Source organism: Pseudoselenomonas ruminantium, assembly GCF_900142515.1.
GTDB classification, from domain to species: Bacteria; Bacillota; Negativicutes; order Selenomonadales; family Selenomonadaceae; genus Selenomonas_A; species Selenomonas_A ruminantium_D.
On the sequence record NZ_FRBC01000003.1, the window covers coordinates 57,672 to 115,342 of the forward strand.

The window sequence follows — 57,671 nt, forward strand, 5'->3', positions numbered from 1 at the left end:
TTAAGCAGGCCGAAGCCAGCTATCAGCAGGAACAGGCCGCCTACGAACATGCCCACCGGATTTTCCTCAATGCACAGGCAGGACTGCTGGCTGCCAATCTGCAGCCGGACACCCCCTGCCCGGTCTGTGGCTCCACCACACATCCCCACCCCTATATCCTGGCCGCCGAGGAACAACCTTTGGAGCGGCAGGAATTGGAAGCCTTGCAAAAAAAGGTCCAACAGCTCAACCGTCAGCAGAATGATGCTTCTCAGGAAGCAGGCAAAGCCTTGGCCAGATACAACAACTTGAACGAGCAGTATCAGTCAGCCAAGGAAAGTTTCATCACCAGCCTGCAGGAGGCCAATATTGCCGCTGAGACCGACATGTCGGACATTGCAGAGGAACTGAACAAATGGCAGGCCATCATCCAGAACAAACTGCAGGAATATACCTTGGCCGTACAGGAAGCCAAAACGCTAAAAGAAAAACTTGCCACCAGTGCAGAAAAGCTGGACCAGCTGGAAAAAGCTGCCCAGAATACGGACAAAGAACACAGGCAGCTGGAAACCGAGTGGCAGAATCTGAACAGCCAATTGGAGACTCTCAAAGGCCAGCAGGCATATGCCTCGCCTGCTGCGGCCGAAGCCGAGCTGCAGGCAGGCAAAAGAAAGCTCCAGCAGTCACAGGCCGCTGCCAAACAGGCCGAAACCGAAATGGCAGCAGACCAAAAAGCCCGGCAGGAAGCCGAGACCATCATCAAGGACTGTGACAGCAAGCTGCCCCAGCAAAAATTGGATAAGGAAGCAGCGTTCAGCGAATATCAGAAAATCTGCACAGCCAAAGGGCTGACCGAAGAACAATGGACGGCACTGACCACGCAATACACCGCGCAGGATGGAGAAACGAAACGCATCCACTATCAGGAATATAAAGAAACCTGTCAGGGAATCCAGGGACAGAAAGCAGCTCAGTCCAAAAACATCAACCAGCAGGAACGTCCTGATCTGGCGGCCCTTGCCGCAGCACAAAGTGCCATTAACACACAATGCCAGGAACTGGATGAACGGCGGAAACAAGTGCAGCAGATGCGGCAACGCAATGAAGAAGCCGCCACGACACTGCGCGGACTCATCGGTTCCCGCAACAGCAAACTTGCCGATACAGCCCGCCTCGAGAGTCTCTATAACCGACTCTCCGGCAAGATGAAGGGCAGCCGCATGGATATCGAAACCTTCGTCCAGCGCCACTACCTCCAGCAGATCCTTCTGGCAGCCAATTACCGCTTCGCCGAAATGTCAGCAGGCCAGTTCGAACTGCGCCTGATGCCTGTCGAAGATGCAGGACAAGGCAAGAATCGCGGCCTCGATCTCAGAGTTTACTCCACCGTCACCGGTCAGGAGCGGGATATCAAGACCCTCTCCGGCGGCGAATCCTTCATGGCAGCCCTGTCTTTGGCCCTGGGGCTTTCCGACCAGATCCAGGCCAACACAGCGGCCATCAATCTCGATATCATGTTCATTGATGAAGGCTTCGGCTCTCTTGATGACCATTCACGCGGACAGGCAATCCGTGTGCTCAAGCGCCTGTCCAGCGGGAATAAACTCATCGGAATAATCTCCCATGTAACCGAACTCAAACAGGAAATCGACAACCAACTACTTGTACGAAAAGATGATAAGGGCAGTCATGTCCAGTGGCAAATAAACTAAAAAACAACGCCTTGTAAGCAAACCTGCTTGCAAGGCGTTGTTTCACGTGCAACATTATCGTCAGGCAATCAATACATCATCCGTCGTTTCTTCCCGGGCAAATCTCACCGCCGCTTTAGCCAGTTCATCCGTCGGATCGATGAACGTTCCTTCCAGACCATACATACTCACAGCTACGGGAACTTCCGTACATCCCAGGATAAAGGCCTCTGCTCCCTGCCGCTGCATATCAGCCAGCAGCTCCCGGATTGCACTGGTATCATAGCCTGCATTATTGGCTTTGACACCATCATAGATCATATCATCCACAAGATGCTGATGTTCTGCCGCCGGAGCGATACATTGGATACTATTGGCAGCCAACGAATTTTGATAAAGGCCTGTGCTGATCGTACCGCTGGTTGCCAACAGGCCGACATTCTTATAACCTTTTTCCCGGACACTGGCGACAGCAACATCAATGATCGACAACACCGGAATACTGATCTGCGGCAGGATTTCCGGCAGGAAATAATGAGCGGTATTACAGGCGATGATGATGAAATCCGCGCCCCCCATCATCAGCCGCTTAGCGGTCTTGACCATCTCCGGAGCCGGGGATGCGCCCAAACCTTTGATTGCCTTGGTACGGTCAGGAATCTGCGAATTATTATCCACCAGCATAGGAATATGCTCCTGATCACAGGCAGCCGGCGTTGCCATAATGATTTTCCGCATCAGATCCACCGTAGCCATTGGCCCCATACCACCCATAATACCGATTGTTTTCATATTGCTCACTCCTCTTACTTGCTTAAGAAGATTTGCGTACGTTCATCTTGCTTAAAGCATACCACCGTCGTAAAATATAAGCAAATACATATAACTATATAAATCATATAAAAATATTTTATATACAGGAGTGATTGTGATGACCGGTATGGAATACGTCTATACGGTATATGAAGAAAAGAGTTTTTCAGCCGCAGCCAAAAAACTCTTTATGACACAGCCAGCCTTATCAGCATCAGTCAAAAAAGTCGAGAGTGAATTGGGGCTACCCATCTTCGACCGCTCCCACTCGCCCCTGCGGCTCACTGATGCAGGCCGGGCATACATAGAGGCAGCTGAAAAAATCTTCCAGATACAGAAAAATCTCCAACGCTTTGTCAACGACCTGGCCGAGCTGGAAAGCGGCAACCTGGTGATTGGCGGCACCAATTTCGTCACAGCCTGTTTCCTGCCCCGCCTGATTAAGCAATTCAACGAACGCTATCCCAATATCCATATCTCCGTAATCGAGTCCAGCAGCGCGGAACTATTTGCAGGACTGAAACAGGGTATGATCGATCTCGTCATCGACAGCGGCGAATGCAATACAAAAGAGTTCGAATCCCTGACATTCTTCACAGACCGGATCATGCTTGCCGTGCCCAAGGCCTTCGCCCCTCAAAACGAACCCGCCTTTTCCCGGCAGGAAATCATTGCCGGCAAACATTCACAGCGCAATGCCGACAGAGCCAACCTGCAGGAATTCCAGGACGTCCCCTTCCTGCTGCTCGGCAAAGGCAATGATATGTACCGCAGGACCATGGAAATCTTTCGGGAAGCAAATGTCCGTCCCCATGTCCGGCTCTATCTCAATCAGCTTATGACAGCCTATCATATGGCAACAGCAGGCCTGGGTGCCACCTTCCTTACGGACACACTGATTCGCATGGCCGCTCCTAACGACACACTGGATTACTATCTGCTGGATCACCCCTTGTTGGAACGCGAAATCTTTATTGCCAGACCACGCAGCAGTTACCATCCCCGTGCCCTGCAAGCCTTCTGGAACAGTGTTAGGTCTTGATGTTTCACGTGCAACAAAAAATATTTTTCCCGCCACAAGGATTTTTGAACCTGCATCGCGAATACCAAAAGCATGTAATGTTCACTGAATTTTTATGGGGAGGTATTTTTTTATGCGCAGCAAGAAACTCTGTGCTGCTGTATTAGCAGCAACTCTCGGTTTTGGTTTTATGGCCAGTGCTCCCAGCACTGAAGCTGCTACCCGCGCCGAGCTGGCTCAGATTTCTGTAAACCAAAAGGGCACCAATTTCAAGTATTGGAACAAAGATGCAAAATCTTATCAAGCTCTCACCAATTATGTAAAAGATGTCACCAACCCCAAGAGCAAGAACTTCATTCCTGTAGAAGACCGTATTGCAGTATTCGATCTGGACGGTACCCTGATCTGTGAGACTACACCGTCCTACTTTGAATGGATGATGTATCTGGATAGAGCACTCAACGACCCAACGTTCACCCCAAAACCAGAAGACAAGGCTTATGCTGAAGTCGTCAAAGACGCCATCTATAACACAGGCATCCCCGGAGATATGGAACGCAAAGAAGCAAAATCTCAGGCATCTGTATTCTCGGGCATGACGCTGCCAGAATATGAAGCCTATGTCAAGAAATTCATGCAGACACCAGCGGAAGGCATGAATAACCTGAAGCGGGGCGACTCCTTCTATCTGCCAATGGTAGAAGTCGTTTCTTATCTGCATGCCAACCAGTTCAAGATCTTCATTGTCTCTGGCTCTGACCGTCAGGCTCTGCGAATCCTTACCGATGGCATCATGCCAATCGAAAAAGACAATATCATCGGCACAGATATCTGGAATCTTGCCTCCCACCAGGGCGACACAGACGGACTGGATTATCTCTATCGCAAGGATGATGAAGTGATCCGCGGTGAATTCACCCTCAAAAACGTCAAGATGAACAAAGTATCCAATATCGCCCGCGAAATCGGCAAACAGCCGGTATTGGCTTTCGGCAACAGCTCCGGCGATGGCAGCATGTTCAACTACACCATCACCAACAATAAATACAAGGCGCTGGCTTTCTCCCTGCTCTGTGATGACACGGAGCGCGAACTGGGCAATCAGAAGAAAGCCGATAAGATGCGGGCATCCTGCGAGAAATACGGCTGGATTCCGGTCTCCATGCGCGATGACTTCAAAACCATCTATGGTGATAATGTAACCCGGGCTAAATAAAGCCAGATTGTTGCACGTGAAACAAAATTACGGCGAAGCGCCCCTTGATCCATGTATCAGGGGGCGTTTTTTTATGCCCGGCGGAAGCGGCAGCAGCCCTTAAGAGACCGGATATATTTCAATCTTCAACAGAGGTTTGCAGGCCTTGGGGAACCTCATGGCGAATATCTATGACAACAACCACCAGAAGATGAATGGATTCTGCCAGAAAGGAAATTGCCATGAAACTGCACAGCATCATCCGGCGCAGTGATATGTTGAAATGTATGCTCTGCGCTCCCCCACCCTGTGAATCTGCCTGTCCCCGCCAGATTGAACCAGGGAAAATCCTCCGCCATATCTGGTTCGACAACGAAGATTTTGCCGCTGCGGGTTTCGCCGACGCCAATCCCTGCGCACAGTGTGAGGCTCCCTGTCAGGAAGCCTGCCTGCGCCCCGGAGAAGTCGCGATTCAAAAACTCATTACCTGTCTCCATGAAGATGTCTCCCCCTGCCTGGACATCCCTCAACCCACAGATGAAACGCCCCTGCGAACCGAACTCTGCGGCATTCCGCTGGAAAATCCGTTCCTGCTTTCTTCCTCTGTGGTGGCCAGTACCTATGACATGTGCGCCCGGGCCTTTGAAGCCGGCTGGGCCGGTGCGGCCTTCAAGACCATCTGCACGATGGACATCCACGAAGCCTCGCCGCGCTTTTCGGCCATCAATGGTGCCGATGGCAGCATGATTGGCTTCAAGAATATTGAACAGCTGTCCGACCACAGCGTACCGGAAAACATGTCCATTTTCCGTCAACTCAAGAAAAATTATCCTAACAAGTTCATCCTGGCTTCCATTATGGGCAGCAATGAAGCAGAATGGACAGAACTTGCCCACACCTGCGAAGAAAATGGTGCCGATGCCATTGAACTGAACTTCTCCTGCCCCAATATGATGGAGGAAGGCTTAGGCTCGGATATCGGGCAGATACCAGAACTCGTGGAGCGGTTTACAGCCGCAGCCAAACGTGGCTGCAATATTCCCGTGCTGGCAAAACTCACCCCCAACGTAGCCGTGATGAGTCCTGCCGCCGAAGCGGCTATGCGGGGCGGTGCTGACGGGCTGGCCGCTATCAATACCATCAAGAGCATCATGGGCGTGAATCCCCATACCTATATCTCCAGCCCTGCCGTCCGCGGCCACTCAGCCGTAGGCGGATATAGCGGCAATGCAGTAAAGCCCATTGCCCTGCGCTTCATTGCCGAACTGGGGCAAAATCCAGCCTTGCAAGGATTGCACATCTCGGGTATGGGCGGCGTGGAAACCTGGCGGGACGCTTTGGAATTCATCCTGCTCGGTGCCGGTTCCATTCAGATCACTACGGCTGTCATGCAGTACGGCTATCGCATCATTGATGACTTGAAAGCAGGTCTGAACTACTACCTTCAGGAGAAAGGCATCCGCTCCGTCCAAGACCTTACCGGTCTGGGGCTCAGCAGCATCAGCGCCAGCACGGATGTCTTGGAACGGGATAGCATCGTCTTTCCCAAATTCGACCGCCAGACATGTGCCGGCTGCGGACGCTGTGTGATTTCCTGCGCGGATGGCGGCCATCAGGCCATCCGGCTCAACGAAAACCGCAAGCCCATTCTGGACGGCAAAAAATGCGTAGGCTGTCACCTCTGTATACTGGTATGCCCCACTCATTCCATCCGCTCCTCCGGAAAGCGCATCTACAAGCCAGCGAAAAATTAAAAGCAAAAACAAGGCCCCCGGCAAATCATGCCAGGGGCCTTGTTTCACGTGCAACAATATGGGATTATGCTTTCGCACCTGTAGAATACATCTTGATGGGTTCGGGATTATCCTCGATACTCCAGACACCGCAGGGGCATACACCGGCGCAGATGCCGCAGCCAATGCATTTATCCGGATCCGATACGTATTCCCAGCTGCCATCGGCCTTCTCAATGCGGGTGATGGCTTTTTCCGGGCAGGACTCCAGGCACATCTTGCAGTCACGGCAGGTACCACAGCTTACGCAACGTGCATGGTCATCCACGGGATCGCCCAACAGGCAGTGATGGCACTTGTCGAAATAAGCCTTGGACAGCCGCTCCGCAGGAATTTGTGCCTTCTGCGGGAAAGGCTTTACTTCCCTGCCCATCACATACTGATCCACATAGTGAGCTGCCTTGCGGCCGCTGCCGATGGCATCGGTCAGGCGGCCCGGCTTGATGGTATCACCAGCCGTGAATACGCCCTTGGCAATGGACAGGTCAGATTTGGGTACCAGCCAGCTCTTGCGGAAGAATTCGATTCCTTCATCTTCCGGCAGGAAATCGAGTACCGGTTCTTCACCGATGGAGACGATGACCTGGTCGGCAGGGATGAACGTGCCATCGTTGGCATATACCCCTTCAGCCGTGATCTTATTCGTAAAGAAGGGCCATACGAGCTTGCCGCCCAGACCTTCCACATAGTCAATCTCTTCTTTGAAGGCGGCCGGTTTCTGCACGTCCACAGCCACTACCGTTTCGGCGCCCATCTCGTAAGCGCCGCGGCAGGTATCCATACCGGAGTTGCCGGCACCGATAACCACAACATGCTTGCCGGTTTTCGGCTTCTCGCCACGGTTGATGGCCTTGAGGTATTCGAGGCCCATGGTCAGGCGCTCTGCCCCTTCCCAAGGGAAGAAGCGGGATTTGGTACCGCCAGTAGCCACGATGACCGCATCATTCTCGCCGCGCAGCTGGGCGAATTTGTCCTTATCCACCTTGCAGGAGGAGACGAATTTCACGCCCACGCTTTCGATGCGCTTGAGTTCAGCTTCCAAGAGTTCATGTGCCAGACGGCCGCGCGGGATAACCTGTTCCAGCTTGCCGCCGATATGTTCCGCCTCATCATAGACCGTGACGCTATGTCCCTTGCGGGCCAGCTGCCAGGCTGCGGACAGGCCGGCTACACCGCCGCCGATGACAGCGATCTTCTTGCCCGTCTGGACTTCCGGCTTAGGCACGGAGAGGAATGCAGAACGATAGCCCAGATCGCCAATCTGGATGGGCTGGTCGATGCTGCCACGGGTACAACCATCCATACAGGGGTTCGGGCAGACAGAGCCGCAGACAGAACCCGGGAACGGCGTGTAATCCAGCTCCAACTGGAAGGCTTCGTCGAGCTTGCCCTGACGGATCAGGTCAAAGCGGCGCTGCGTCGGGATACCAGTCGGGCAGTTGAATTCGCAGGGTGCTGCGAATTTCGCATTGTCCCAGCTGGGTACGCGCAGGCGATAGAGCCCCGTAGACAGGGTGTTATGCACCGCGAAATCATCATGAGCTACATCCGAGAAAATGCCGCCCTTTACCCAGTCATTCATGCGGAAAGCCTGCATGGACGGCTTATTGTTGCCCTTGGCTGCCTTTTCTGCAAAGGTCAACGGCGTGAGCTTCTGCCATTCACTCCAATTCGTCAGTTCCGCTTTCAGAGCCTGCTGGTCGATATGGTCAAGGAAATCATCCATGCCGTTATTCAGGAAAGCAATATCGTCATCATCCAACGGCAGGCATTTGATATCAGACGGGAAATCATCCACGTTGCCGCGGACATAAACGACACCGCCCACCATGCCGACACAGGCACGCTCACCAAGTACGGAAGCGAATTGGGCACTATCATAACCGCAGACGACAGCTTTACCGCCGCCCATGAACTCGAAGGAGAAGGAACCGGTGTTCTTGAGGATCCAGAGTTCCGGCTCTTCATAGAGCGGGTCATGCTTCATCAAAGAACCGGTACGGGTACCGCTGCGGCCACCGATGAAAATCTTGCCGCCGGAGGAGCAATGGCCTGCCGTATCGCCGGCATCACCCTTGACGGTGATGATACCGCCGGCGTTGAGCCAGCCCACGTCAGCGGAGGTTGCACCATCCACCACGATTTCCGTGCCCGGCAGGCACATGGAGCCTACACGCTGACCAGCATTGGTCACATGGAAATGAAGCGTCTTTCCTTCCGGATGCCACAACGGACCGCCGATATCGTGCTGGCCAGAGGCCGCTACCTCAAATTCCGTTTCGCCCTGGCGCACAGCCTCTTCAATGGCCAGCAACAGGTCCTGGGTGGACATACGGTCATGTCCCTTCATTGTATCGATCTTGAACATTACGCTATCCCCCTACTTAACATACATACTGAATGCCCAGCTGATCGGCCACGGCCTTGTCCGTGGAAACCAGCGCATCGCTGCGGCCGATAGGCAGCGAGCTGTTGCCGATAGGCGCCATGAGCTTCTTGAGCTCGGAGTCGAAGGCCAGCACATAATCCACGATTTTCTGGGCGCCCTTGTCGATATCCAGACGCTTCACGAGGCGCGGGTCCTGCGTGCAGATACCCATGGGGCACTTGCCTGTGTTACAGGAGTTGCAGCGGCCCTGCTCGTTGCCTACGCAGCCCAGCAGCTGAATGAGGACCTTGCCGACGAATACACCGTTGGCCCCCAGGCACATCAGTTTGAAGGCATCGGCTGCCGCGTTGCCGGTCATGCCGATACCGCCGCCGCCATAGAGAGGAATCTGGCCCTGCAGGCCCTGCTTGACGGCTGCCAGATAGCAGTCGCGAATCTTGGAAACAACCGGATGGCCCGTATGGTCGAGGGAAACCTCGTTAGCCGCACCGGTACCGCCCTGGATGCCATCGAGGAAGAAGCCGCCGCAGATCTTATAGGGGTCACGCAACAGGTTGTTGTATACAGATACGGAAGTGGCGGAAGCCGCGCACTTGATGGCTACCGGCACACGGAAGCCAAAGGCCGCATTCATGGAAAGGTGCATCTTCTGCACGGATTCTTCGATAGAATAGAGCCCCTGATGGTTCGGCGGCGAAGCCAGCGTTGCCTTCGGTACACCGCGGATAGCCTGAACGTGTTCAGCTACCTTGGCACTCGGCAACAGACCGCCATCGCCGGGTTTTGCACCCTGGCCAATCTTGATGAGGATACCAGCCGGGTCCGTGACCATATGGGGCATAGCCTTGATGATACGGTTCCAGCCAAAATGACCAGAGGCAATCTGAATGATGAAATATTTGAGATAATCGGATTCCAAAAGCTTGACCGGCATACCACCTTCACCGGAGCTCATGCGCACAGGCAGACCGCATTTCTCGTTGAGATAGCCGACAGCCAGTGCCACAGCCTCCCAAGCGCGGGTGGACAGAGCACCGATGGACATATCGGAGAAGATCAGCGGATAGATCCAATCCACCGGCGGCGTCTTGGTCTTCTGCACCAGCTTGCCATCCTTGATTTCAAAGGGCAGGTCTTTTGCCGGCAGGACACGGCCGAAAGGTGAACGGATATCGAACGTATGACGGGCAGCATCCAGTGACGGGTCAGTCATCTGGGAGATCCGGCCCACTACGATGCTGTCCAGCGTGCGCTGAGCGTTGAGGTTGGTGCGGCCACCGCGCTTGATAGGACCATTGTCCTTGGCCAGAAGCGTGCGGCGGGAATCCGGATTGCGCACCGGACGGATGGCATTGTTCGGGCAGATTTTCTCACACATGCCGCAGCCACGGCAGAAATCCGTGAGGCTGGCCACCTGCTTGATGACCGGACGGGCTACATGCGTGTGCTTCGGTTCAGGCTGGCTGCCTTCCGAAACCGTCAGGGACTGTTTCTGTACCTCTACCTTGATGGCCTTGAAAGAACATCCTGCCACGCAGCTGCCGCACATGGTACAGCGGTCTGCATGATATTCGATTTTCCACGGCAGGTCATTGACGCCGATTTCCTGTGTTTTTACTGCTTCCATCTCTGTACCTCCAAGTCATTGTCAATGACCACGATTTCGCGTTCGTTCGGATAGATATCCTGGCTCTGGTCACGGTTGGGCATGATCTCATTGATGCCGCAGACTTCCGAAGAAATCGCCACCATGTTCTCATCGCGCCCCACCACTACCGGACGGAGTTTCTTGGAATCGCAGCAAGTGATCATGCGGCAATCCGGCAGCACACCGATAATCGTATTCGGCCCGTTGATTTCCAGATTAGCCAGGGACTGACGAATAGCAATCAGGACATCCTTATCCTCACGCTGTTCACATTCCTCAAACGGCAGCGGCGTGATCACATGCTTATAATAAGTCAGCGGCCATTTAAGTTCATGATGAACATAATGGAGGGTATTCAGGAAGCACTGGGAATCGGATTCAAAGCCGATATAGCCACGGTGCAGAGAGGACTGGAATTCCTTATTCTTTGTATAGAAGGTATTCTCACCATTAGCGCACAGCGTATACCCCTGCAGGAAGAACGGATGGGCCGCATAGCGCACGATGTCATAGTTGGTGTTCTGACGGCACTGAGCCACGATGGACTTGGCCACCAAGCAGCCATTATCATCCCAAAGATGGAAATAAGTAGCGATATCACGAGGATCGCCGATTTCCTTCAAGGTCAGGACATCCGGCCAGAAGGAATAAACAAAACCGGCATTGTTTTCCGTGAGAAGCTTACGCAGAGCCAGACGCGTATCGAGCAAGAGATTCTCCTTCTCTTCCTTAGTCATATGCTCTGCTTCTTCCGGATAATCATAGTTACGGAAGATGTAATATGGCATGGCCTTGATATCGAGGCCCGGCCGTCTATCCGGTACAGGAATCCATTCGGCCAGCGGCACAAAGTTATGGGCATCCATATAGTCCTCCACCAGCTGTGCGCCTCGCTGAGTGCACGCCAGGGAAAGCAAAGGCTTATCTTTATAATTGGAGAAAATGCCATAGAGATCCTGCATAACCATGGCAAAGCCCGAATTATCGTGACCTTCCTGCTGGGGCAGCATCAAATGCAAGGCTTTGGAAGGTTGAATAGGCACCTTGCTCTTAATCGAACCAATTCTGCACATAACTGTCGCTCCTTTGCGAATGTATACAAAATATTATACCTTTGTCTCTACCCGATGTATTTTCGTTACAACGTAATTTATATTATAAGAATGTTGTAAACCTATGTCAATATAGTAAAAGATAAAAAATATGCATTTATACTAGCCATAACCCCTAATAAACAACACTTTTCAGCAGCTATTTATGTATAAATATACCAATATGTGTATTTTTATAAAAAGATATATTTACACTGAGACAGATTCGTTATAGCAATGAACGCAATAAAAAAGCCCTATGCACCCAGATGCATAAGACTTTTAATAATATACTGCTTTTGTTATGTTATGTATTTTTTTACGGTATACAGGAATACATCCGATTTCTTTTCTTCCTATAAATTGACACAAGTATACATAATACTTTACTTCACAATCACATCAAGGAAGATAGGTCGAAGGATTGACAGCCTGTCCATTGATACGGACTTCATAATGCACATGCGGACCGGTTGAGAAACCTGTGCTTCCCATATAGGCGATGACCTGACCACGGCGCACATGTTGTCCGGCAGTCACAGCCACCTGCATGGCATGACCATAACGAGTCATGAGACCATTGCCATGATCGATGTCCACCATATTGCCATAACCGCCATCATTCCAGCCGGCTACCCGTACCACGCCATCCGCAGCAGCCAGGATTGGTGTCCCCATATCATTGGCAATATCAATGCCCGGATGGAAATCAGAACCATTCCAGCGCAGGCCATAAGGAGAGCTGACCACGCCCCGTGCTGGCCAGATAGAAGGCGTCGTGCTGCCCGGCAGAGATACGCCGCCCAGAGGCAGACCCAATTTCTCCTGCCTCTGGCTGAGTTCTTCCTTCAATGCCGTCAGGGATTCCCGGCGCTGTGCTAACCCCGCTTCCACCAAGGCCAGCGTATCACTGACATTCTGTACCGTAGGCGCATTCAACGGACCCCCCTGGCCATTATGCGTGGCCGGATCTACCGCAGCATTATCGCCGCTATTATTGGCATCCTCGGCTTTCTTCTCCTGCATCGGCTGTGCTCCCGACAACCGGCGGATATCTTCTTCCAGTTTCTTGAGCTGGTTCATTTCCTCTTGCAGGCTGTTGGCCTTCTTGGCCAGCTGCAGCAGCTGTTCCTGCTGGATGCTGTTCACCTGGCGCAGATCCTCAATTTCTGCGGCGCCATTACGGTTGACAAAAGTCGAGTAAACCGCATAGCTGAACGCCCCGACAAAGAGCAGGGCGCCCGCCAGCAAGGATACTATGCCGTATTTCAAAAGATTCTTCGGCAGGCGGATGCTTCTCACATCGCCTCCCTGGGGAGGGATAAATTTTATCGTATACTCCTCAGCAGCAGTTTTGCCTGTTTCTTTTTCTGCTGACATCCAGAAGCCTTCCTTTCTAAAAATACACGTTACATGGCCTTGCCCATAGCTTCGCTCAAGGCCTGTTCTTCCTCTTTGGTCATCGGATAAGTGGATTTGCCATCCTCAATGGGCTTGGCATAGCTGCGGGAATCCTCACGCCCAAAGATGCTGGAAAGCACCACACCATTGTTATGCGCATCCAATAAGGCCACAGCATAACTCAGGTCACTGCCCATATCCTCAAAAGCCCGGAAACGCACCATGCCCACACGGGTAACCGCCATGTTCAGCAGCTCATCCATCCGGCGATTTTCCGCATCAATGCGCTGGTTTTCCTCCACTACATGGCGCACTTCGTCAATATGCCCCATGAGCAAGCGTTCCAGGTTATCCCCGTCCACACCGCTCATCATCTTGCGATAGCGCTTTTTCATATAGCTCAGATTCCAAGCCTGCCGGATCATGATGGCAAGCATGATCAACATGATGACAGCCATGATGATCACCATAAAAGGCATATTATCTGCCATAAACTTCATAAAATACTTCATATCCATTGTAACAACCAAAACTCCTTAAACCGTAAACTTCCCCGTCTGCGAGAACTGACGCTGAGCATCTGCCTTCGCCGGCTGCTGTTTGGCCAACAGCGTCCCCATGATACGCTCTAAATCTTCCGGCGAATAAAACTCAATCTCCAGCTTGCTTTTCTTCTTCCCGGTCTGTATCCTTACCTGTGTCCCAAACATCTCCGTCAGCTGATCGACGGCATCCCGGATAAACACATCCTGCTCCGGCTTTTGGCCTTCTGCTTTTTCCTCAGTGGATTCATGCAGCAAAGCGGGATTTTCCAGCAGTTTCTTCACCAGCTGCTCAGACTGCCGGGCCGACAGCTCCTTGCTCTGGATGTAATCCGCAGCTTCCAGCTGCAGCTCCTTGTCTTCCAGTGCCAGCAGCGGCTTTGCCTGCCCCATCGAAAGAGAACCATTCGCCACATAAGCCTGCACCTGCTCCGCAAGATTCAGGAGGCGCAGGAAGTTGGCGATATGGGAACGGCTGCGTCCCACCTTCTTGGATACCGTTTCCTGCGTAAGGCTGAACTCCTTCATCAGCCGGTCATAAGCCTTGGCCTCTTCCATGGCATTGAGATTTTCCCTTTGGATATTCTCAATCAAAGCAATTTGGGCAATCTCTTCATTATTGAATTCACGGACATCCACGGGAACTTCCGTGAGCCCGGCCAACCTGGCTGCCCGCAGGCGACGTTCCCCGGCAATCAGCTCATAGCGGTTGTCCGCCATCTTCCGCACCAGTAAAGGCTGCAGAACACCAAATTCCTTGACGGAATCCTTCAATTCATCCAATGCGCTTTCATCAAACTCCACACGGGGCTGATAGCGGTTTGGCTGAATACTGTCAATGGGCACCCGCGTCTTATCCTTGGCAGGTGCCGCTTCCACCTGTGGTTTCACCAAACCGAAAGCACCTAAGCCTTTGCCCAGACCGCCTTTCTTAGCCACGGGCAATCACCTCTTTCGCCAGCTTCATATAAACTTCCGACCCCTTGGATTTCTTATCATAATAAATGATGGGCTGTCCAAAGGAAGGCGCTTCACTGAGCCGCACATTGCGGGGAATCATGGTATTGTATACGATGGTCTCGAAACTGTTCCGCACCTCAGCCACTACCTGTTCAGCGAGTTTCGTACGGGAATCGTACATGGTCATGACCACGCCTTCCAGATTCAGCGACGCATTCAGATTGCTGCGCACTAATTCAATCGTACGCATCAGCTGGGCCACACCTTCCAGCGCATAGAATTCACACTGGATGGGTACCAACACAGAATCTGCTGCCGTCAGGGAATTCAGCGTGAGCAGGCCCAGCGACGGCGGGCAATCGATGATGATGTAATCATAATCATCCCGCACAGCATCCAGCGCCTTCTTGAGTCTCGTTTCCCGGGAGATAGCCGCCACCAGCTCAACCTCAGCACCAGCCAGATCGATATTAGCGGGCAGGATATCCACCTTGAATTCCGTCTTCTGGATCACTTCGCTGACCGGCACGCTATCAATCAGCACCTGATAGATGGTCTTGCCCTGCAGGGTTGATTTATCCACCCCATAACCGCTGCTGGCATTGCCCTGCGGGTCACAATCTACCAACAGAACTTTCTTTTTCTTGGCGCCCAGACAAGCTGCCAAGTTTACCGACGTGGTTGTCTTGCCCACGCCGCCCTTTTGATTGGCAACTGCGATAATCTTTGCCAAAATGTTTCACCGCTTTCTTACTTATCAAGTGAAATATGTTACAGTAATGCTTGTAAAAATCCCTTAGAATAAGTATAATTGTTACATTGTAAAGTTTATTTCAGACAGATGTCATTTTCGTCTCATCCAAAACAAGCATACCTATATAATAATATGAAATGACAAAAAATGCCATTGTTTCACGTGAAACAAGCAAAAAAATTTTAGGCGGTGATGAAATGCCCATTTACAATACCCCCCTGCTGGCTATCGATGCAAAGGAAACCCGCCGCTATGCGGGATTGCAGAAGGCACAGGATTTTGCCGAGGAAAAGATCCTCGCCGCCTGTCAGGATGCCAGATTATTGGCTGCACCACGCACGGTCTGGGAAATCTATGATTATGATTGCCAGACGCAGATCATCAAAGCTGACCCGCCCTGCCGGATCCAAGGCGAAAAAATCGGCCAGCATCTAGCGGGCTGTGAAAAAGTGATCCTACTTGCCGCAACGGTGGGTGACGATATCGAGGAAGATGTGACCCGTCGTTTCAATGCAGGTGAATACAGCAGCGCTGTGCTCCTGGATGCCGCTGCGACAGCCGCCGTAGAACAGGTAGCCGACGGACTGGAAAAGACGTTGGCACCGAAGATGGCCGCGCAAGGATTCGGCATGAAATGGCGCTTCAGCCCCGGCTATGGCGATTGGCCACTGGAACAACAGCCGGAACTCATCCGCCTATCCAGCGCGGCCAGCATCGGTGTAGGCCTTTCCTCCTCCATGATGCTGATGCCCCGCAAAAGCGTAACCGCCATTATCGGCCTGTACCGCAAACAGGAAAACCAGGAAGAAAAGCACACCCCCAATGGCTGCGCCGCCTGCAGCCAACTGAACTGCCCGTCCCGAAAGAGATAACAGGAGATGAATGTATGAGCAGAATCGAAATTTTTGATGGTGCTATGGGCACCATGTTACAGGCTGGCGGTCTCCAGCCCGGCGCCTGTCCGGAACTGATGAATGTGGAGAATCCGGAAGTTGTAAAGAATATCCACAGAGCCTATATTGAGGCAGGTGCCACCATCATCGAAACGAATACCTTCGGTGCCAGTGCCCTGAAACTGGAACATTACGGCCTGACCGAACGCATGGCAGAACTCAACCGAGCCGCCGTCACCATCGCCAAAGAAGCAGCGCAGGGCCGTGCAAAAGTGGCAGGCTCCATGGGGCCCACTGGCCGTTTCATCGAACCGCTGGGCGACCTATCCTTTGACGAAGCCTACGAAAACTTCTTTGGCCAGGCCAAAGCCCTTGCCGAAGCCGGTGCCGATTTCCTGATCATCGAAACCTGCATCGACCTGCAGGAAATGCGTGCCGCCCTGCTCGCGGCAAAAGCCGCCTGCGATATCCCCGTGATCTGCCAGCTTTCCTACAGTGAAGATGGCCGCACCGTAACCGGTACAGACCCGCAGTCGGCCGCCATCCTGCTCGATGCCATGGGCGCTGACATCATCGGTGTCAACTGCTCCCTTGGCCCGGAAGAACTCGTGCCCATCGTCAAGACACTGGCGGAAAACTGCACCTGCCCCATCAGCGTCCTGCCCAATGCCGGTATGCCCTACCTCAAGGACGGTCAGACCGTCTTTCCCATGGGCCCGGAAGACTTCGGCAAATGGGGCGTGAAACTCCTGGCTGCCGGTGCCTCCTATCTGGGCGGCTGCTGCGGTACCACGCCGGAACATATCCGCGAGCTGGCAAAAGCCTTGCAGGATATGCCCCTGCCGGAACGCAGACTGCCGGCGAAAAGACTCTGGCTGACTAGCCGCAGCAAGTCCGTCTGCATTGACCACAGCCTGCCCACCCGCCTGATTGGTGAGCGCATCAACCCCACAGGCCGCAAGAAACTGGCCGCAGAAATCCGTGACGGTTCCCTGCTCGGTGTCAAGAAAGAGGCCGTCAATCAGGTCAAGGCTGGCGCGCACCTGCTGGATGTGAATATGGGCGTGGGCGGCATCGACCAGGCCGCCGCCATGAAGCGCGCAATCACAGAAATCGCCCAGCTCACCGACGCTCCGCTGGTCATTGATACCAGTGATGCCAAGGCTTTAGAAGCAGGTCTCAAAGCCTATCCCGGACGTGCTCTCATCAACTCGGTCAGCTACGAGCCGGAACGCATTGCCGAATTTCTGCCCTTAGCGAAAAAATACGGCGCCGCCATCCTCTGCCTGCCCATAACCCCCGACGGTGTGCCCAAAACCGCAGAAGAGCGCATCGAAGTCATGCACAAGATCATTGCTGCCGCCAAAGATCAGGGGCTGGATGATGGCGATTTCCTGCTGGATGCTTTGGTCATGACCATATCCGCGGACAAGGGCGCCTGCTATGAAGTATTGATCACCCTGCAGATGTATCGGGAACGCTTCGGCTATCCCACCACCATGGGCCTGTCCAACATCTCCTTCGGCCTGCCCAACCGCCCGCTTATCAACAGCACCTTCTTTGCCATGTGTCTGGCTGCAGGATTGGACGCCCCCATCATGAATCCCTATGATGAGTCCATGCAGAAAGCCCTGATGGCCAGTGCAGCACTTTTAGGCGATGATCCGAACGGCCTTGCCTACAGCAAGAATGAAGCCAATCTGGCTGTGCCCAAAGCTGCCGCCACGGCAAAAGTCACGGAGCTTTCCCCGCTGGAAGCCATCAAGCAGGCCGTGATTGAAGGGGAAAAAGATGAGATTCCCGCCTTGGTGGAAAATGCCCTCAACGCAGGGATTGAAGCCAATACGATAACCGAACAGTCCCTGACCGCCGCCATGACGGATATCGGGGTGGATTTCGGCGCGGGCCGCATGTTCCTGCCACAGGTATTGCTGTCTGCGGAAACCATGCGCGCCGCATTCAACAAGATCAAGGAGCTGACCCCCGCCAATGCTGCGGCTCCGGATCAGGGTACTGTGGTGATTGCCACCGTCAAAGGTGACGTACACGATCTGGGCAAGAATATCACCGGTGCCTTGCTCGCCAACAGCGGGTTCAAGCTGATCGACCTCGGCAAAGATGTGGACAGCACGGAAATCGTCAGAGCCGCTATCGAGAACAATGCCGATATCGTCGGCCTCTGCGCCCTGATGACCACCACCATGGTGCAGATTGACAAAGTCATCGCCGACCTCAAAGAAGCCGGCTGCAATGCCAAAGTCATGGTGGGCGGCGCCGCCGTCACCCAGGATTATGCCGACAGCGCCGGTGCTGATGCCTATGCCCCAGATGGTGTCAAGGCCGTAGAACTGGCCAAGGAATTGGTACAAAAATAATAGATACGCACTAAAAAGAGGCTGTGAAAAAGTCCTAAAAGCTACCCCCCTAAAAGGGGCGGCATAAGACTTTCTTCACAGCCTCTGTTTATATTTGCTTCAAGATTTTATCAGAACAACACTTTGGCCAGATGCAGGTATTCCGGATCAAGCTGCTTCTTGTTGTTTACGGAGTCATGCAGGTCGATGGATACTACACGGCCCTTGCTGAAGCCGAAGACCACATCAGACAGGCCGGAGATAAGAGCCAGAGCGGCCTGCTCGCCCAGCTGGCTGGCACGCACGCGGTCGATGACCGTCGGGGAACCGCCACGCTGGATATGACCCAGAACCGTTACACGGGTATCGAGTTCCGTCTTCTTGGCAATGAAATCACCGATTTCCTGAGCATTGCCAGCACCTTCAGCTACTACTACGAGGATATAACGCTTGCCTTCGGCATAAGCATTCTTCATATCATCACAGAGTTTATCGAGATCGAAGGGTTCTTCCGGTACGAGGATGTACTCAGCACCGCCGGAAATGCCGGAAACCAGTGCCAGCCAGCCCGAGCTGCGGCCCATTACTTCCATAACGATAACGCGGCGATGGGCAGAAGCCGTATCACGGAGCTTATTGATGGCATCGATGATGGTGTTGGCAGCCGTGTCGCAGCCGATAGTGTAATCAGAACCCCAAACGTCATTGTCGATGGTGCCCGGCAGACCTACGATGGGAATACCCGTTTCCTGAGACAACAGAGAAGCACCGCGCAGGGAACCGTCACCGCCGATGACGCAAAGGCCCTGAATGCCGCGGTCAACCAGATGCTGATAACCCAGCATACGGCCTTCCGGCGTCTTCCAGCGCTTGCAGCGTGCCGTACCAAGGAACGTACCACCACGCTGGATGATGTCACCCACGTCTTTGGACTTCATCTCAAACATGTTCTCTTCCAACAGACCATGATAGCCGTCGCGGATACCCCAAACCTTTACCCCTTCATAGAGCGCCGTGCGCACAACGGCACGAGCTGCTGCGTTCATTCCGGGGCTGTCGCCGCCGCTGGTCATGACTGCAATACTTTTAAGCATAATCGAAGTTCCCCCTTGAAATTATAAGCAATCTGAGGTCAATTTGCTGACCGCAGGAAAAAACAAAACTCACTAATCCCTATCATATCATAAAAAGAAGAAATCTAACAGAAATTTTTTCATCACCTTACAAAGTTGGAGCGTTGCTTCCCCCCATTGTACGTCAGGGAGAGGGGGCATTATTCAAAGATACTACAAACTCGGCAGAAGGGGACTGTTTTTTGTATCCCCGCGCCCTGACGACACTATCTTTAAAATGTCCTTGACAAGCAGACGCGTTTCATGTTAAATTCGTTGTAGTTGATGCTGTGCGACTGACGGAAGTGGATAACCACAGGGAGCACAGGGAAGAAAAGCCGACCGTCTGGGTGAAAGCCTGGATTTGTGTCGGCTTTTTTCGTATAGGAAAAGGAGAATTTGCAATGACGGAAATGGAACTGAAATATGGCTGCAACCCCAATCAGAAACCGGCCAAGGTTTTCTGCGAGCAAGGACTGCCCTTCACGGTACTCAATGGCAAGCCGGGTTATATCAACCTGCTGGATGCCCTCAACAGCTGGCAGCTGGTACGCGAACTCAAAGAAGCTACGGGCCTGCCCGCAGCCGCTTCCTTCAAACATGTCAGCCCTGCTGGTGCTGCGGTAGCCGTCCCCCTTTCCGAAACTTTGCAGAAAGCATATTTTGTCGAAGGCGTAGAGCTCAGCCCCATCGCTACGGCTTATATCCGTGCCCGCGGCGCTGACCGTATGTCTTCTTACGGTGATTTCGTAGCCTTGTCTGACGAATGCGATGCCCAGACGGCCAGCTTCCTGAAGCGCGAGGTTTCCGATGGCATCATTGCGCCCTCCTACTCCGCTGAGGCTCTGGAAATCCTCAAATCCAAACGCAAGGGCACTTACCTTGTCATTCAGATGGATACGAATTACCAGCCGGAGCCACTGGAAACGAAACAGGTATTCGGCGTGACTTTCGAGCAGCAGCGCAATGATATCAAACTCACCGAAGAATGCCTCAAAGAAATCCCGACCGCTAACAAAGAACTGCCGGAAAACGCAAAACGCGATCTTTTGATTTCCCTGATTACCTTGAAATACACCCAGTCCAACTCCGTCTGCTACGCAAAAGATGGTCAGGCCATCGGCATCGGTGCTGGCCAGCAGTCCCGTGTACATTGCACGCGCCTTGCCGGCAATAAGGCCGATATCTGGTATCTGCGCCAGTGCCCCAAGGTCATGAACCTGCCCTTCAAAGAAGAAGTGCGCCGCCCGGATCGCGATAATGCCATTGATGTCTATGTCGGCGAAGAAAGTGAAGACCTGCTGACGGATGGCAATTGGGAACATCTCTTCACAGAAAAGCCCGCTCCGCTCACGCGCGAGGAAAAGAAGGAATGGCTTGCTACCCAGACTGGTGTAGCCCTCGGCTCCGACGCCTTCTTCCCGTTTGGCGACAATATTGAGCGTGCCCGCAAGAGCGGCGTGAGCTACATCGCCCAGGCAGGCGGCTCCATCCGCGATGATAATGTCATTGCCACCTGCGACAAATACAACATAACTATGGCGATGACCCATATCCGCCTGTTCCATCACTAATCCCGTTCCCCCGTTCTTACATACACACATCGCAAAAGCCGCCGGCATCGCCGGCGGCTTTTGCTTGTATAGCTTCATGTCAATACGATATACGGAAGACATCTTCCATTGCATCATGGAAAGTTTTATGTTTAGGCCAAAAACTACTATTTTTCTTTACTTCCTTCAAGACACCGTGGTAAATCTCATCCTCCAAAGAACCAGAAACAAGATTTTCCCAATTTCGCACGCTGTATTCCCTTTCCCGAATAGCATTATTAGGGCGACCTGTCACTTCCAGTTCACTTAAAAACTGTACCTGCTGTTTTTTCGGACGCAAGTAATAATGCTCCATGAAATACTTTTGTGGGTAACTATATTCCTCATCATTGACTTTCGCCAAACGAATCCATACATCGAGAATTTCCTCGTTTTCCGAATAAGGAATATTTATCCATCTAGCACTTTGCTTGTCCAGATAATAGTCATAGCCATTGTCATTCATCAGAAAAACATATCGTTCTTTCTCATCAGCACTTTTATTATCTTTTTTAGATTTGTTTTTGCCTCTGGGAGAGTCTTTGGGTCTTGCAAACCAATCATCAGCCGGCCCCAGATCAGATTGTATCTCGTCTTCATTAGCATTGGCATTCGACTGTTCTGCTTGAACTGAAACAGGTAGCAATAAAACCAAGGCCAGCAAGCAAAAACTTGCCATAAATATCCACTTTTTCATGCTTCCCCCTCCATGCTCCATGATAAACAATTAGCTGTCCACAGTGATATCATCCATGAACTCCTGCATAATTTCGTTCACAGAATTATCATATATTCGACCATTATAATGTCCATTATGTGTTTTTCCTTTAGCTGTTAAATCATTACGATACAAATACTTCCCTTTCTTGACATCCACAAATCTAGCACGTACCCATATATTTTGCTCACTGGTATGCGTCGTAAAGAATGGTAAAAAGCCTCGTTGATACTTGACTTGATGTCCTAATGACATGGTTATCACAAAAACATAATCATAGGACAAACTACGTCCTGCATTGACATAATCTTCCAAGCGCATATCAGACAAACCACGTGGTCTGTTTCCTACTGGCATACCATCAATATCATTTTGTTGATGACTGATAGCATTATCCCCTGATTTTTCAGATACACCATTTTCATTCCAATTATATGACCTGGATTTATTTACTGAGCTTATTCCTTTTCTGCTATCATAGCGTTCCTCCTCACTCTGGGTAAGCAAAAATGTATTTACATCAATACCTTTCATAACAGCAAATTTTTCCATAGGAAATTTTTCCCGCATTTGCTTATATATCTGATTTTTTATTCGATTTTCAACAATCATTCCCTCATCACCATTGATTACCAAAGCTATTCTAGGACGATTGTCAAGACGTTCAGCTGTACCACGATCCAACCATGGATAATAACCCCACGTCGTTTGGCAGGATCTTCTACTCGTTGTTCTCGCATTTCCCGTGGTGCTATACCGACAGAAGCTTTAGCTTCTGCTATTTCTCCACACAACGAAACAGAGTAACCAGATATCAGAGTTTGCCCCCCCCGCAAATACACATACCCACTACCAATGTAATTAACAGTTTCTTCTTCACCATCTTGCTTGCCCCCTTACAACTTCCCTTTTGTATAACAGCAATGCTCACATCTTTTTCCTGTACCCTTCATTATAGCGCAAATTTTCGCAAAAGTCCATTTTTATATCAAAAAGCTTGCCACACGTCTTATTTCTGCATTATAATAAGCCCGTCAGGGTTTCATTCCCAACGGGCGAACTTTCAGCTGGTACTGATCAGCGTTGATATAAGCTTGGCTAGTCACGGACATTATACCTCGCTTCCTGCCACACTTTTACAGCTTCGAGCCAGTAAGGTCGAGGAAGGCAGGTGAATGTTTCTTGGCTGTTTGCGTATATATGGGGCTTTTCCTTCTGTGCATCTGCCTCGGTATCTTGCTTTTGGCATGTGCCGACTATGTGCATCGGGCTAAAGCGCCAAAGAACCTTCGCTGTGGTTTACATGTCGTGCTCTCTAAATGGGGTAGTCTAAGCTGCGGCATATCCGGTGAAGTAAATCCCCATAACGCAAAAGACCATCCTTTTGTTGGCAGCAAGGACGGTCATGCGGATAAATAGTTTTGTGCTTTTTTTCTAAATGACTAACGTGTGGCGACTATCAATGTAGTTCGCTCTTTTTCTATGCTTAATTATCGCAAATTTAAATCTTTCCGTCAAGGCAAAATCGGATTTTTCGTTGGTGTTCCTGCTTTACGCGGGTATGCCTTAGGCGTGGGCATGGTCTTCGTGATGGTGATGACCGCTCGCGTATCGTCGATTTCTGGCAGTTTCACCGGACGGATCTCCGTCTTGCTGCCACCCATTACCTTGATGGCTTTGGCCGCTTCGGTGGCTTCATCGTTATACTGCATGCCTTTCAGGGCGATGAAATGACCACCTTTTTTGACAAAGGGCAGACAGTATTCGCAGAGGATAGGAAGTCTCGCCACAGCTCGGGATACCGCGATATCGAAGGATTCGCGGTATCTTTTATTACGGGCGCCCTCCTCAGCCCGGGCATGGACACATTCCACATCTTCAAGCCCCAGTTCCTCCACCACCGTCTGCAGGAACTTTATGCGCTTATTCAGGGAATCCATCAAGGTGAGCTTGATTTCCGGGCAGAAAATCTTCAGCGGCAGACCAGGAAAACCTGCCCCTGTCCCTACATCAATGACTGTTGTTCTTTCTTGGAACAACGCTTCATCATAAGCCGTGATGCTGTCAATCATATGCTTGATGGCAACTTCTTTCGGCTCGGTTATCGCGGTCAGATTGATCTTTTCATTCCACTCCACAAGCAGTTCAAAGTAGCGGTTGAACTGCTCCATTTTCTGATCACTAAGCTCGATGCCGTATTCGCTTGCCGCCCGCTGTAATTCTTCCTTAAACATTCGCTTTCTCCTCACTTGCCTTGATGCGCTGCTGCTGTTCCAGCCAGACCAGCAATACGGATATATCTGCCGGGGACACACCGCTGATACGGCTGGCCTGCCCTACGGAACGAGGACGGATGGCCTTGAGTTTTTCACGGCCCTCATCACGCAGGCTGGGGACTTCATCATAATCGAGAGTTTCCGGCAGAAGTTTTTCCTCCAGTTTTTCCATGCGCTCCACCTGTTCCAGCTGTTTCTTGATATAGCCTTCATAAGTGATGGTGATCTCCACCTGCTGTTTGACTTCCTTGGTAAGTTCCGGCAGGTCAAACAGCGAGGCCAGCTTATCATAGTCCACATCGGGACGGCGCAGCAAATCGTAGAAACTCGTAGCATTGCGCACCGGCTCGATACCTGCCGCCACCAGCGTCTCCGTGATTTCCTTGGTGGGATTGATGCTGTTCTCACTCAGATAGGCCAACGCTTCCGTGATAGCGGTCTGCTTTTCTGTATAACGTGCCCAGCGGTCATCCTTTACTAACCCCACGCGGCGTCCCAGCGGGGTCAAACGCTGATCGGCATTATCCTGGCGCAGGAGCAGGCGGTATTCCGCGCGGCTGGTCATGATACGGTAAGGTTCATTCGTGCCTTTTGTCACCAAATCATCAATCAGCACACCGATATAGGCTTCACTGCGTTTCAGCACCAGCGGTTCTTCACCTTTTATCAGCATGGCAGCATTGATGCCGGCAATAATGCCCTGAGCTGCCGCTTCCTCATAGCCGGATGTGCCGTTAGCCTGACCAGCGGAGAAAAAGCCATGAATCTGTTTGAATTCCAGCGTCGGCTTGAGCTGGGTCGGGTCGATGCAATCGTATTCGATGGCGTAACCGGCTCGCATAACCTTGGCATGTTCGAGGCCGGGAATCGTGCGCAGGAATTCCAGCTGCACATCCATAGGCATGGAGGTAGACATGCCCTGCACATAGACCTCATTGGTATGACGGCCTTCCGGTTCCAAAAACAGCTGATGGCGTTCCTTGTCCGGGAAGCGCAGGATTTTCGTTTCGATAGACGGGCAGTAACGAGGGCCGATACCCTCGATAATGCCATTGGCCATAGGAGCACGCTCCATATTATCCCGCAGGATCTTATGGGTTTCCTCGTTGGTATAGGTCAGATAGCAGGGAATCTGTTCCCGGGTGACTTCATCACTCATAAAGGAGAAATTGCGGCATTCCTCATCACCGGGCTGGATTTCCATCTTATCGTAATCCAGGGTGCGGGCATCCACCCGGGCAGGCGTGCCGGTCTTGAAGCGCATGAGTTTCACGCCTGCTTCAGCCAATGAATCGGAGAACTTCATGGCCGCCCGCTGTCCTGCAGGACCTCCGGTATAGGTATGCTCACCGATGATGATGCGCCCCTTGAGATAAGTCCCGGTAGCCATAATAACAGCCTTTGCTTTATAGATTTCGCCAGTTTCCGATTGAACGCCAGTCACATGGCCATCCTCCACCAGCAGTTTATCGATCAGGAGCTGCTTGACATCCAGATTTTCCGTATTCTCGCAGGTTTCCTTCATCGTGAACTGATAGAGCTTCTTGTCGGCCTGAGCACGCAGGGCATGGACAGCCGGGCCCTTGCCGGTATTGAGCATGCGGAACTGGATGCAGGTCTTATCGGCATTGACGCCCATCTCACCACCCAAAGCATCGAGTTCCCGCACCAGATGGCCTTTGGCAGGGCCGCCCACAGACGGATTGCAGGGCATCAGGGCAATATTGTCCATCGAGAGGGTGGTCAGCAGCGTATCACACCCAATACGGGCTGCCGCCAGCGCCGCTTCTACGCCGGCATGGCCTGCCCCGACCACGATCACATCATATTCACCGGCAACAAATACATTCTTTGAATCCATTATCCTTACCCCTTATTTACCAATACAGAACTTGGAGAAAATCTCGTCAATGATATCTTCACCTACGGTATCGCCTGTGATCTCACCCAGCGTTTCCCAGGCGGAACGCAGGTCGATGGAGATGAAGTCCAGCCCCATTCCCGCGTCAATGGTGGTCAGCGCCGCCGCCAGATGTTTATCCGCATTGCGCAGGAGATTGACCTGCCGCTCATCGCTGACAAAGGAACCTTCATCCGCCAGGACGGCACCGCCATAGACCTTCGCCTTGATGGCGTCCGTCAGCTTATCCATGCCGCTGTAATCTTTGGTGGATATTTCAATGACTGGCACAGCAGCTTGGGCAGACAGTTCCTCAGCGGTCACCACCGCAGCCAGATCGCTCTTATTCAGCAATACGATTGCTTCCTGGCCAGCCAGCAGGGAAAGGATCTCCTCATCTTCATGGTCAAGCGGGCGGGAACCATCAAATAAAGCCAGCACCAATGCCGCCTGATTGATCATCTGACGGGATTTTTCCACACCGATCCTCTCGACCACATCTTCTGTGGCCCGGATGCCAGCAGTATCGATGATCCGCAGTGGAACGCCGCCCACATTGGCATATTCCTCGATGGAATCACGCGTCGTACCAGGTATATCGGTGACGATAGCCCTTTCTTCCTGCAGCAGGGCATTGAGCAGGCTCGACTTGCCCACGTTTGGCTTGCCGACGATAGCAGTCATCAAACCCTCTCGCAAAATCCGGCCTGTACCAGCGGTTTGCAGGAGTTTGGCTATATGCTTGCGGACATCAACCACTTTTTCACGTACCGTTTCTGTCACCACATCATCGACTTCATCTTCGGGAAAATCAATAGCTGCTTCCAGATGTGCGATCTGCCCCAGGATTTCATGACGCCAAGCCTTTATCTGCTGCGAAAACTGCCCTGTCAGATGTCCAGTCGCCATCTTGAGGGAACGGTCTGTCTTTGCCGTAATGATATCCATGACCGCCTGTGCCTGTGACAGGTCAAGACGGCCATTCAGGAAAGCCCGTTTCGTGAACTCACCGCCTTCTGCCGGTCTTGCCCCATGCTCATAGGTCAGGGCCAGCGTCTTGCGCAGAGACATCACACCGCCATGACATTGCAGTTCCACCACATCTTCCCTGGTATAGGAATGCGGTGCCTTCATGATCAGCGCGATCGCCTCATCAACCGTCCTGCCCTCTACATCTACAATCCTGCCATACACAGCCCGATGGCTTTCATAATCCATAAGCTTCCTGCCGCTGACCGGCTGGAATAATCGATCGGCAATATCCACAGCCTTATCTCCGCTCAGCCGGATGATGCCAATGCCGCCTTCTCCCTGGGCCGTAGCAATGGCACTGATGGTATCTCCTTGCATAATCTTCACCTACTCATAATACACAAGCTGCGCCCTTTAAACCTAAGCGGCTCTGTATCTGGCCCTGAAGGGACGCCCCCGGCTTCGCAGAGCGTCGCAGCCTGACCCGCAAAGATCTAATAGTAAAAGGGCAGCCTCAATAATGAGACAGCCCTTTCACAGCTCTCTTGACTAAATTCATCAATCTTCGTTATAACGCTCCTGCGCCTCATTGTCGCGGCGGCGGTTGCGGCGGCGGGGAACGATGACCACATAGCGGCGCGGCTCATCCCCTGCACTATAGGTACTGACGCGGCGATTATCCTGCAAAGCCATATGGATGATCTTGCGTTCATGACGGTTCATGGGTTCGAGATGAACCTCTTCCCCGATACGGCAAGCCTTTTCAGCCAGATGACCAGCCAGGCGCATCAGCGTTTCCTCACGGCGGGCACGGTAGCCCTCAATATCGATGATGATACGGACGCGTCCTTCCGCTACACCGCGGTTGGCAGTGAGATTCACAAGATATTGCAGGGAATCCAGCGTCTGCCCATGCTTGCCGATCAGGATGCCCAGATTATCACCCTCAAGGTTGAAAACCACGCCATCTTCAGCCTCGCTCTGCTGCCAGGTCACTTCGATATTCATGGCTGCAAAGACTTCCCGCAGGAATTTTTCAGCCCGTGCCAACTGTTCCGCTGCAGACAGCGAACCTGCCGCAACTTCAGTTTCCTGTACGGCTGCCGGTTCCACTTTTTCCACCGGAACTTCCTCTGGCAGTTCAGTATTTACAGGCGCAGCAGCCGATTCTTTCTTTGTAACTCTGATTTTGGCATCTTTGCCAAAGAACCCCAAAAAGCCCTTGGACGGAGCTTCGAGCACTTCGTAATCCACATCTGCTTCTTCGCAGCCAAGCTGCTGCAGGGCAGACTTCAATGCATCTGCTACGGTCTTTCCCGTGGCTTCTACAACGCTTGCCATCAGGCAGCCTCCTTTTTCGGAGCGGTATCTTCACCGCGATACATCCACCACTGCTGGATAATCTGCACCACGTTCATAGTCACCCAGTAAAGTACCAGGCCGGAGGGGAAATTGATGCTGATCCAACCGATAAACAGCGGCATGATGAACATCATCATCTTCATCTGCGGATTATTGGAATCCGTCGTCGTCATCTTCTGCTGCAGGAAAGTCGTCAATGCCGAGAGCACGGGCAGCACATAGAGAGGATCTGCCTCGGACATGCTGCTCATCCAGAGGAAATATGCCGATTCCGGCGTCGGATAGCTGAAGTTATACAGGGAATAATACATGCCCATGAGAATCGGCATCTGAATCAGCAGCGGCAGGCAGCCAGCCAGCGGATTCACACCAGCATCCTTGTAAAGGGCACCGATCTTTTGCTGCATCATCTGCGGGTTATCCTTGTATTTTTCCTGAATCTTCTTCAGTTTCGGGGACAGTTCCTGCATGGCCTTCATGGACTTGACCTGCTTCACCGTCAGCGGATAGAGGGCCATCTTCACGATAATCGTCAAAAGAATGATTGCCCAGCCATAACTAACGAAACCAGCAGCACTGGTTATGGCATAGAGTGTCTCCAGCACAAAGCGCAAGAGGGTTTCAATGGGAGAAAAAAGCGTACTAAAGAATTCCAATCCATCACGTCCTAATCTAAAACATAAAGTATCTACGGTACAGGGTCATAACCACCTTCATGGAAAGGATGGCAGCGCAGGATGCGCTTTACAGCCAGCCAGCCGCCCCGGCGAACCCCGTATTTTTCGATGGCCTGCCGGGCATATTCCGAACAAGTCGGAAAATAACGGCAAGTCGGCGGCTTCAACGGGGAAATAACGTGTTGATAGCCCCAGATGAGCAGGAGCAAGAATCGTTTCACCATGACCGCCCTCATCACCATCAATCTTTCTTGAAGATGCCGGCTTTTTTCCCCAGAGAAAGGAAAGCCTTCTCCACCACCTGGCATTTCACATCCAGCATAGCCTGACGGCCTACCAGCAGCAAGGCAATCCCGGGACGCAATTCCTGCTGATGCAGGCGATAACTCTCCCGCAGGAGCCGCTTCACCCGGTTGCGCTTGACCGCACAGCCCAATTTTTTCCCGGCGGCGAAACCGACACGGCCCGCCAGATCCTCCGATTCAAAGACATAGAGGACAAAATACCGGTTGGCCAGAGACCTGCCCTTGCGGTAAACCCGCTGGAAATCGTTACGGCGCTTGAGCATCCGCCGTCTAGGCAATTCAAACATACTTAAATTCACCAAAATCTATCTGAACATATAAATGGAACTAATCAAAGAAAAAGGTCACTACATAAAGTGACCTTGCTCTACAATTTATGCCGAAAGCTTCTTTCTGCCGCGCTGGCGTCTTCTCTTCAAAACGAGACGGCCGCCTTTCGTCTTCATGCGCTCACGGAAGCCATGGGTCTTCTTTCTCCAGTGGTTGTTCGGCTGAAAAGTCATTTTCATTCGGTATACACCTCCTTAACCTGTTTTTCTTCTGATTTTCTATTTCGTATAGAAGCAAGGCATCAGAAATTCGAATCATTGTCCCGGACGAGGGGCTCCCTCGCACTAGGAATCACTGTAAATTATAGCCTAAGGCATGGGCAGTGTCAATATAATATCCACGCTTTTTTACAGGTATCCTGTGGATAATTTCGCAAATAATCCCGCTATCCACAGAAAAACTGTTGATAACTCACCATTATTTTGGTAAGATATTGTTGATAATTTTGCGGATAACTTCACAGGTACTGATTTTCGGGAGGATTTGACTCCCGCATTTTTATCTCATTTTCCCGCCTCACTCCTTGTGGAAACCTTCAGTTATCCACACCTGTGGATAAAAATGTGGATAAACTTATACACCTGTGGACAAATTTTCCTACATACTTTATATGCAGAAAGGAATTTTCTAAGATGGAGCACACTCAGCTGCAGGCTGTCTGGGCACAGATTCTGGATAATATGAAAGACCAGCTGGCCCCGTCAGCCTTTAATTGGCTAAATCCAGTAAAGCCTATCTCCCTGACAGACGATACTCTGGAACTCGGTACACAGACGGAAATGGCAAAGGAATGGATTGCCGGACACTATCAGACATTTATTGAAGATGCCGTCAAGGCTGTACTGGGATCATCCCGGATCATAAATTTCACGGTTTTGGAGGAAACAGCTCCAGCCGAGGAAGAACCTGTTTCGATCCGCCGCCCGTCGAAAGGCGAGAATCCCAATCAGGGCATGCTTTTCAGCGACACGCCAGGAGAAAAACATGCCGATAGCGTTGCAGATGCTCACATCGTAGCACCTGGTGATACCTCCTCCCTGAATCCCAAATATACCTTCGATACTTTTGTCACGGGCAAATCAAACAATTTCGCCCATGCGGCAGCTATGGCTGTTGCGGATAAGCCCGGACAGACTTACAATCCCTTTTTCATGTATGGCGGCGTGGGTTTGGGCAAAACCCATCTGATGCATGCCATAGGCAACCGTGTCCTGAAAAACCATCCCGAAATGCGGGTGCTCTATGTATCCAGCGAACAGTTCACGAATGAGATCATCCAGGCCATCCAGCAGGGCACTTCGGATAAATTCCGCCAGAAATATCGCAACATCGATGTTCTCCTCATCGACGATATCCAGTTTATTTCCGGCAAAACCAGTACCCAGGAAGAATTCTTCCATACCTTCAACACCCTGTATGATGCGCAAAAACAGGTAATACTGTCCTCCGACCGTCCGCCCAGAGAAGTGGAACGGCTGGAAGAGCGCCTGCGTTCCCGTTTTGAATGGGGATTGACGACGGATATCCAGGCTCCGGATCTGGAAACCCGCATCGCTATCTTGAAAAACAAGGCCCAAAGCGACCACTTCAATGTGCCTGATGATGTCATGGTCTATATTGCCAGCCGCATCGACAGCAATATCCGTGAGCTCGAGGGTGCTTTGACCCGAGTGGTTGCTTATGCATCTCTGACCAAACGGGCTGTGAATACGGAACTGGTGGCCGAAGCGCTGAAGGATATTTTCCCCAATGGCAAGGCCAAAGAAGTCACGATGGATGTGATCCAGGAAATCGTGGCCTCCTATTTCAAGATCAAGATTGAAGACCTGCATTCCAAGAAACGCACCCGTACGATAGCTTATCCACGGCAGATTGCGATGTATTTATGCCGGGAATTGACGGAAACTTCCTTACCCCAGATTGGCCAGTTTTTCGGTGGCCGTGACCATACCACGGTTCTCCATGCCTACGATAAGATCAACCAGGATAAGGAAAGTGACAATCGTCTCAGCGGCATTCTGAATGAACTGATAGACCGTATCCAAAAGATCTGAATTATCCACGCCCTCGTTATTCACAATGAGGGCGTGGATAACTTTGTGGAAATGAACATGTTTTTCCTGTTAGCAAAATGTGGATAAATTCTCCATCCACTTATCCCCGTGGATATTGTGGATAAGTGGGACTATGTTTATCTACACTTTACTAACAGCCAACCTGTCGATAAATACTGTGCTTTCCGCACTTTTCCACATTTCCACAGGCCCTACTACTACTACGGCTATTTATTTATATATTTAGAGAGTAATAATAAAAAAAAGAAAGGACCTCGCCCCATGAAAATCACTTGTTCCAAATCTGAACTGGCCAATGCCCTGTCTACCGTGGCCAAAGCCATACCTTCCAAACCACAGACCCCCATTCTTTCCGGTGTCTTTCTGAGAGCGGACAATGATATCCTGGAAGTCCATGCCACCAACAATGAGATCGGCATGGTCTGCCGCATCCCTGTAGAGATTGAAGAACCGGGACAAATAGCTGTCAGTGGACGTTATTTCCTGGATGTTATCCGCAAGTTACCTGGGGATAGCCTTACACTCACCTATAACCGCAACGAGAAAATCATCAACATCACCTCAAATCAGGCAAACTTCACCTTGCTCAGCATGAATGCCTCTGAATTCCCGACGGTAAAACCCATTGAAAGCAATGTACAGTTCACCATCAAAGACAATATCCTGCGTTCATTGATCAAGAAAACGGTCTTTGCATGCTCAAAAGATGAATCCCGTCCTGTATTCACCGGTTGTTATCTGGAAGTAGCTGACAACAAAGTGACGATGGCGGCAACGAATATGCACAGACTGGCGGTGAAATACGAACAGTTCCCTGAGTCTCTGGGCAATATCAAGATAATAATTCCGGCGAATATCCTGCAGGAACTGCTGCATAATATGAACTCCGATATTCCCGTAGATGTTCAGGTTTGCTGTAATTTCAACCAGATCAGTTTTGCCTTTGAGAATCTTTATATGACTTCCCGTCTGATTGAAGGTGCTTATCCGGATTACAACAATGTCATCCCGCCTAATCATGAGACTTTGGTCACCCTTGATTCTGCTGAATTCAATGCTGCCGTAGACCGTGTGTCCCTGATATCCCGGGCTGGTGACTATAATGTGATAAAGATGGAATTCGCTCATGGCCAGCTGCATATCACCTCGAACAATCCTGAAATCGGTAATGCAGAAGAAACTATTCCTGCCTCTATTGAAGGTCCGGATATCACGATTGCCTTCAATGCGCAGTATATTACAGATGTGATGAAAATCATTGAAAGCAGGAACTGTGAATTGCGCCTGATCCAGCCGCTCTCCCCTATTACTGTGCGGGAAGAAAAGGATGATGCGTTCATTTATGTCGTTACGCCGGTACGTACGGCTCATTAAGGAGGTTATCCCCATGCAGATTGAAGATGTGGCCATTGAAACAGAAGAGATTCAGTTGGATCAGTTTCTGAAATGGGCAGGGGTTCTGCCCTCTGGTGGCGAAGTGAAAGCGCTTATCGCAGAAGGCTTGATCAAGCGCAATGGCGAAATCGAAACAGCCCGTCGCCGTAAACTTCATCGCGGGGATGTTGTGGAAATCGAAGGTCAGGGCGCCTGGCGGGTGCAGTGATGCATATTTATTCATTGTACTTAAAAAATTTCCGGAACTACAGTGAGTTAAAGTTAACATTTGATCCAAATATCAATGTTTTCCTGGGAGATAATGCTCAGGGAAAGACGAATATCATAGAGGCAGTCTATTATGCTTCATTGGGACGTTCTCATCGTACGCACACCGATAATGACCTTATCGGCTGGGAGCGGCAGGGGGCTTTGGTACAGATTGGCTTTACCCGTCTGGGAGTAGAGAACAAACTGGAATTTCAGTTCAGCCGGGAAAAGAGACGGCGTATCCTTCTGAATGACCACCCTATCCGTCCAAAAGACCTGGTGGGAAGCTTGAACACTGTTCTATTCTCTCCCGAGGACCTTTTTCTGATAAAGGGAGCGCCGGCACTTCGCCGGCGTTTTTTGGACGGGGAGATCAGTCAGGCAAGCCCGGCTTATTATCACGAACTGGCTAAATACAGCAAGATCATAACCCAGCGCAATAATCTCTTGAAAAAAATAAGGGAAAGAAAAGTTGGTACGGAGATGCTGGAACTTTGGGATGCCCAGCTGGCAGACAGTGCGGTGAAGATCACGCGGAAAAGGCTGGAGGCCGTCAAGAAGCTCAATATGCTGGCAAACCTCATGCAGCGCCGTATTTCCAGCAATCTGGAAAATCTGGCGATCACTTATGAAATCCACGGGGCAGATGGTGCAAACGTGACAACTGACCTGCTTTCATGGTATAATAAAGAGCTTGCAGGTCATCGTGAAGTAGATATTATCCGTGGTTCAACAAGCCGGGGGCCGCATTTGGACGATATCATCCTGACTGTCAATGGGATAAATCTACGTTCATTTGGTTCCCAGGGACAGCAGCGGACTGGTGTCCTGTCCCTGAAACTGGCTGAGCTGGAATTCCTGCGTTCCGAGACGGGGGAATATCCTATATTGCTTCTGGATGATGTAATGAGCGAGCTTGATGTTTCCCGGCGCAGCCAGTTGATGGAGTTCATACGGCGGGAGCGGATACAGACGATGATCACTGCTACAGATCGTGCTTATTTTCCCGCAGAACGCATTGGTACTTATTATCAGGTGATGGCGGGGACGATTAAGGGGTAAGTCATGGCAGGTAATTTGAAAGCCCGCAGTCCAGGCTTGGAGCGGCCTGATTCGATCATCCGTAAAACCTTGCAGCATATGGGCAGCGGCTATGAAAAAAAATACTATATGCATTGGATCCTGTGGCATTGGCCGGAGATCGTAGGCGGGTTTATCGCCAACAATACGATCCCGCAGGGGATTCGCAAGGATACTCTTTTTATCTACAGTGATAATTCTGCCTTGCGCAATGAATTGCAGATGATGATGCCGCAGATCGTGCAATCGGTCAACAATTATGCAGGCCAGAAAATGATCAGCAAGGTTGCCTTCACGAAAAAGTGGGAGACGTCAGATAGTGCAGGGATTGATGAGATCCGACTGGCAGCTATGCCCAGCGAATTGGACATCGGGCAGGAGCGCCGCAAGATGCCTTTATCTCCCGCCGAAATGCAGGCAGCAGAAACTTTGGCAGCGGGTGCGGAAGATCCGGATATCGCCACGGCTGTAGCCGGACTATACCGCAAACACATGCAGATGCAGAAGCTGAAAATAGCCCGTAATTATCAAAAATGCCCGTTATGTGGCCAATTGATGGAACCAGGGTTGTCCATATGTGCGGATTGTAACCGTAAAAAGCAGCAGAAGCTGCGGGAAAAGGTCCGTCAGGTGTTGCATGATATGCCTTGGGCAAGATATCCGGATGTGAAGGAATACGTGCCAGAATGCACCCCGAAAATAGTGAATGAGCAACGCTCGATTATGGTGCAGAAACTGGCTGCTGATACCGATGTGAATGACCGGACGAGTATCCAGGCCAAGACTTTGGTCATGTTATACCGCTGCCTGCCGCCGGATCAGCTGACGGAGGACAATATTACCAGAGCACTTTATGCCTTGCGGTTTGATATGCATCGCCCCAAGGATTACAAAGCACCTAAGCGTTATGATGTGATAAAATTGGGGAGGAAGTAATCGATGTTTCTCCATTTAGGCAACGGGATTTCTGTGCGCACTAAGGATGTCATTGCCATTCATGATTATTCTCTGTTCATCAAGGGAAAAGGCAGTGAATTCCTGGCGAATGAACAGAAAATAGGCAGACTGGAAAACACTTTGCCTTTGACCATCCGCAACGAGGAGGGGGCTAAGAAGTCCCTGGTCATCACAGACGATAAAACTTACCTGTCTGCGATCTCGCCCTGGACCTTAAAACGGCGGTCGCAGATGGTTTATGATACAATGGATATGGAACGAGATGTTCCGGAAGACGAAAACGGAGAATTTTTTCGTAATTGCTAAACGATGGGAGCGTAAGATTTCATGGCAAATGAAAATGAACAGCTGAATATAGAAATAGCGGCATCTGAAAATGAAATAGAACGTGTCGATACGACAGGTGTAGAAATCCATACGGATGAAAGCAGTGCGGAGGTTACTGCTGTCGATGCTGATTATGGTGCAGAGCAGATTCAGATTCTCGAAGGTCTTGAGGCCGTACGCATGCGTCCTGGCATGTATATCGGCAGCACGTCTGAACGCGGCCTGCATCATCTGGTCTACGAAGTCGTGGATAACTCCATCGACGAGGCATTGGCGGGTTACTGCGACAAGATTGATGTGACGATTCACCGCGACAACAGCATCACCGTTACGGATAATGGCCGTGGCATCCCTGTTGATATGCACGAAAGCGGCATGCCGGCAGTCGAAGTCGTACTGACGGTACTCCATGCCGGCGGCAAGTTCGGCGGCGATGGCTATAAGGTGTCCGGCGGCCTGCACGGCGTTGGCGTTTCTGTCGTCAATGCCCTGTCCACATCCATGGAAGTCCAGGTCAAGCGCGATGGCAAGATCCATGAGATTTCATTCAAGCGCGGCGAGACGGTGGAAAAGCTCCATGTGACCGGCGAGACGGAAATCACGGGTACCCGCGTGCATTTCGTACCGGACCCGGAAATCTTCTCGGTTACGACTTACAGCTATGATACGCTCAAACACCGCCTGCGTGAGCTGGCTTTCCTGAACCATGGCATCACCATTGTCCTCAATGATGAACGCGGTGAGGAACTCAGAAGCGAGAAATTCCACTTCGAAGGCGGCATCAGCTCCTTCGTGGAACATCTCAACCGCAAGAAGGAAAAGATCAATCCGGAGCCAATCTACTTCAACGGCACGAAAGATGATACCGTTGTGGAGATTGCCCTGCAGTATAACGACAGTTATCAGGAGAATATCTACTCCTTCGTCAACAACATCAACACGGAGGAAGGCGGCACGCATCTGGCAGGCTTCAAGCTGGCCCTTACCCGTGCAGCCAATGATTTCGCCCGCAAGCAGAATATCCTCAAGGATAAGGACGGCAACCTCTCCGGTGATGATGTGCGTGAAGGCCTCACGGCTGTCATCAGCCTGAAGGTTCGCGACCCGCAGTTCGAAGGCCAGACCAAGACGAAGCTGGGCAACAGCGAAGTGCGCGGTATCGTGGATTCCATCGTGACGGAAGGCCTTTCCGAATACTTCGAGGAAAACCCGGCTATCACCAAGAAATTCATCGAGAAGGCTATCATGGCTGCCCGTGCCCGTGAAGCCGCCCGCAAGGCGCGCGAGCTCACCCGCCGCAAGAATGCGTTGGAAGTTTCCAGTCTGCCAGGCAAACTGGCCGATTGTTCCGTCAAAGACCCGGAAATGGCCGAAATCTACCTCGTCGAGGGTGATTCTGCAGGCGGTTCTGCCAAGCAGGGCCGTGACCGCCGCTTCCAGGCAATCCTGCCTCTGCGCGGTAAGATCCTCAACGTAGAGAAGGCAAGACTGGACAAGATTTTCGCCAATGCGGAGATCCGCACGATGATTACGGCCTTCGGTACGGGCATCAGCGATGATTTCGACCTGTCCAAGCGCCGTTATGGCAAGATCATCATCATGACTGATGCCGATGTGGATGGTGCGCATATCCGTACCCTGCTCCTCACCTTCCTCTATCGTTACATGAAGCCGCTGATCGAGCATGGCCATGTGTTCATTGCCCAGCCGCCTCTTTATCAGATCCGTAAGGGCAAGAAGCACTGGTATACCTACAGTGATGAAGAATTGGCCAAGAAGCTCGACGAAGTGGGCCGTGATGGCAGCACCGTACAGCGCTACAAAGGTCTGGGCGAGATGAACCCGGAACAGCTCTGGGAAACTACCATGGACCCTGCTGGCCGTACCATGCTGCGCGTGGAAATGGCTGACGCTGAGGCAGCGGATGAACTCTTCACGATTCTCATGGGTGATAAGGTCGAACCGCGCCGCCAGTTCATCGAAGAAAACGCCAAATTAGTGCGCAATCTCGATATTTAATCAAATTCTAATTGACTTTTCGTTTTTTTATGGTACACTAAGCGTATATCCCGTACAAGGGGAGTAGCTGAACGGTCAGATATCGTCAATACGGTGCATGGCACCCGGTATGGCCGGCTATTGTTTAGTAAGCGAGACCTTGTCTTGCAGGAGCTTTATTCAAGTTATCTGTAAGACAAGGTCTTTTTTGCACATCTAAGAAGGAGTTGGAAGGTTAGACATGGAAAATATCTTTGCAGGGATGTTCAGTCCCGAATGGTTTGCAGCTTTGTCCGGTATCTTGCTTTTGGATATCCTGCTTTCTGGTGACAATGCTATCCTGATTGCCCTGGCCTGCAAGAATCTGCCGGAGCATCACAAGAAGAAGGCCATCTTTATCGGCGGTTTTGGCGCAGTCTTTATCCGCATTGTATGCACGCTCTTTGCCACCAGCGTTTTGGCGGCGCCTTATATCGAGTTCATCGGCGGTGCAGCACTTCTGTACATCGCAGTGAAGCTGGTCACCGACCATAAGGAGAGCCATGAGGACGGTGCTGCGCCTGCAAGTTTTGGTGCGGCAGTACGCACCATCCTGATTGCCGATTTCATCATGAGCATCGATAATATCCTCTCGCTGGCTGGCGTTGCCAATACGGTGCCTGAGGGGAAATGGAGCCTGATCATCGTGGGGCTTCTGATTTCCATTCCCATCGTGCTCTGCGGGGCGCAGATATTCCTCAAGCTCATGCAGAAAGTACCTGCGCTCATCTATGCTGGTGCGGCTATATTAGGCTGGACTGCGGCAGAACTGATGACGGCAGACAAGGGGCTGGGCATGTATCTCGTTGACTATGCACTGGCGCTCAAGGTGCTCTTTGTGGCTCTGGTGCTGGGAATCGGTTATTATCTGAATCGAAAATACAAAAGGGATTTAAAAATGGGAGTGACGGAACATGAATAATCTAAAGACATTGATGTTGATGGTGCTGCTCTGTGCGCTGATGATTTTCGTCGGCGGTCTGGTGGGCGGCAAGGGGGGCATGATGGTCATGCTCATGATCTCGCTGGGCATGAACGCTTTTTCTTACTGGTTCAGCGATACCATGGTGCTCAAGATGTACAATGCCCGGGAAGTAAGCCGGGAGGAAGCACCGCAGCTCTATGGCCTCGTGGAGGATCTGGCGGCCAATGCACAGCTGCCCATGCCGAAGGTCTGCATCATTGAATCGGAGGTGCCCAATGCCTTTGCGACGGGCCGTAATCCTTCCCATGCTGCAGTAGCTGTGACTACGGGGATTATGCGGGCTTTGGATTACAATGAGCTTTCCGGTGTATTGGGCCATGAGCTGGCCCATGTGAAGAACCGCGATATCCTCACAGGCACGATTGCAGCCATGATGGCTACGGTCATTTCCTATGGTGTGCAGTTCTTCGCGTTATTCGGTGGCCGCAGCGATGATGATGAAGGCGGTAATCCGATCGCAGCTTTAGCTGCGGTTATCCTCGCGCCATTGGCGGCCAGCCTGATCCAGATGGCGATTTCCCGTTCCCGGGAATATGTGGCCGACCATGATGGTGCCGAAATCTGCGGCAATGCCAATTATCTGGCTGATGCACTCGAAAAAATCGAGTACTATGCCTTGAATGGCCGCCAGATGAGTGATGCAACGCCGGCAACGGCCCATATGTTCATCATCAACCCCTTCTCCGGAGCGATGTCTTCGATGAAGAAATTATTCAGCACCCATCCCGAGACCAGTGAACGCATCGCAAGACTGCGGGCACAGGCGCGTGGCCGGTAATCAAAAAACAGCCGTACCTTTCAGGTACGGCTGTTTTTCACTCTATCATTTTATCGAATTGTTCCTGTGGTACTGGCATCGTAAGCCCCATGATAGCTAGTATCTGGATCAGGGCTGTTTCTTTTTCACAGGTATTGCGGACGATATGGCTGCAGATCTTCCAGAGATTAAACTCCTTGTTGTTCTCTGCATATTGGAGATGATATTTTATTTCGTCATTGTTATAGCCAAGCTGCAGAAGCCTGTCTACCAGCGTGACATAATCGACCATCAGGAAGATCGTGGCCAGTTTTTTCTTGATGAGCTTCGTCATCAGCTTCAAGCCCGTGACTTCCAGGATCATGACACTGATGTGGTGGTCACGCAGGGAATCCAGGATATCGTCTTTCTTATAGCCATAGGATTCGCCTTTATGGGAAAATTCTATGATAAACTCCATTTGTGTAAATTCTTCCCGGCTTACTGTGATATACATATCGTCTCTTTTTACGTAGTGACGGTTGTGTTTCTGCGCACTGAAATCCTGTGTGGTGTAGACGGGGATAAAATGAATGCCCATTTGTTTTAGGTGAGCAGCCATCGTCGCCTTTCCTGAAGCCTGTGCGCCCATTAGTGCATAAATCTTATTATCCATCATCACACATCCTTTTTTGTCAGGGAAAATACAAAAGCGGGAACTACCGAACGTTCCCGCTTTTGCCGCCTCTATACCTTCTGCCTACAACAACATACTAGATGTCGTTGTTCTCCCTTCTTTATAATACAACACTTACATGGCCTTTTCAAGAGAAAAAATTCATTTTCTGTAAATTTGTGGAAAAAAGGATTTTTCGCTTCGATGGAGAATATATATGTTAGTATACAACTAAACGATACAGCAAAAATTTGAGCATTTTCTGGGAGGGGTCACAATGTATTTCTATTGTGAGAAATGTAAAAAACCATATCCGTTGAACACGCAGTCCTATATGTGTGAATGCGGCGGCATGTTCCGTCTGCATAAAGACCCGATGGATGAAGTGCAAAGCGAGATCACTTTGGGGGAAGTGGAAACGCCGTTACTGCCTTTACAGGTGGGCAAGCTGGATTTTTTGCTGAAGTTGGAAAACCTGCAGCCAACGGGTTCCTTCAAAGATCGTGGTGCACATACGCTGATCAATGAGATCCATCATCTGGGAATCAAAAAGATTGCGCTGGATTCGGCGGGCAATGCCGGAGCTTCTATGGCTGCCTATGCTGCCGCAGCAGGGATCGAGTGCACGGTCTATGTGCCGGATGATATCTCGCCGGAAATGAACAAGCAGATTGAAGCCTATGGTGCCAAGATCGTCAAGGTTCCCAATGGCCGGATGAATGCCTGTGCGGCTGTCAAGAAGAATCTGGGGGATGCTTACTATGCTTCGCATGTCTATAATCCTCTGTTCTTCGAAGGGATGCGTCCTATGGCAAAGGAAATCTATAAGCAGCTGGGGAATAAGATTCCGGAATATGTATTCATGCCCGTGGGAAATGGCACCATGATGATTGGCTTGTATTTAGGCTTTATGGAACTGGGCCGTCTGCCGCATTTTGTGGCGGTACAGAGTGCGAAATGTGCGCCCCTCTATGAAGCCTTCAAAGTGGTGGACGAGCAGCCGAAAAAGACGACCATTGCCCATGCTATCCGCATTGAACGGCCGAAGCGTATCACGACGATGTTGGAAATCCTGAAGCAGACCGGTGGCGATGTGGTGACGGTTGAAGATAAGGAAATCCTTCAGGCGAAGAAATATCTGGGATCTAAGGGTGTTTATGTGGAGATGACTTCGGCTGCTGCCCTGGCGGGTGCCGAGAAGTTCTTTGCAGGCGGCAAACCGGATAATTACAAGGTGGTTATCCCCATGACAGGCAGCGGCCTGAAGCGTTGATTTACGGGAGATTGCCTATGCTGCACGGGATAATTGATATTGGGTCCAATACCATCCGCATGGCCGTTTATCTGATTGAGGGCGGACATTTTGAGCAGCTGATGAAGCGGAAACATACAGTCGGCCTCGCCTCTTATGTGGAAGATGGTGTCATGCAGCCCGAGGGAATTGAGCGGGCGGTGGAAATCCTGCAGGAATATAAGAAAATGCTGCATTGTTTTAAGATAACCAATGTGGCAGCTTTTACTACGGCTGCTTTGCGCAATGCCCGCAACAGCCGGGAGGCTGTAGGGGAGATTGAAAGGCGCACGGGCATCAGTATACAGGTTATCAGCGGCGACGAGGAAGCCACGCTGGATTTCATTGGTGCTACGCATAGCCTGAACAATGCCTCCGGCCTGCTCATTGATATTGGTGGGGGAAGCACGGAGATCGTGACTTACCGTGACCGGCAGATCCAGCACAAGACCAGCCTGCCCATTGGCTCTTTGGGGTTTGCGAAAAAATATGTCAGCTCCATACTGCCCACCATGAGTGAATGCATGGAAATGTACGGTGAGGCCGAGACCACCATTGGGGCGGCGGCGGATTTTTTCAATGTCTGTGAGGCTGAGATCGTAGGGATTGGGGGAACATTCAAAGGGGCTTGTGCCTTGAACAATGAGATCTTCAACTTGCCTGCAGCCAACCGCCGGCTGGAGACGAAGAATATCCGTACGCTCATCAGTACCTTTGTTACAGATCTGGGCCTGACCCAGGAAATGACTGTGGCTTTGATGCGCTCCGTACCGGAACGCATCCATACCATCATTCCTGGACTGGTGATTGCCAATGTGTTAGCCAGGCGCTTTCAAAGCCATTGGATCACCTATAGTGATTCAGGGGTCCGAGAAGGATATATTTACGACAGGATCATAGGCAAATGAAATAAGCCTTCCCCTGGGAATCATTCCCTGGGGAAGGCTTATTTTACTGGTTATTTTTTCAGATTATCGAATTCGCCTTCGTCTTCACCGGCGATAACAAAGCAGTTGCGTCCTCTTTCCTTGGCAGCAAACAAGGCAAGGTCAGCGGCATGGAAGAGATGATTATAGGTCTTGCCGTTTTGGGGCGCGATAGCGATGCCGATGCTGGTCGTGAGGTTTATGTTATCACCCTGCAGGATGATGCTTCTGGACATTTGGTTGATTTCTGACGCCTTGCGCTTTATGATTTCCAGATCGGATTGATGATCGATGATGACGACGAATTCATCTCCATCCAGATGTCCTACACAATCATAGGCGCGGAACAGCTCTTTCAAACCCTGGGCAAATTTTTGCAAGATGCGGTCACCGTATTGATGTCCTTCATCTTTGCTGGCTTTCTTGAAGTTGTCCAGATCGATAAGGAAAATGGCAAGCATGCCGGGCGTGAGGGACTCTTCATATTCCTGCAGGCGCTTGCGGCATTCCGCTTCGACGGCTGCTCTGCTGTTCAGGCCTGTCAGTGTGTCGATTTCGGCGGATTGTTTGAGATTATGGCGCATAGCACGGATTTCGTTGATGGCCATGGCCATTTCACCGATTTCATCTTCGGAAAGGATATCGAGCTGGATGTTGTCATCTTTTCCCTTGACGATGTTCGTGATGACCTGGCAGATTTTTCGGATGGGTGTCGTAAGGCGGCTGGCGATTGTGTTGGCAATCAGGCTGACAATGATCAGGAGCAATATACCCATCGAGCCTGCAAGGGCGATTTCCCGATTGATCTGCTGATAGATGACGCTGCAGGGCTGGGCTGTGACAATGAACCAACCTGTCAACGGGTGATGGGTATATGTGATGATATGTTCCTTGCCGTGGAGTTCTGTACGGGTCATTCCGGAATCTTCGGTCATGAGGCGGACAAATTGCTTATAGTCATCAACATCATCACCGGCATTGATATTGTTGGAGGAATGCGCAATGATCTTATTTTCCCGGTCCATGACGATACTGGATATTTCATTTTCGCTTTGGGACTTCACAAACTGATCGAAGCTGTCCAGGCTGAAATTCCGCTGCAATGCACCAATCGGCTGTTTCTTTTCGTCGAAAATCGGCACAGACAATACGACGATCATCTTTCCCGTGGACATACTGATCATCATATCCGAGACAAAGGCTTTTCCGGATATGGCTTCCTGGAAGTGACGGCGCTGAGATATATTGACCCTGGGAGTATTATCACTGCGGATGAGTTGCAGACCTTTGGCATCCGTGACGGCGGTGAGATTTTTGTCATGGAAGAGTTCATCATTGTTACGGAGCATCTGCTTGATGAGTTCTTCGTCTGCAGGATTGGGATTTTTCAGGTAATTTCTGATTGTCGGGGTACTGGCCAGCGTATGCAGGGCATAAAAATTATTCTGCAATAGATTGGTCAGATGTTCACTGATGATATTATTGTTCATCCAGCCGGTTTCCTGGGCGTGATCCTCCATGTTTTCCGTGACACGGAGGCCGCCGTAAACAAGAACCGATAAAAGGGGAAGCATACCCATCATGATCAAAAGCAACAGTAATTTTTTATGAATGCTTTTTCTATTCATTCTGCAGCACCTCTTTTTATAGATTATCCGACAATTTTGATATTTATAATATTATAACGCTAATAATGGATTTTGGCTATGGATAAAAGTGTTTTGTGAATAAAATCTGAAAAAATATTTTTTATAGAGACAATTGTTTGCTTTCAAGAAACGGAATTATTGCGGAAGGGCAGGCTAGGTGGTATAATAAAGAAAAAGTTATATTGTTAGAATTATACAGACAATTTTTATGCTTTTGCAGCAAAATCAGATGTTGAAGCGAAGGTGATGCCAATGTTTTCCAAGCTTATGGATGTACTCAATGATTTACAGCCCAGACAGTTGTTGTTGCTGGCCGGGGGAACAGCGGTAGTGATGTTTTTCGCCGTTTACTTTGCCTTGACAGGTCTGGTCAGTAATACGGAAACGGTGAAGAAGACAGTGCCGGCCACACAGGTTGCTACCACACAGGTCGTAATGGCCCGGGAGGACATACCTGCCCGTACGGTGATCCAGGAAGATATGCTGGAGATGCGGGATGTTCCTGTTGACGCAATCCCACGAGGGGCGATGATGAGCACCCATGAGATTGTCGGCCAGCCGGCGGCATCCACGATATATGCCGGTGATGTCATAACCTTGTCCAAATTGGTTGTAGATAAGAATAAAACGGGGTTTGTCGGAGAGATTCCGGATAACTGCCGGGCTGTTTCCGTGGGAATCAGCGAGATCACTGGTGTAGCTGGCTTTGCCAAACCGGGGGATTATGTGGATGTGATCCTGGTGCAAAAAGACAATGCTGGCGCGACCAGCCGTTTCTTACTGAAAGATGTCCTGCTGTTGGGGATTAATCAGGACACTGCGCAGGAAAAAGACGGCAACAAAACGGATAAAGCAAAGCTCAAGGGGAAACCGGCGATTGCGACGCTGGCTTTGCAGCCTGACGATATGCTCCAGCTTATATCCGCTGCCGCTGTGGGGGAGATCTATCTGGCACTTCGTCCGTTCCATACGAATGATACGGGAAATTTTCTGAACACCTACACGACGAAATCGGAAAAAGTTGCGGCGGCGGCTTCAGCACCTGAACCTGTCAGGACATCACCGCCAGTCGTTTATCAGCCGGCACCGGCTGCTCCGTCAGCTGCTCCCAGAGCCGCTGCTTCACCGGCGCCGCGTTCAGCAGGATATGAAATCATTCAGGGTGATAAAGTAGTTGCAAATTGAGGGTGGTCGGCTTTATGGGAAAATTAAGGGGATTGATAACTGGTTTACTGGCAGGCTGTTGCCTGTGGAATTCAGCTTTGGCAGCAGATCTGCTGTCGGTGGGAGTGCATAGCTCCCGATATGTATCCATGCCATCATCTATAACCAGGATTGCCATTGGCGATCCGGATATCGCAACGATTGTGCAGGTTCCTTCTTCCAAGACTGAATTCTTGGTGGTGGCGCACAAGGCAGGGACGACTTCCTTGTTTGTCTGGACATTGGATGGTTCCCGTTATGAATATATCGTGGGGGTCTCTCCGGAGGATGTGGGACAGGCAAGGGTGATTCAGGAAGCCATAAACCTGCCGGGCGTGCGGGTGAAGATGGTAGATGGCAAAGTCCTCCTGTCCGGCACTGTGGAAAATCAGTACGAACGCAATTATGCCGTGCGGACAGCGCAGCTCTTTGTAAAAAATGCGGATCATGAAGGCAATATCAGCGTTGGCAGCAATACCAGCGTGCAGATGGCTACGAAGGCCGCCAATGACCAAAGGACTGGCAATAACATGGGTGTGAATAACATGGTGTCGACTGGCTCTGTTATTGATCTCTTGCATATGCGTCATCCATCCCAAATCAAATTGGAGGCGCAGGTTATCGCCATCAATCCGAAGGAAGACAAGGATCTGGGTTTTGTCTATGGTCATGATGCCGGTTCCAATCTGTTGAGTACACCAGGGGTTTTTTACGCTGGTGAATCTTATGGTACCAATGGGACGAGATTTGGGAATAATCCCTGGAAATGGTTGACGGAACATCGCGGCGGCATCAATATGGCTCTGCGGGCCCTGGTCAGCCAGAACCGGGCGAAAATCCTTTCCCGCCCCAGCATTACCACCATGAGCGGCGAGGCGGCCATCATCCAGGTGGGGGGTGAGATTCCTTATACTACGCGGGACGGCAATGGGAATCCTAATACGGAGTTCAAGGATTATGGTATCATCCTGCAGTTCAAACCAGTCGTGGATGCGGAGAATCGCATTGTATCGTCCATTCATACGGAAGTGAGCATGCCCAGTGGTGAATCTGTAGACAAGCAGCCCATCCTGGACCGGCGGCGGGCGGATGCTGTCGTGACGGTGGCCTCTGGTTCTACGATGGTCATTGGAGGCCTGATGGATTCCCGGGATTACAAGATTGTACGCAAGTTTCCTTTCTTAGGGGATATGCCCATTTTGGGAGAATTCTTTAAATATACGTCGCATAACAAGGATAAGCAGGAATTGATCATTTTGGTGACACCGACCCTGGTAACGGAGGAAAGCGCTTCGGTGGCCGGTATGTCGGGTGAAATGAAAGGCTTATATGATAAGGGCCGGCAGGAAAAAGCAGCCCAGAAGCAGGTAGATCTCAATGAAGACCTGTCACAGGATGATGATGGAGCTGAGAAGGGGCAAGAGGATAAAGATCAGGACAAAAAGGATATCCATACGCCTGCCGCGGAGATGGCTCAGGATGATGACTCTCTGCTCGGCAAATATTTGCGCCGGGATGTTCTTCCCAGGAAATGAAAATAAGCTGAGGAAGGAGTGGTCGTGTGTATGGAAGGACATAGAAGTATCATTATTGCTGTGTTCAGTACATCCTCTGGCTGTGGCAAAACGATAACAGCTATCAATCTGGCAGCAGGTCTGGCTGACGAAGGTTATCGCACTTGCCTGGTCGACCTGGACCTGCAGTTCGGTGATGTCATGGGGTATCTGGATCTGGTAAGTGATGTCACGTTGGCAGATGCCCAGAAGGCTATCGTGCAGGATGAAGAGAGATTCCGCATTGATGATTACCTGACGGAATATAAATGCGGAGATACTTCCTTTGCCGTTTTGCCGCCTCCGAGGGAAATCAATGATGCCTATCAGGTCAGCGTGGAAGCTGTGGAGAAAATCATCAATTCCATGCGGGGATTTAATTTTATCGTCCTGGATATGACAGCGGTGTTCAGCACCTTGAATCTGTCGATGCTGGACATGAGCACCATGATTGTTTTTTTGGGCGTAATGGATTTTTTACCGTCGGTGAAGAATTATAAGGTCGGTTATGATACGCTCTTGCGCTTTGACTATGAACAACGGAAAATCTGTCTCGTGGAAAATAAGGCGGATTCGGAGCGCTATATCAAGGCCAGGGATGTCGAGCGCTTATTGGGAGCAGAATTCTATCATCATCTGCCTTACGATTATCAGGCGCTTACGCATTCTATCCGCATGGGCAGGCCGCTGATGTATTCGGTGCCATTGTCACCACTGACGCAGAGCTATTGGCATCTGGTGGGCAAATTCACCAACCGCCAAAGATCTGCTTCCCAGCAGCTTGAGCAACAAAAAACGGAAAAGAAACGCTGGCTTTCCTGGCTCCTGGATAAAAGGATCAAGGTACCAATGTATAAGACAAGGTAAAGGCAGGTGGCAGATTTGATTTATCGTGTGATTCTTGTGGAGAGAAACGCAGATCTGCTGTCGCTGATGGCAGGCAGCCTGAAAGCTGATAATTCCTTCGATCTGGCCTCTACATACCATGACGTGGAAATGGCTTTTGGACAGAGCAGTGTTTTCCGGCCCACCTTGTTCTTATTGGATGTTGACGATCCGCGTGCGGTGGATCTGGTTCCCAGTTTTATCCAGGATTATCCCAAAGCGCAGGTCATCGGCCTGATGGAAAACTGGAAGGCGGATGTGGCTGAGCTGCTATTGACAGCAGGGGCTTGTGGCTGCATTTTGAAACCCTTTCGCACCGCGGATATCCTAAAAGCGCTGGATATTGCCAAGCGGCGGGGACAGCCTTTGCCCACCCGTACACTGGCCTTCTTCAGTCCTAAAGGTCATGCCGGGCAGACTACGATGGCTGCCGTATTGGCTATTGAGTTGGCGAAGAAAAGCGGTGAGTCCGTAGCGCTTATCGATGCGGATTTACAGTTCGGGGATGTGGCGATGTTCTTTGATGCGGTGCCGCAGCATAATGTAGTAGAGGCTACTCATGATGTCAAGTTATTGAATCCGGCTACCTTGGAACCTTATTTTCATCCCGTAGGTCATGGCGTTTGGATTATGAGCGGGCCCTTGCAGCCGGAACATGCTGAATTGGTCGAGGCAGACAGGCTCATCGATGTGGTACGGATGGCGGGCAGCCTGTTCCGCTATGTATTGCTGGATTTGCCAACAGGTTTCAATCCCATATCCCTGGCCTTGGCTGAATGCGCCGATACAGATATTCTGATTTCCATGCTCAACAGCGGACATGAGGTGCGGCATATGAAGCGTTCACTTAAGATGTTCCATATTTGGGACACTTATGGGAAACATGTTTATCCTGTATTTTCTGGCGTAGAACCTTGTACGCCTGCGCATCAAGCGAAGCTGGAGGCGGAATTAGGGCGTTCCATCACGATGCTCCTGCCCTTGGAACGACGCATAACGGATGTGACTGGCAGTGGCCGCATCATGAAGGATTTGCCGGAACATACTCCTTTCGTGCAATCTTTGGCTGGTCTGGCGGAAGATATTGTTCAAGGCAGGAGGTGAGGGCTTTTGGTTATCCTGGCAGCGATGATTGCCGCCTTGGCGGCCTTTCTGTTGGTACTTATCGCTATAGTCTATGTGCAGCATATCCGGCGCTTGAATATCTATTACCGCTTGCGCCGTCATAAAGTCATCCGGGCGGGAGATGCAGCGGCGGATCAGCCTTATCTGTTTGAACGCGTGCGCAGTTTTTTGAGCCGTGCCGCTTCGCCAATTGCCGAGCGTGGGCCTGTGCAGGCTTTAGATTTTCGGATGCGGCAGGCAGGAATTCCCCTATTGGGTGGCGAATTTATGATTTTACTAGCAGGTAGTGCTGGTGTTGTTTGCCTGATTGTGTGGATGCTGACCTTGAATTTTGGCGTTTCCCTGTTATGGGGCGTTCTGGCGGCTACTTGTATCTGGGGATTGGTTTCCTGGCGTATCTATCAGCGCCGCAACGCTTTCACGGAACAGCTGGGGGATTGTCTCACTACCGTGGCGAATGCCTTGCGGGCAGGATATAGTTTTCCGCAGGCGGTGGATGTGGTGGTCGAGGAAATGGAACCGCCCATCAGTGAGGAGTTTGCACAGGTATCCCGGGAAGTCGGCATGAGCGTACCGTTAGAAGCTGCCTTGGAGGCTTTGAGCCGCCGGGTGGGCAGTGCCGATTTGGATTTGATGGTAACAGCTGTGCTGATTCAAAGGGAAGTAGGCGGTAATCTGGCACAGATCCTGGACAGTATCAGTGATACGATTCAGGATCGTGTGCGGATGAAGCGGGAGATTTTTTCCCTGACGGCACAGGGGCGGCTATCGGCCTGGGTGCTTTTGGTTTTGCCCTGGATTATGGCCTTGCTGCTCTATATCTTCAGACCGGAGCAACTGCTGTTTTTGGTGAATCATCCCTTTGGGCGCATGGCATTGATTGGCTCCTTTATTCTGGAGGTTATCGGCTATTTGGTAATCCAAAGGATTGTCAATATAGACGCATAATATATTTTGATTCTTTGGTTGAGGAAAGGATGTGGCAGAAATGTTGGACTATATTCGCGTTATGTTATCTGCTAAATTGTCATCCAAGGGTCAGGGCATAGTGGAGTATGCTTTGATTCTGGCATTTGTGGTGGCTATCGCTGTGGTTGCTTTGAAATCTGATGGCGACATTGGTAAAGCCATCACAGACTTGTTCAAGGATACTGGCGATGCCATCAAAGATGCAGGTCCTGGGGAATAAGTGACATTTAGCGAAATAAAACAGAAGATGTCGCCCCCTTTAGGGGGAGATGGTCACGGAGTGACCAGAGGGGGTAACTCTTAGGGGGTCAGCATAGTTGGCTTGACAAGAGCTACCCTCTTTTTTACTCAGGCATGTCTTAGGAGGTGAGACGGTGGCGAGTCAGAAAGGGCAATCAGTAGTGGAATTTGCGTTGATCATCCCCTTGTTTCTCAGCTTGATCCTGGGCATGATATACGGCGGTTTTGCTTATGCGGATTATCTGCAATACAGTACGGCTGTCAGGGAAGCGGCCCGTGATATTTCCTTGCAGAAAGCGGATAAGCGGGCGGCCAGCGTAGAGAGACTTAATGGCAGCAATGGAAATGAGTATGCAGATCCCCTGACGAAACTTTATCATGCCGAGTTTTCGGCGGCAATCGAATCCGGGGCGGATGGTGACTTCGTCAAGGTGACGGTGAATTTCATCCGGAATGACGATGTTTTGGGGACGATTATTCCCTTGCCGGAGACGTTGGAAACCTTGCAATGCACAATGCCGCTGGAAAAAGAAATTCCCGGAGAATCATCGTCAGGTTCATCATAAATAAAAATGCTGCTTAGGGGAAAATCTGTATAAGGTGGGGTTGATATGTCGCTGTTAAAGCGTTTGGGAAGAACGAAAGAAGATGCATTCAAAGAAGTTGGCAGCCAGCGGAAAACAGTACCTTCGGCAGCGCCCAAGCAGGAAGAAAGTCATACACAAACCTATTCCCGCTTGCTCGACAATAATGAAAATGTTCAGCCGCAGGCGGCGTCTGCCTTTGCCGGACGGCGTTCGGCAATGGTGCAGATCGATCAGATACAGGAGCTTAGATTAGCGATCCACCGGCGGATTGTGGATGAAATGACGGTGGCAGAACAACAGCTGATCGCACAGGGGAAGGAAGCCAGAGAGCAGATCAAGAATCTGATTTCAGCCTATTTTGAACGGGAGATGGCCACCAATACTTATGGCTTATCCCGGGCAGAGCGTATGGTGCTGGTGGATGATATCTGCGATGAGCTTTTGGGGCTGGGGCCCTTGGAACCGCTGCTGAAAGACCCGACCATTACGGAAATCATGATCAACGGCCCCAAAGATGTTTTTGTGGAACGCGAAGGCAAACTGCTGTTGTCAGATACCCGTTTTTATGATGAAGCGCATTTGATGAATATTATCGAGCGCATTCTGGCGCCTTTAGGACGCCGCGTGGATGAGTCTTCGCCCTTGGTGGATGCGCGTCTGTCCGATGGTTCTCGTGTCAATATCATCATCCCCCCCTTATCCCTGATTGGGCCGACGGTGACCATCCGTAAATTTTCGCAACAGGCCTTGTCCGTGGAGAATCTGGTGGGCTTTGGCAGCATGAGCGAGCCGATGGCTGTCTTTTTGGAAGCTTGCGTCAAGGCACGGCTGAATATCTTGGTGGCCGGCGGTACTGGTTCCGGCAAAACCACGACCCTGAATATATTGTCTTCCTTCATTCCTGCCCGGGAGCGTATTGTCACGATTGAGGATGCTGCTGAACTGAGGCTGCAGCAGCGCCATGTGGTGACGCTGGAATCGAGACCTGCCAATATTGAGGGAACCGGGGCGGTGACCATTCGCGATTTGGTACGCAATGCCTTGCGTATGCGCCCTGACCGGATCATCGTCGGTGAAGTCCGTTCCGGGGAAGCACTGGACATGCTGCAGGCCATGAATACCGGTCATGATGGTTCCCTGACGACAGCGCACGCCAATAGTCCTCGTGATGTTTTGTCCCGTCTGGAAACCATGACCTTGATGGCGGGCATGGAACTGCCGGTGCGGGCCGTCCGCAATCAGATTGCCTCGGCCATCAATATCATTATCCAACAGTCCCGTCTGCAGGATGGCAGCCGCAAAATCACCCATATTACAGAGGTGCAGGGGATGGAGGGGGATACCATAATCCTGCAGGAACTCTTCCGTTATGTGCAGGATTATATCGATAATGAAGGCAAGTCGGTGGGCCATTTTGAAGCAACGGGCTTGCAGCCTGCTTGTATGGACAAATTCCGTATCCATGGTGTGGAATTGCCGAAAGATATCTTTAACAAAAATTAAGGAGGGAGCAGGATGATTTTTTTATTGGCGCTCGTAGTGACAGCGTTGTCTATGCTGCTGCTCTCACTTCTGGTATATACTGCCCGCAGGCCACAGATGCAGACGCAGCTGCATTTGGAGCGGATGATCGCTGAGGCGGAAGCACAGCGGGCGGCGCATAAGAAACAAAAGCGCAAGGATGTATTCATGGATCCTAAGGATGATTCCCATTACTTACGGGATAAATCCTTCCGTGAGCGTATCGTTCAGCCTATGGTGACGGCCATCGAGAATTGGCTCATGCATTTTGCTCCGCGGGAACTCAATGCCATGATGGAGAATATGTTGCTGCATCTGGGGGTACAGGAGACCTGGAGTGTGCGGCGCTTAGCGGCTGGCTGGGTGTTAGCAGTGGCTTTGGGCGGCGTGCTGGCTATTTTGGGGATTTACTTTATGGGAACCTCTCACTTTACCCAGAAGATTGCCATTGTGGCGATTGGTCTGTTTTTAGGGGCCGCAGTACCCTTTGTCCTGTTACAATCTGCCATTCGTCGCCGGCAGGCGATATTGCGCAAACAATTGCCTGAATTTCTGGATTTTCTGTGTGTCAGCGTGCAGGCTGGCCTGTCTTTTGATGGTGCCGTGGCTAAAATCGTGTACCGCATGAAGGGGCCGCTGACAGATGAGTTCAAGCGGATGCTCAGGGATATGAGCCTGGGGATGAATCGCCAGCGGACGCTGACCCAATTGGCCCGACGCTGTGATTTGGAGGAAATGTACCTGTTTACAGCGTCCGTCATTCAGGCTGAACATTTAGGGACAAGCATGTCCCGCACGTTAAAACAGCAGGCCGACAATATAAGAGATCGTCATCGGCAGACGGTACGTGCTGCTGCCCTGAAGGCGCCCGTCAAGATTCTCTTCCCCATGATTCTGTTTATTTTTCCTTCGATTTTTGTGATTGTTGTCCTTCCTTCCGCTCTGACGTTGTTAAAAGCTCTGGGGAAGTGATAGCAGGAAGAAGGGAGCAGGTAGTATGGGACCGTTCAGAAAAAAACTGCAGACAAGCCTGCAAAATGAGACCGGTCAGGTATTGACCGAGTTTGCCTTGGTGGTTGTCTTCATATTGGGGATTGTTGGCATTATCTACAATTCCGGCCTTGATCTGCATTCACAGACTTTATATGAAAAAGTGGTGTCATATTTGCAAGGCACACCCACTTATAGTCAGGCTGTATCGACTTATGGCACGATCTCCAATGAAGAACTCCGGAAAATTGACAACAATGAGCGTATCGTTATGGATCAGACGGCTTTGGAGAATCTGGCCAGAGCTTTTTTGGGCAAGAATAAGGAAACCATCAGGTCTATGCTGGATAATACGGGAACGAATATTGACAGCGGTTTTGCGGCTTATAATCCGAACAAGGGGTTGAGTCAGTGCATGCTGCTGTTTGACTATTACATCAAGAATACCGGGGATGGGGAGAATGCCCAGGTGAAAACAAAGTTCGATAATGCTAAGGCACATCCCCAGGATATTATCAATTGGATGCAGGGAAATTATACCGAGCAGAATACGAATGATAAGAGTATGACCTCGAATTCCCGTTATTTTTTCTCGGATGACCTGATTGACCCCTCCGGGGTCTTACACGATGAGGAGCATGAAGCTGGTGAGTATGCGGTCAGCGTCCGTTGTGCGTTTACTTGGGATAGCAATCAAAATGCCACCAGTGTCCGGATCTGGGCTACCCGCAACAAAAAGAAAAATAATACGAATCCAGTAGAATGGCTCCGCTATGAAGCGGATGGTATGTTTGATATCATCGTACAATGATAGGGGGAGAAGACATGAGGGCGAAACGGCAGCAGGAAAAGGGGACAGTATTGGTCTTTGTCGCTCTCATGCTGCCCCTGTTGGTGTTTTTTTCAGGAATCGCCATTGATTTCGGCCGGGCTTATATGCATAAATCCTCGCTGCAGAGCGAGGCTGATGCGGCAGCTCTGGCCGGAGTGGCAAAGGTGGGAAATGGACGTGCCCGGCTGGTAAAGGTGGAAGATATCCCTGCCAGCAGCAGTTCACTGTATTCAGCGGTGAAGGCTGAGGCTGACAGGGCGGCGAATGTAATTCTTGCCAAGGGCAGTGGTGGGGCAGATGGTCTCCTGACCGATTTGCGTATTGTCATATTGGATAAAGAAGATCCCAGACTGGCAGGCAGGGTGCAGAATTATTATTATGAGGTGGAGCTATCGGAGGCTATCGATTTTACCTTTGCCAAGCTGTTTTTGCCAGCGTCTTTCCTGCCAAAAGACTGGAAGGTCAATGTGCAGGCCTGGGCTATGGCAAAGGCTAAGGGGTCTGCGGACCTGAGCGGCAAAAGCCTGCTGGACCAGATGAAAGATGTTGCAGATCTGGAGACCGTCGCCAGTTTTCAGGCTTTGCAGAAGGAGAACCCCGGCAAGAGCTACGATTATATCAAGTCCATCAGTTTCACCAATAAGGGTGTTTCCTATTTTGCGGATGGATCGCGTCAGGAGATCTTCACGTTGAATGGGGATGATTCCTTGACAAATGGCATGAAGCATCTGCTGATCAATTTTAAGCCGGATATCATAAGCAGTACGAAATTGGAAGATAATTGGGATCTGGATACTTTAGCGGGCTGGGGGGACACGGCTGTAAAAAATTATTTCAACAATCATAAGATGAAGTTCACCAACTGGCAGATTTACGATAATGATGGCAATTTAGTGTCGTTAAGTGAGGGTGGTGTCAAAAATTGGCAGGATTTTTTCAACCTGCTGAAAAACACCTTTGGAGAAGCCGGTGCCCAGCAGCTCGTCCGGCAGAGGATTGAATCGGTCATCAATGTGGATCAGGCTTATGAGGTGCGTGATGTGGCCCATTTACCCCAGACGGATATCTCTTATGATGTAAATGGTGACCGCAATCTGCAGGACCCGCTGTTTATTCGCATTGAAAGTGAAGAATATAACCAGCAATCGGGCAGCAATTTTGTGACCAACTCCATTCGGGATATTACCATCAATATCAGGGCTGATAATACGGTACAGGATGGGTCCGGAAACTATATCTATCGACCGATGCTGTTCTTTTATGATGGTCCTGTGGACCAGGATGGCGATCGTGGGAAAGGCCGGAAGTCCCGGACGGTGGTGCTGAATCTGGAAGAGGATTTCCGTGGTATCATCTATGCCCCCAATAGCCCTGTCTGTATTCAAATCAACGGCGCTGATATTAAGTTTACAGGCATTATCATTGCGGCGCGGCTGGTAGATGCTGATGGCAATGAAATCAGCATGCCGTCCCATCAGGATGAAAGCACGGATGCCATCTTACAGGCATTCTATCATGATCAGCTGGGTTTGCGTGATGCCCAATTCGATACTTTTGGGGTGGCAGGGCTGACCATCTATGAAAATCCCCTTAAAGATATTGCTTATCTGACTGAACGGGCAGCAGAAACCAAATAGGAATAGCGCATTTTTGCTTTTTGGGCTAAATAATGATATAATTGTAGGATGGTAATTTTGTCAATCGATATATATTTTTTAGATAATGAAAGCAAGATTTTGAGGTGAGATTGTGGAGTTTGAACAGGGAAAAATAGTCCCCGTCAATTTGGAACACGAGATGAAGAATTGCTACATCGACTATGCGATGAGCGTTATCGTAGCTCGTGCCCTGCCAGATGTGCGGGACGGCTTGAAGCCGGTACACCGCCGTATTCTCTACGCCATGCAGGAATCGGGCATGGGCTCTGGGAAGCCCTATAAGAAATCCGCTCGTATCGTCGGTGAAGTTTTGGGTAAATATCACCCGCATGGTGATACTTCGGTTTATGATGCCATCGTACGTATGGCGCAGGATTTCTCCATGCGCTACATGCTGGCTGACGGCCACGGCAATTTCGGTTCTGTAGACGGTGACCCCGCCGCTGCTATGCGTTATACGGAAGTCCGCATGTCCAAGATTTCCGAGATGATGTTGCAGGACATTGACAAGGAAACGGTTGATTTCGTACCGAACTATGATGAATCCTTGAAGGAGCCGTCTGTGTTGCCGGCGAAGTTCCCGCAGCTTCTGGTCAATGGTACCTCCGGTATCGCGGTTGGTATGGCTACCAATATCCCGCCGCATAATATGCGGGAGGTCATTGACGGTACGTTGATGCTTATCGATAATCCGGAGACCACCATCGAGGAACTCATGACGGTCATTAAGGGACCGGACTTCCCGACGGCTGGCCTTATCCTGGGCAAAGAAGGCATCAAGCAGGCCTATACGACGGGCCGCGGCATCGTGAAAATGCGTGCCAATGCTCATATCGAGACCATGAGCAACGGCAAGCCGCGTATCGTGGTTACGGAACTTCCGTATCAGGTCAACAAGGCACGTCTGATTGAAAAGATTGCTCAGCTCGTCCGTGACAAGCAGATTGAGGGCATTACCGACCTGCGCGATGAATCGGACCGCAATGGCATGCATATCGTCATCGATCTGCGCCGCGATGCCAATGCCAATGTCATCCTGAACCAGCTCTTCAAGCACACGCAGCTGCAGGACAGCTTCGGTGTCATCATGCTGGCACTCGTGGACGGCAAGCCGCAGGTACTCAACCTCAAGCAGGTGCTCCATTACTACATCAAGCATCAGGAAGAGGTCATCACCCGCCGTACTCAGTACGAATTGAAAAAGGCCGAAGCACGCGCACATATCCTGGAAGGTTTGACCATCGCCCTCGACCATCTCGATGCGGTGATCACGACCATCCGTGAGAGCCGTACGGCAGACATCGCCAAGGAAGCTCTGATGACGGGCTTCAAGCTCTCCGATAAGCAGGCACAGGCAATCCTTGACCTCCGTCTGCAGCGCCTGACCGGTCTGGAACGGGAAAAGATTGAGGAAGAATATCAAGAAACCTTGAAAGCAATCGAAAACTTCAAGGCCATCCTCGCTGATGAACAGAAAATCCTGGGCATCATCAAGGAAGAGCTCACGGCTGTCAAGGACAAGTTCGGTGATGACCGCCGCACGAAGCTCACCATCGATACATCTGAAATCGATGTGGAAGATCTGATTGCGGAAGAAGATGTGGTGATTACCCTCACCCATAATAACTATATCAAGCGGATGCCGCTGGATACTTATCGCCGCCAGAACCGTGGTGGCAAGGGCATCAAGGGCATGGGCACGAAGGAAACGGATTTCGTGGAAAATCTGCTGATCACCACGACGCATCATACCATCCTGTTCTTCACGACCCGCGGCCGCGTATACAGCCTCAAGGCTTACGAGATTGCTGAATCCAGCCGCACCGCCAAAGGCACGGCTATCATCAATCTCCTGCAGCTGGATCAGGGCGAGAAGATTACGGCAGTCATTCAGGTCAAGGGCTTTGAACCGGATCGTTATCTCTTCATGGCTACCCGCAAGGGTATCGTCAAGAAG

General features: G+C 50.9%; 51 protein-coding genes and 1 riboswitch (2 of these 52 cut by a window edge). Of the genes, 30 read left to right on the plus strand and 21 right to left on the minus strand.

What is annotated here, in order from left to right:
• Positions 1–1,691, plus strand: partial view of an AAA family ATPase gene (locus BUB68_RS02250; protein ID WP_073088185.1) — the 3' portion only. It extends 1,501 nt beyond the left edge of the window; the window shows 1,691 of its 3,192 coding nt (coding positions 1,502–3,192); its start codon lies beyond the left edge, outside the window; the stop codon is at positions 1,689–1,691.
• 60 nt (positions 1,692–1,751) lie between these two features.
• Here BUB68_RS02250 and BUB68_RS02255 read toward each other — a convergent pair whose 3' ends face one another.
• On the minus strand, positions 1,752–2,462 hold the full coding sequence (locus tag BUB68_RS02255; protein WP_073088186.1) for a cysteate racemase: 711 nt from the start codon (positions 2,460–2,462) through the stop codon (positions 1,752–1,754).
• Between the two features lie 139 nt (positions 2,463–2,601).
• On the opposite strand from BUB68_RS02255, the gene BUB68_RS02260 reads away from it, so the two are divergent.
• From BUB68_RS02260 to preA, 3 genes are all read left to right on the plus strand, one after another.
• On the plus strand, positions 2,602–3,525 hold the full coding sequence (locus BUB68_RS02260) for a LysR family transcriptional regulator (RefSeq protein WP_073088187.1): 924 nt from the start codon (positions 2,602–2,604) through the stop codon (positions 3,523–3,525).
• A 112-nt stretch (positions 3,526–3,637) separates the two neighbouring features.
• On the plus strand, positions 3,638–4,720 hold the full coding sequence (locus tag BUB68_RS02265; RefSeq protein ID WP_073088188.1) for a haloacid dehalogenase-like hydrolase: 1,083 nt from the start codon (positions 3,638–3,640) through the stop codon (positions 4,718–4,720).
• 221 nt (positions 4,721–4,941) lie between these two features.
• On the plus strand, positions 4,942–6,453 hold the full coding sequence (gene preA, locus BUB68_RS02270) for an NAD-dependent dihydropyrimidine dehydrogenase subunit PreA (RefSeq protein WP_073088297.1): 1,512 nt from the start codon (positions 4,942–4,944) through the stop codon (positions 6,451–6,453).
• 64 nt (positions 6,454–6,517) lie between these two features.
• On the opposite strand, the gene BUB68_RS02275 is transcribed toward preA, so the two are convergent.
• The 7 genes from BUB68_RS02275 to BUB68_RS02305 all read right to left on the minus strand — a co-directional run bounded on the left by BUB68_RS02275 (position 6,518) and on the right by BUB68_RS02305 (position 15,256).
• Positions 6,518–8,860: an FAD-dependent oxidoreductase gene (locus BUB68_RS02275; RefSeq protein ID WP_073088189.1), complete on the minus strand. Its 2,343-nt coding sequence runs from the start codon at positions 8,858–8,860 to the stop codon at positions 6,518–6,520.
• A gap of 16 nt (positions 8,861–8,876) precedes the next feature.
• The gene (locus BUB68_RS02280) at positions 8,877–10,508 is read right to left on the minus strand and encodes a glutamate synthase-related protein (RefSeq protein ID WP_073088190.1); all 1,632 of its coding nucleotides are present in this window, start codon (positions 10,506–10,508) and stop codon (positions 8,877–8,879) included.
• A complete protein-coding gene (locus BUB68_RS02285; protein ID WP_073088191.1) occupies positions 10,496–11,602 on the minus strand; it encodes a class II glutamine amidotransferase domain-containing protein in 1,107 nt (368 codons plus the stop codon). The genes BUB68_RS02280 and BUB68_RS02285 overlap by 13 nt, the downstream gene beginning before the upstream one ends.
• Before the next feature lie 420 nt (positions 11,603–12,022).
• Positions 12,023–13,000: a M23 family metallopeptidase gene (locus BUB68_RS02290; protein ID WP_073088192.1), complete on the minus strand. Its 978-nt coding sequence runs from the start codon at positions 12,998–13,000 to the stop codon at positions 12,023–12,025.
• A gap of 29 nt (positions 13,001–13,029) precedes the next feature.
• A complete protein-coding gene (locus BUB68_RS02295; RefSeq protein WP_073088193.1) occupies positions 13,030–13,539 on the minus strand; it encodes a DUF4446 family protein in 510 nt (169 codons plus the stop codon).
• A gap of 18 nt (positions 13,540–13,557) precedes the next feature.
• Positions 13,558–14,502 carry a ParB/RepB/Spo0J family partition protein gene (locus BUB68_RS02300; protein WP_073088194.1) on the minus strand — a complete coding sequence of 315 codons (945 nt, stop codon included), beginning with the start codon at positions 14,500–14,502 and terminating at the stop codon, positions 13,558–13,560.
• Complete coding sequence (locus tag BUB68_RS02305) at positions 14,495–15,256, minus strand: ParA family protein (protein ID WP_073088195.1); 762 nt, start codon at positions 15,254–15,256, stop codon at positions 14,495–14,497. Before BUB68_RS02305 ends, BUB68_RS02300 begins: the two co-directional genes overlap by 8 nt.
• A 218-nt stretch (positions 15,257–15,474) precedes the next feature.
• Between BUB68_RS02305 and BUB68_RS02310 the strand changes: the two genes are divergently transcribed.
• The gene (locus BUB68_RS02310; protein ID WP_073088196.1) at positions 15,475–16,149 is read left to right on the plus strand and encodes a methionine synthase; all 675 of its coding nucleotides are present in this window, start codon (positions 15,475–15,477) and stop codon (positions 16,147–16,149) included.
• A 14-nt stretch (positions 16,150–16,163) separates the two neighbouring features.
• Positions 16,164–18,545, plus strand: a complete 2,382-nt coding sequence (locus tag BUB68_RS02315) for a homocysteine S-methyltransferase family protein (protein WP_073088197.1) — start codon at positions 16,164–16,166, stop codon at positions 18,543–18,545.
• 110 nt (positions 18,546–18,655) lie between these two features.
• Here BUB68_RS02315 and pfkA read toward each other — a convergent pair whose 3' ends face one another.
• Positions 18,656–19,618, minus strand: coding sequence for a 6-phosphofructokinase (gene pfkA / locus BUB68_RS02320; protein WP_014425939.1), 963 nt, complete (start codon positions 19,616–19,618; stop codon positions 18,656–18,658).
• A gap of 300 nt (positions 19,619–19,918) precedes the next feature.
• Positions 19,919–19,995: riboswitch (ZMP/ZTP riboswitch) on the plus strand.
• A gap of 45 nt (positions 19,996–20,040) precedes the next feature.
• Here pfkA and BUB68_RS02325 point away from each other — a divergent pair.
• The gene (locus BUB68_RS02325; RefSeq protein ID WP_073088198.1) at positions 20,041–21,210 is read left to right on the plus strand and encodes a phosphoribosylaminoimidazolecarboxamide formyltransferase; all 1,170 of its coding nucleotides are present in this window, start codon (positions 20,041–20,043) and stop codon (positions 21,208–21,210) included.
• 79 nt (positions 21,211–21,289) lie between these two features.
• Here the strand turns inward: BUB68_RS02325 and BUB68_RS02330 are convergent, their stop codons facing one another.
• The 10 genes from BUB68_RS02330 to rpmH all read right to left on the minus strand — a co-directional run bounded on the left by BUB68_RS02330 (position 21,290) and on the right by rpmH (position 29,947).
• Positions 21,290–21,925: a hypothetical protein gene (locus tag BUB68_RS02330; protein ID WP_073088199.1), complete on the minus strand. Its 636-nt coding sequence runs from the start codon at positions 21,923–21,925 to the stop codon at positions 21,290–21,292.
• A gap of 30 nt (positions 21,926–21,955) precedes the next feature.
• On the minus strand, positions 21,956–22,630 hold the full coding sequence (locus BUB68_RS02335) for a hypothetical protein (RefSeq protein ID WP_143188059.1): 675 nt from the start codon (positions 22,628–22,630) through the stop codon (positions 21,956–21,958).
• An 830-nt stretch (positions 22,631–23,460) separates the two neighbouring features.
• The gene (gene rsmG / locus BUB68_RS02340) at positions 23,461–24,180 is read right to left on the minus strand and encodes a 16S rRNA (guanine(527)-N(7))-methyltransferase RsmG (protein WP_073088201.1); all 720 of its coding nucleotides are present in this window, start codon (positions 24,178–24,180) and stop codon (positions 23,461–23,463) included.
• Entirely contained in the window at positions 24,173–26,083 is a 1,911-nt protein-coding gene (gene mnmG, locus BUB68_RS02345) for a tRNA uridine-5-carboxymethylaminomethyl(34) synthesis enzyme MnmG (protein ID WP_073088202.1), read from the minus strand. The genes rsmG and mnmG overlap by 8 nt, the downstream gene beginning before the upstream one ends.
• A 12-nt stretch (positions 26,084–26,095) precedes the next feature.
• Positions 26,096–27,472, minus strand: a complete 1,377-nt coding sequence (mnmE, locus tag BUB68_RS02350; protein ID WP_073088203.1) for a tRNA uridine-5-carboxymethylaminomethyl(34) synthesis GTPase MnmE — start codon at positions 27,470–27,472, stop codon at positions 26,096–26,098.
• 180 nt (positions 27,473–27,652) lie between these two features.
• Positions 27,653–28,435 carry an RNA-binding cell elongation regulator Jag/EloR gene (gene jag / locus BUB68_RS02355; protein WP_073088204.1) on the minus strand — a complete coding sequence of 261 codons (783 nt, stop codon included), beginning with the start codon at positions 28,433–28,435 and terminating at the stop codon, positions 27,653–27,655.
• A complete protein-coding gene (locus tag BUB68_RS02360; RefSeq protein WP_073088205.1) occupies positions 28,435–29,112 on the minus strand; it encodes a YidC/Oxa1 family membrane protein insertase in 678 nt (225 codons plus the stop codon). The genes jag and BUB68_RS02360 overlap by 1 nt, the downstream gene beginning before the upstream one ends.
• Before the next feature lie 32 nt (positions 29,113–29,144).
• Positions 29,145–29,357, minus strand: a complete 213-nt coding sequence (gene yidD, locus BUB68_RS02365) for a membrane protein insertion efficiency factor YidD (protein WP_371914843.1) — start codon at positions 29,355–29,357, stop codon at positions 29,145–29,147.
• A gap of 17 nt (positions 29,358–29,374) precedes the next feature.
• Entirely contained in the window at positions 29,375–29,725 is a 351-nt protein-coding gene (gene rnpA / locus BUB68_RS02370) for a ribonuclease P protein component (RefSeq protein WP_073088207.1), read from the minus strand.
• An 87-nt stretch (positions 29,726–29,812) separates the two neighbouring features.
• Complete coding sequence (rpmH, locus tag BUB68_RS02375) at positions 29,813–29,947, minus strand: 50S ribosomal protein L34 (protein ID WP_014425951.1); 135 nt, start codon at positions 29,945–29,947, stop codon at positions 29,813–29,815.
• Between the two features lie 453 nt (positions 29,948–30,400).
• Here rpmH and dnaA point away from each other — a divergent pair, with 453 nt between their 5' ends.
• From dnaA to htpX, 9 genes are all read left to right on the plus strand, one after another.
• Positions 30,401–31,822: a chromosomal replication initiator protein DnaA gene (gene dnaA, locus BUB68_RS02380; RefSeq protein WP_073088208.1), complete on the plus strand. Its 1,422-nt coding sequence runs from the start codon at positions 30,401–30,403 to the stop codon at positions 31,820–31,822.
• Positions 31,823–32,104: 282 nt separating this feature from the next.
• Positions 32,105–33,217, plus strand: a complete 1,113-nt coding sequence (dnaN, locus tag BUB68_RS02385; RefSeq protein ID WP_073088209.1) for a DNA polymerase III subunit beta — start codon at positions 32,105–32,107, stop codon at positions 33,215–33,217.
• Between the two features lie 13 nt (positions 33,218–33,230).
• Positions 33,231–33,446 carry an RNA-binding S4 domain-containing protein gene (locus tag BUB68_RS02390; RefSeq protein ID WP_178139447.1) on the plus strand — a complete coding sequence of 72 codons (216 nt, stop codon included), beginning with the start codon at positions 33,231–33,233 and terminating at the stop codon, positions 33,444–33,446.
• Positions 33,446–34,549, plus strand: a complete 1,104-nt coding sequence (gene recF, locus BUB68_RS02395; protein WP_073088210.1) for a DNA replication/repair protein RecF — start codon at positions 33,446–33,448, stop codon at positions 34,547–34,549. The genes BUB68_RS02390 and recF overlap by 1 nt, the downstream gene beginning before the upstream one ends.
• 3 nt (positions 34,550–34,552) lie before the next feature.
• Positions 34,553–35,503, plus strand: coding sequence for a DciA family protein (locus tag BUB68_RS02400; RefSeq protein ID WP_073088211.1), 951 nt, complete (start codon positions 34,553–34,555; stop codon positions 35,501–35,503).
• 3 nt (positions 35,504–35,506) lie between these two features.
• Positions 35,507–35,830: an extracellular matrix regulator RemB gene (remB, locus tag BUB68_RS02405; protein WP_073088212.1), complete on the plus strand. Its 324-nt coding sequence runs from the start codon at positions 35,507–35,509 to the stop codon at positions 35,828–35,830.
• Between the two features lie 21 nt (positions 35,831–35,851).
• Positions 35,852–37,870, plus strand: coding sequence for a DNA topoisomerase (ATP-hydrolyzing) subunit B (gyrB, locus tag BUB68_RS02410; protein ID WP_178139448.1), 2,019 nt, complete (start codon positions 35,852–35,854; stop codon positions 37,868–37,870).
• A gap of 220 nt (positions 37,871–38,090) precedes the next feature.
• Complete coding sequence (locus BUB68_RS02415; RefSeq protein WP_073088213.1) at positions 38,091–38,810, plus strand: TerC family protein; 720 nt, start codon at positions 38,091–38,093, stop codon at positions 38,808–38,810.
• Positions 38,803–39,651 carry a zinc metalloprotease HtpX gene (gene htpX / locus BUB68_RS02420; protein ID WP_073088214.1) on the plus strand — a complete coding sequence of 283 codons (849 nt, stop codon included), beginning with the start codon at positions 38,803–38,805 and terminating at the stop codon, positions 39,649–39,651. Before BUB68_RS02415 ends, htpX begins: the two co-directional genes overlap by 8 nt.
• Positions 39,652–39,688: 37 nt before the next feature.
• Here the strand turns inward: htpX and BUB68_RS02425 are convergent, their stop codons facing one another.
• On the minus strand, positions 39,689–40,285 hold the full coding sequence (locus BUB68_RS02425; RefSeq protein WP_073088215.1) for a nucleoside/nucleotide kinase family protein: 597 nt from the start codon (positions 40,283–40,285) through the stop codon (positions 39,689–39,691).
• A 277-nt stretch (positions 40,286–40,562) separates the two neighbouring features.
• On the opposite strand from BUB68_RS02425, the gene BUB68_RS02430 reads away from it, so the two are divergent.
• Positions 40,563–41,558, plus strand: coding sequence for a pyridoxal-phosphate dependent enzyme (locus BUB68_RS02430; RefSeq protein ID WP_073088216.1), 996 nt, complete (start codon positions 40,563–40,565; stop codon positions 41,556–41,558).
• 17 nt (positions 41,559–41,575) lie between these two features.
• Positions 41,576–42,484, plus strand: a complete 909-nt coding sequence (locus BUB68_RS02435) for a Ppx/GppA phosphatase family protein (RefSeq protein WP_073088217.1) — start codon at positions 41,576–41,578, stop codon at positions 42,482–42,484.
• 50 nt (positions 42,485–42,534) lie between these two features.
• Here BUB68_RS02435 and BUB68_RS02440 read toward each other — a convergent pair whose 3' ends face one another.
• Positions 42,535–44,130 (minus strand): sensor domain-containing diguanylate cyclase, encoded by a 1,596-nt coding sequence (locus BUB68_RS02440; protein ID WP_073088218.1) that lies wholly within the window; start codon positions 44,128–44,130, stop codon positions 42,535–42,537.
• Between the two features lie 273 nt (positions 44,131–44,403).
• Here BUB68_RS02440 and cpaB point away from each other — a divergent pair, with 273 nt between their 5' ends.
• The 12 genes from cpaB to gyrA form a co-directional block, all read left to right on the plus strand.
• A complete protein-coding gene (gene cpaB / locus BUB68_RS02445; protein WP_073088219.1) occupies positions 44,404–45,336 on the plus strand; it encodes a Flp pilus assembly protein CpaB in 933 nt (310 codons plus the stop codon).
• Between the two features lie 14 nt (positions 45,337–45,350).
• On the plus strand, positions 45,351–46,889 hold the full coding sequence (locus tag BUB68_RS02450) for a type II and III secretion system protein family protein (protein WP_081371821.1): 1,539 nt from the start codon (positions 45,351–45,353) through the stop codon (positions 46,887–46,889).
• A gap of 30 nt (positions 46,890–46,919) precedes the next feature.
• Positions 46,920–47,774: a CpaE/TadZ family protein gene (locus BUB68_RS02455; protein WP_073088221.1), complete on the plus strand. Its 855-nt coding sequence runs from the start codon at positions 46,920–46,922 to the stop codon at positions 47,772–47,774.
• Between the two features lie 6 nt (positions 47,775–47,780).
• Complete coding sequence (locus BUB68_RS02460) at positions 47,781–48,896, plus strand: CpaE/TadZ family protein (protein ID WP_143188060.1); 1,116 nt, start codon at positions 47,781–47,783, stop codon at positions 48,894–48,896.
• Between the two features lie 6 nt (positions 48,897–48,902).
• Entirely contained in the window at positions 48,903–49,865 is a 963-nt protein-coding gene (locus tag BUB68_RS02465; protein WP_081371823.1) for a type II secretion system F family protein, read from the plus strand.
• 40 nt (positions 49,866–49,905) lie between these two features.
• Entirely contained in the window at positions 49,906–50,106 is a 201-nt protein-coding gene (locus tag BUB68_RS02470; protein ID WP_073088222.1) for a hypothetical protein, read from the plus strand.
• 154 nt (positions 50,107–50,260) lie between these two features.
• Positions 50,261–50,692 (plus strand): TadE family protein, encoded by a 432-nt coding sequence (locus BUB68_RS02475; RefSeq protein ID WP_073088223.1) that lies wholly within the window; start codon positions 50,261–50,263, stop codon positions 50,690–50,692.
• A 45-nt stretch (positions 50,693–50,737) separates the two neighbouring features.
• Positions 50,738–52,216 carry a TadA family conjugal transfer-associated ATPase gene (locus tag BUB68_RS02480; protein ID WP_143188061.1) on the plus strand — a complete coding sequence of 493 codons (1,479 nt, stop codon included), beginning with the start codon at positions 50,738–50,740 and terminating at the stop codon, positions 52,214–52,216.
• Between the two features lie 12 nt (positions 52,217–52,228).
• Complete coding sequence (locus BUB68_RS02485; protein ID WP_073088224.1) at positions 52,229–53,206, plus strand: type II secretion system F family protein; 978 nt, start codon at positions 52,229–52,231, stop codon at positions 53,204–53,206.
• Between the two features lie 25 nt (positions 53,207–53,231).
• Positions 53,232–54,035 carry a hypothetical protein gene (locus tag BUB68_RS02490; RefSeq protein WP_073088225.1) on the plus strand — a complete coding sequence of 268 codons (804 nt, stop codon included), beginning with the start codon at positions 53,232–53,234 and terminating at the stop codon, positions 54,033–54,035.
• A 14-nt stretch (positions 54,036–54,049) separates the two neighbouring features.
• Positions 54,050–55,693, plus strand: a complete 1,644-nt coding sequence (locus BUB68_RS02495) for a TadE/TadG family type IV pilus assembly protein (protein ID WP_073088226.1) — start codon at positions 54,050–54,052, stop codon at positions 55,691–55,693.
• Positions 55,694–55,805: 112 nt separating this feature from the next.
• Positions 55,806–57,671, plus strand: the 5' portion of a protein-coding gene (gene gyrA, locus BUB68_RS02500) for a DNA gyrase subunit A (protein WP_073088227.1). Its footprint extends 564 nt past the window's final position; only the first 1,866 of its 2,430 coding nucleotides appear in the window; the start codon lies at positions 55,806–55,808; its stop codon lies beyond the right edge, outside the window.

What these genes read in the sequence shown, in the direction of transcription:
- BUB68_RS02255 (WP_073088186.1), bottom strand. Translation starts at nt 2,462, where the DNA reads ATGAAAACAATCGGTATTATGGGTGGTATGGGGCCAATGGCTACGGTG.
- BUB68_RS02260 (WP_073088187.1), top strand. Translation starts at nt 2,602, where the DNA reads ATGACCGGTATGGAATACGTCTATACGGTATATGAAGAAAAGAGTTTT.
- BUB68_RS02265 (WP_073088188.1), top strand. Translation starts at nt 3,638, where the DNA reads ATGCGCAGCAAGAAACTCTGTGCTGCTGTATTAGCAGCAACTCTCGGT.
- preA (WP_073088297.1), top strand. Translation starts at nt 4,942, where the DNA reads ATGAAACTGCACAGCATCATCCGGCGCAGTGATATGTTGAAATGTATG.
- BUB68_RS02275 (WP_073088189.1), bottom strand. Translation starts at nt 8,860, where the DNA reads ATGTTCAAGATCGATACAATGAAGGGACATGACCGTATGTCCACCCAG.
- BUB68_RS02280 (WP_073088190.1), bottom strand. Translation starts at nt 10,508, where the DNA reads ATGGAAGCAGTAAAAACACAGGAAATCGGCGTCAATGACCTGCCGTGG.
- BUB68_RS02285 (WP_073088191.1), bottom strand. Translation starts at nt 11,602, where the DNA reads ATGTGCAGAATTGGTTCGATTAAGAGCAAGGTGCCTATTCAACCTTCC.
- BUB68_RS02290 (WP_073088192.1), bottom strand. Translation starts at nt 13,000, where the DNA reads ATGTCAGCAGAAAAAGAAACAGGCAAAACTGCTGCTGAGGAGTATACG.
- BUB68_RS02295 (WP_073088193.1), bottom strand. Translation starts at nt 13,539, where the DNA reads ATGGATATGAAGTATTTTATGAAGTTTATGGCAGATAATATGCCTTTT.
- BUB68_RS02310 (WP_073088196.1), top strand. Translation starts at nt 15,475, where the DNA reads ATGCCCATTTACAATACCCCCCTGCTGGCTATCGATGCAAAGGAAACC.
- BUB68_RS02315 (WP_073088197.1), top strand. Translation starts at nt 16,164, where the DNA reads ATGAGCAGAATCGAAATTTTTGATGGTGCTATGGGCACCATGTTACAG.
- pfkA (WP_014425939.1), bottom strand. Translation starts at nt 19,618, where the DNA reads ATGCTTAAAAGTATTGCAGTCATGACCAGCGGCGGCGACAGCCCCGGA.
- BUB68_RS02325 (WP_073088198.1), top strand. Translation starts at nt 20,041, where the DNA reads ATGACGGAAATGGAACTGAAATATGGCTGCAACCCCAATCAGAAACCG.
- BUB68_RS02330 (WP_073088199.1), bottom strand. Translation starts at nt 21,925, where the DNA reads ATGAAAAAGTGGATATTTATGGCAAGTTTTTGCTTGCTGGCCTTGGTT.
- rsmG (WP_073088201.1), bottom strand. Translation starts at nt 24,180, where the DNA reads ATGTTTAAGGAAGAATTACAGCGGGCGGCAAGCGAATACGGCATCGAG.
- mnmG (WP_073088202.1), bottom strand. Translation starts at nt 26,083, where the DNA reads ATGGATTCAAAGAATGTATTTGTTGCCGGTGAATATGATGTGATCGTG.
- mnmE (WP_073088203.1), bottom strand. Translation starts at nt 27,472, where the DNA reads ATGCAAGGAGATACCATCAGTGCCATTGCTACGGCCCAGGGAGAAGGC.
- jag (WP_073088204.1), bottom strand. Translation starts at nt 28,435, where the DNA reads ATGGCAAGCGTTGTAGAAGCCACGGGAAAGACCGTAGCAGATGCATTG.
- yidD (WP_371914843.1), bottom strand. Translation starts at nt 29,357, where the DNA reads ATGGTGAAACGATTCTTGCTCCTGCTCATCTGGGGCTATCAACACGTT.
- rnpA (WP_073088207.1), bottom strand. Translation starts at nt 29,725, where the DNA reads ATGTTTGAATTGCCTAGACGGCGGATGCTCAAGCGCCGTAACGATTTC.
- rpmH (WP_014425951.1), bottom strand. Translation starts at nt 29,947, where the DNA reads ATGAAAATGACTTTTCAGCCGAACAACCACTGGAGAAAGAAGACCCAT.
- dnaA (WP_073088208.1), top strand. Translation starts at nt 30,401, where the DNA reads ATGGAGCACACTCAGCTGCAGGCTGTCTGGGCACAGATTCTGGATAAT.
- dnaN (WP_073088209.1), top strand. Translation starts at nt 32,105, where the DNA reads ATGAAAATCACTTGTTCCAAATCTGAACTGGCCAATGCCCTGTCTACC.
- BUB68_RS02390 (WP_178139447.1), top strand. Translation starts at nt 33,231, where the DNA reads ATGCAGATTGAAGATGTGGCCATTGAAACAGAAGAGATTCAGTTGGAT.
- recF (WP_073088210.1), top strand. Translation starts at nt 33,446, where the DNA reads ATGCATATTTATTCATTGTACTTAAAAAATTTCCGGAACTACAGTGAG.
- BUB68_RS02400 (WP_073088211.1), top strand. Translation starts at nt 34,553, where the DNA reads ATGGCAGGTAATTTGAAAGCCCGCAGTCCAGGCTTGGAGCGGCCTGAT.
- remB (WP_073088212.1), top strand. Translation starts at nt 35,507, where the DNA reads ATGTTTCTCCATTTAGGCAACGGGATTTCTGTGCGCACTAAGGATGTC.
- gyrB (WP_178139448.1), top strand. Translation starts at nt 35,852, where the DNA reads ATGGCAAATGAAAATGAACAGCTGAATATAGAAATAGCGGCATCTGAA.
- BUB68_RS02415 (WP_073088213.1), top strand. Translation starts at nt 38,091, where the DNA reads ATGGAAAATATCTTTGCAGGGATGTTCAGTCCCGAATGGTTTGCAGCT.
- htpX (WP_073088214.1), top strand. Translation starts at nt 38,803, where the DNA reads ATGAATAATCTAAAGACATTGATGTTGATGGTGCTGCTCTGTGCGCTG.
- BUB68_RS02425 (WP_073088215.1), bottom strand. Translation starts at nt 40,285, where the DNA reads ATGGATAATAAGATTTATGCACTAATGGGCGCACAGGCTTCAGGAAAG.
- BUB68_RS02430 (WP_073088216.1), top strand. Translation starts at nt 40,563, where the DNA reads ATGTATTTCTATTGTGAGAAATGTAAAAAACCATATCCGTTGAACACG.
- BUB68_RS02435 (WP_073088217.1), top strand. Translation starts at nt 41,576, where the DNA reads ATGCTGCACGGGATAATTGATATTGGGTCCAATACCATCCGCATGGCC.
- BUB68_RS02440 (WP_073088218.1), bottom strand. Translation starts at nt 44,130, where the DNA reads ATGAATAGAAAAAGCATTCATAAAAAATTACTGTTGCTTTTGATCATG.
- cpaB (WP_073088219.1), top strand. Translation starts at nt 44,404, where the DNA reads ATGTTTTCCAAGCTTATGGATGTACTCAATGATTTACAGCCCAGACAG.
- BUB68_RS02450 (WP_081371821.1), top strand. Translation starts at nt 45,351, where the DNA reads ATGGGAAAATTAAGGGGATTGATAACTGGTTTACTGGCAGGCTGTTGC.
- BUB68_RS02455 (WP_073088221.1), top strand. Translation starts at nt 46,920, where the DNA reads ATGGAAGGACATAGAAGTATCATTATTGCTGTGTTCAGTACATCCTCT.
- BUB68_RS02470 (WP_073088222.1), top strand. Translation starts at nt 49,906, where the DNA reads ATGTTGGACTATATTCGCGTTATGTTATCTGCTAAATTGTCATCCAAG.
- BUB68_RS02480 (WP_143188061.1), top strand. Translation starts at nt 50,738, where the DNA reads ATGTCGCTGTTAAAGCGTTTGGGAAGAACGAAAGAAGATGCATTCAAA.
- BUB68_RS02485 (WP_073088224.1), top strand. Translation starts at nt 52,229, where the DNA reads ATGATTTTTTTATTGGCGCTCGTAGTGACAGCGTTGTCTATGCTGCTG.
- BUB68_RS02490 (WP_073088225.1), top strand. Translation starts at nt 53,232, where the DNA reads ATGGGACCGTTCAGAAAAAAACTGCAGACAAGCCTGCAAAATGAGACC.
- BUB68_RS02495 (WP_073088226.1), top strand. Translation starts at nt 54,050, where the DNA reads ATGAGGGCGAAACGGCAGCAGGAAAAGGGGACAGTATTGGTCTTTGTC.